The 57671-nt window shown below is 60.9% G+C and carries 47 protein-coding genes (1 of these 47 cut by a window edge); 17 read left to right on the top strand and 30 right to left on the bottom strand.

Annotation, left to right across the window (positions count from 1 at the left end; genetic code table 11):
- The 3 genes from ABHR75_RS03205 to recJ all read right to left on the bottom strand — a co-directional run.
- Positions 1–678, bottom strand: the 5' portion of a protein-coding gene (locus ABHR75_RS03205; RefSeq protein WP_346963613.1) for an MBL fold metallo-hydrolase. It extends 6 nt beyond the left edge of the window; 678 of the gene's 684 nt are visible here — the first part of the coding sequence; it begins with the start codon at positions 676–678; its stop codon lies beyond the left edge, outside the window.
- 89 nt (positions 679–767) lie between these two features.
- Positions 768–3128 carry a RelA/SpoT family protein gene (locus tag ABHR75_RS03200; protein ID WP_346963612.1) on the bottom strand — a complete coding sequence of 787 codons (2361 nt, stop codon included), beginning with the start codon at positions 3126–3128 and terminating at the stop codon, positions 768–770.
- Positions 3129–3143: 15 nt separating this feature from the next.
- Positions 3144–6431 carry a single-stranded-DNA-specific exonuclease RecJ gene (gene recJ / locus ABHR75_RS03195; protein ID WP_346963611.1) on the bottom strand — a complete coding sequence of 1096 codons (3288 nt, stop codon included), beginning with the start codon at positions 6429–6431 and terminating at the stop codon, positions 3144–3146.
- 274 nt (positions 6432–6705) lie between these two features.
- On the opposite strand from recJ, the gene ABHR75_RS03190 reads away from it, so the two are divergent.
- Positions 6706–7704, top strand: coding sequence for a bile acid:sodium symporter family protein (locus ABHR75_RS03190; protein ID WP_195234625.1), 999 nt, complete (start codon positions 6706–6708; stop codon positions 7702–7704).
- A 27-nt stretch (positions 7705–7731) separates the two neighbouring features.
- Here ABHR75_RS03190 and ABHR75_RS03185 read toward each other — a convergent pair whose 3' ends face one another.
- The 8 genes from ABHR75_RS03185 to ABHR75_RS03150 all read right to left on the bottom strand — a co-directional run bounded on the left by ABHR75_RS03185 (position 7732) and on the right by ABHR75_RS03150 (position 15687).
- Complete coding sequence (locus ABHR75_RS03185) at positions 7732–8532, bottom strand: DUF4931 domain-containing protein (RefSeq protein ID WP_346963610.1); 801 nt, start codon at positions 8530–8532, stop codon at positions 7732–7734.
- A gap of 3 nt (positions 8533–8535) precedes the next feature.
- The gene (locus ABHR75_RS03180; RefSeq protein ID WP_346963609.1) at positions 8536–9213 is read right to left on the bottom strand and encodes a copper homeostasis protein CutC; all 678 of its coding nucleotides are present in this window, start codon (positions 9211–9213) and stop codon (positions 8536–8538) included.
- 175 nt (positions 9214–9388) lie between these two features.
- Positions 9389–10102, bottom strand: a complete 714-nt coding sequence (locus ABHR75_RS03175) for an ABC transporter ATP-binding protein (RefSeq protein WP_346963608.1) — start codon at positions 10100–10102, stop codon at positions 9389–9391.
- Positions 10103–10963 carry an ABC transporter ATP-binding protein gene (locus tag ABHR75_RS03170; protein WP_055310550.1) on the bottom strand — a complete coding sequence of 287 codons (861 nt, stop codon included), beginning with the start codon at positions 10961–10963 and terminating at the stop codon, positions 10103–10105.
- Entirely contained in the window at positions 10953–12032 is a 1080-nt protein-coding gene (locus ABHR75_RS03165) for a branched-chain amino acid ABC transporter permease (protein ID WP_117758808.1), read from the bottom strand. Before ABHR75_RS03165 ends, ABHR75_RS03170 begins: the two co-directional genes overlap by 11 nt.
- Before the next feature lie 9 nt (positions 12033–12041).
- Complete coding sequence (locus tag ABHR75_RS03160; protein ID WP_035137220.1) at positions 12042–12923, bottom strand: branched-chain amino acid ABC transporter permease; 882 nt, start codon at positions 12921–12923, stop codon at positions 12042–12044.
- 139 nt (positions 12924–13062) lie between these two features.
- Positions 13063–14250: an ABC transporter substrate-binding protein gene (locus ABHR75_RS03155; protein ID WP_346963607.1), complete on the bottom strand. Its 1188-nt coding sequence runs from the start codon at positions 14248–14250 to the stop codon at positions 13063–13065.
- Between the two features lie 270 nt (positions 14251–14520).
- Entirely contained in the window at positions 14521–15687 is a 1167-nt protein-coding gene (locus ABHR75_RS03150) for an ABC transporter substrate-binding protein (RefSeq protein WP_346963606.1), read from the bottom strand.
- A 250-nt stretch (positions 15688–15937) separates the two neighbouring features.
- On the opposite strand from ABHR75_RS03150, the gene ABHR75_RS03145 reads away from it, so the two are divergent.
- Positions 15938–17281 (top strand): homoserine dehydrogenase, encoded by a 1344-nt coding sequence (locus ABHR75_RS03145; protein ID WP_346963605.1) that lies wholly within the window; start codon positions 15938–15940, stop codon positions 17279–17281.
- Positions 17282–17490: 209 nt separating this feature from the next.
- Here ABHR75_RS03145 and ABHR75_RS03140 read toward each other — a convergent pair whose 3' ends face one another.
- Positions 17491–19053, bottom strand: a complete 1563-nt coding sequence (locus ABHR75_RS03140; protein ID WP_346963604.1) for a cation:proton antiporter domain-containing protein — start codon at positions 19051–19053, stop codon at positions 17491–17493.
- Positions 19054–19237: 184 nt separating this feature from the next.
- Between ABHR75_RS03140 and ABHR75_RS03135 the strand changes: the two genes are divergently transcribed.
- Together ABHR75_RS03135 and ABHR75_RS03130 are read left to right on the top strand one after the other, a co-directional pair.
- A complete protein-coding gene (locus ABHR75_RS03135; RefSeq protein ID WP_346963603.1) occupies positions 19238–22984 on the top strand; it encodes a phosphoribosylformylglycinamidine synthase in 3747 nt (1248 codons plus the stop codon).
- Between the two features lie 102 nt (positions 22985–23086).
- Positions 23087–24022 carry a DMT family transporter gene (locus ABHR75_RS03130; RefSeq protein ID WP_346963602.1) on the top strand — a complete coding sequence of 312 codons (936 nt, stop codon included), beginning with the start codon at positions 23087–23089 and terminating at the stop codon, positions 24020–24022.
- Between the two features lie 110 nt (positions 24023–24132).
- Here the strand turns inward: ABHR75_RS03130 and ABHR75_RS03125 are convergent, their stop codons facing one another.
- The 4 genes from ABHR75_RS03125 to ABHR75_RS03110 all read right to left on the bottom strand — a co-directional run bounded on the left by ABHR75_RS03125 (position 24133) and on the right by ABHR75_RS03110 (position 27598).
- Entirely contained in the window at positions 24133–25275 is a 1143-nt protein-coding gene (locus ABHR75_RS03125; protein ID WP_346963601.1) for a GGDEF domain-containing protein, read from the bottom strand.
- A 188-nt stretch (positions 25276–25463) separates the two neighbouring features.
- Entirely contained in the window at positions 25464–26486 is a 1023-nt protein-coding gene (locus ABHR75_RS03120; RefSeq protein WP_346963600.1) for a 2-keto-3-deoxygluconate permease, read from the bottom strand.
- 142 nt (positions 26487–26628) lie between these two features.
- The gene (locus ABHR75_RS03115) at positions 26629–26952 is read right to left on the bottom strand and encodes an AzlD domain-containing protein (protein ID WP_346963599.1); all 324 of its coding nucleotides are present in this window, start codon (positions 26950–26952) and stop codon (positions 26629–26631) included.
- Positions 26942–27598 (bottom strand): AzlC family ABC transporter permease, encoded by a 657-nt coding sequence (locus ABHR75_RS03110; RefSeq protein WP_346963617.1) that lies wholly within the window; start codon positions 27596–27598, stop codon positions 26942–26944. Before ABHR75_RS03110 ends, ABHR75_RS03115 begins: the two co-directional genes overlap by 11 nt.
- A gap of 163 nt (positions 27599–27761) precedes the next feature.
- Between ABHR75_RS03110 and ABHR75_RS03105 the strand changes: the two genes are divergently transcribed.
- On the top strand, positions 27762–28574 hold the full coding sequence (locus ABHR75_RS03105) for an HD domain-containing protein (protein ID WP_346963598.1): 813 nt from the start codon (positions 27762–27764) through the stop codon (positions 28572–28574).
- On the opposite strand, the gene ABHR75_RS03100 is transcribed toward ABHR75_RS03105, so the two are convergent.
- The 3 genes from ABHR75_RS03100 to ABHR75_RS03090 are packed head-to-tail and all read right to left on the bottom strand — an operon-like array spanning position 28571 to position 32196.
- Positions 28571–29776, bottom strand: a complete 1206-nt coding sequence (locus ABHR75_RS03100) for an FAD-binding protein (RefSeq protein WP_346963597.1) — start codon at positions 29774–29776, stop codon at positions 28571–28573. The genes ABHR75_RS03105 and ABHR75_RS03100 overlap by 4 nt on opposite strands.
- Positions 29777–30592, bottom strand: a complete 816-nt coding sequence (locus tag ABHR75_RS03095; protein ID WP_346963596.1) for an electron transfer flavoprotein subunit beta/FixA family protein — start codon at positions 30590–30592, stop codon at positions 29777–29779. It lies immediately after the preceding gene.
- A 2-nt stretch (positions 30593–30594) separates the two neighbouring features.
- Complete coding sequence (locus tag ABHR75_RS03090; RefSeq protein ID WP_346963595.1) at positions 30595–32196, bottom strand: FAD-binding oxidoreductase; 1602 nt, start codon at positions 32194–32196, stop codon at positions 30595–30597.
- 345 nt (positions 32197–32541) lie between these two features.
- Between ABHR75_RS03090 and ABHR75_RS03085 the strand changes: the two genes are divergently transcribed.
- The 9 genes from ABHR75_RS03085 (at position 32542) to ABHR75_RS03045 (ending at position 42289) form a co-directional block, all read left to right on the top strand.
- Positions 32542–32838: a hypothetical protein gene (locus ABHR75_RS03085; protein ID WP_346963594.1), complete on the top strand. Its 297-nt coding sequence runs from the start codon at positions 32542–32544 to the stop codon at positions 32836–32838.
- Positions 32835–33344 (top strand): hypothetical protein, encoded by a 510-nt coding sequence (locus ABHR75_RS03080; protein WP_346963593.1) that lies wholly within the window; start codon positions 32835–32837, stop codon positions 33342–33344. The genes ABHR75_RS03085 and ABHR75_RS03080 overlap by 4 nt, the downstream gene beginning before the upstream one ends.
- Before the next feature lie 89 nt (positions 33345–33433).
- Entirely contained in the window at positions 33434–34033 is a 600-nt protein-coding gene (locus ABHR75_RS03075) for a hypothetical protein (RefSeq protein ID WP_346963592.1), read from the top strand.
- A 49-nt stretch (positions 34034–34082) separates the two neighbouring features.
- Positions 34083–34298, top strand: coding sequence for a hypothetical protein (locus ABHR75_RS03070; protein WP_346963591.1), 216 nt, complete (start codon positions 34083–34085; stop codon positions 34296–34298).
- 18 nt (positions 34299–34316) lie between these two features.
- Entirely contained in the window at positions 34317–35747 is a 1431-nt protein-coding gene (locus ABHR75_RS03065; RefSeq protein ID WP_346963590.1) for a hypothetical protein, read from the top strand.
- Positions 35748–35865: 118 nt separating this feature from the next.
- Positions 35866–36582, top strand: coding sequence for a DUF554 domain-containing protein (locus tag ABHR75_RS03060; RefSeq protein ID WP_346963589.1), 717 nt, complete (start codon positions 35866–35868; stop codon positions 36580–36582).
- Between the two features lie 88 nt (positions 36583–36670).
- Positions 36671–38431, top strand: a complete 1761-nt coding sequence (locus ABHR75_RS03055; RefSeq protein WP_346963588.1) for a TerB N-terminal domain-containing protein — start codon at positions 36671–36673, stop codon at positions 38429–38431.
- Positions 38424–39728, top strand: coding sequence for an ATP-binding protein (locus ABHR75_RS03050; protein ID WP_161115338.1), 1305 nt, complete (start codon positions 38424–38426; stop codon positions 39726–39728). Before ABHR75_RS03055 ends, ABHR75_RS03050 begins: the two co-directional genes overlap by 8 nt.
- Before the next feature lie 116 nt (positions 39729–39844).
- Complete coding sequence (locus ABHR75_RS03045) at positions 39845–42289, top strand: DEAD/DEAH box helicase (protein WP_346963587.1); 2445 nt, start codon at positions 39845–39847, stop codon at positions 42287–42289.
- Between the two features lie 27 nt (positions 42290–42316).
- Here ABHR75_RS03045 and ABHR75_RS03040 read toward each other — a convergent pair whose 3' ends face one another.
- From ABHR75_RS03040 to ABHR75_RS03025, 4 genes are all read right to left on the bottom strand, one after another.
- Positions 42317–43195, bottom strand: a complete 879-nt coding sequence (locus ABHR75_RS03040) for a spermidine synthase (protein ID WP_346963586.1) — start codon at positions 43193–43195, stop codon at positions 42317–42319.
- Positions 43196–45100 carry an elongator complex protein 3 gene (locus tag ABHR75_RS03035; RefSeq protein ID WP_346963585.1) on the bottom strand — a complete coding sequence of 635 codons (1905 nt, stop codon included), beginning with the start codon at positions 45098–45100 and terminating at the stop codon, positions 43196–43198.
- A gap of 98 nt (positions 45101–45198) precedes the next feature.
- Complete coding sequence (locus tag ABHR75_RS03030) at positions 45199–46101, bottom strand: DUF4097 family beta strand repeat-containing protein (RefSeq protein ID WP_346963584.1); 903 nt, start codon at positions 46099–46101, stop codon at positions 45199–45201.
- On the bottom strand, positions 46098–46814 hold the full coding sequence (locus ABHR75_RS03025) for a helix-turn-helix domain-containing protein (protein WP_346963583.1): 717 nt from the start codon (positions 46812–46814) through the stop codon (positions 46098–46100). Before ABHR75_RS03025 ends, ABHR75_RS03030 begins: the two co-directional genes overlap by 4 nt.
- Before the next feature lie 267 nt (positions 46815–47081).
- Here ABHR75_RS03025 and ABHR75_RS03020 point away from each other — a divergent pair, with 267 nt between their 5' ends.
- The 3 genes from ABHR75_RS03020 to ABHR75_RS03010 all read left to right on the top strand — a co-directional run bounded on the left by ABHR75_RS03020 (position 47082) and on the right by ABHR75_RS03010 (position 51692).
- A complete protein-coding gene (locus tag ABHR75_RS03020; protein ID WP_022094355.1) occupies positions 47082–47954 on the top strand; it encodes a class I SAM-dependent methyltransferase in 873 nt (290 codons plus the stop codon).
- A 117-nt stretch (positions 47955–48071) separates the two neighbouring features.
- On the top strand, positions 48072–48911 hold the full coding sequence (gene trmB / locus ABHR75_RS03015) for a tRNA (guanine(46)-N(7))-methyltransferase TrmB (RefSeq protein ID WP_346963582.1): 840 nt from the start codon (positions 48072–48074) through the stop codon (positions 48909–48911).
- A gap of 99 nt (positions 48912–49010) precedes the next feature.
- Positions 49011–51692 carry a DEAD/DEAH box helicase gene (locus ABHR75_RS03010; RefSeq protein WP_346963581.1) on the top strand — a complete coding sequence of 894 codons (2682 nt, stop codon included), beginning with the start codon at positions 49011–49013 and terminating at the stop codon, positions 51690–51692.
- Positions 51693–51771: 79 nt separating this feature from the next.
- Here the strand turns inward: ABHR75_RS03010 and ABHR75_RS03005 are convergent, their stop codons facing one another.
- From ABHR75_RS03005 to ABHR75_RS02975, 7 genes are all read right to left on the bottom strand, one after another.
- Positions 51772–53529, bottom strand: a complete 1758-nt coding sequence (locus tag ABHR75_RS03005) for a DUF2130 domain-containing protein (protein ID WP_346963580.1) — start codon at positions 53527–53529, stop codon at positions 51772–51774.
- A gap of 137 nt (positions 53530–53666) precedes the next feature.
- Entirely contained in the window at positions 53667–54431 is a 765-nt protein-coding gene (locus ABHR75_RS03000; RefSeq protein ID WP_346963579.1) for a ChbG/HpnK family deacetylase, read from the bottom strand.
- 67 nt (positions 54432–54498) lie between these two features.
- On the bottom strand, positions 54499–55044 hold the full coding sequence (locus tag ABHR75_RS02995; protein ID WP_346963578.1) for a metallophosphoesterase: 546 nt from the start codon (positions 55042–55044) through the stop codon (positions 54499–54501).
- 66 nt (positions 55045–55110) lie between these two features.
- Positions 55111–55290 carry a hypothetical protein gene (locus ABHR75_RS02990; RefSeq protein ID WP_346963577.1) on the bottom strand — a complete coding sequence of 60 codons (180 nt, stop codon included), beginning with the start codon at positions 55288–55290 and terminating at the stop codon, positions 55111–55113.
- Between the two features lie 18 nt (positions 55291–55308).
- Complete coding sequence (locus ABHR75_RS02985; RefSeq protein WP_346963576.1) at positions 55309–55635, bottom strand: HIRAN domain-containing protein; 327 nt, start codon at positions 55633–55635, stop codon at positions 55309–55311.
- 89 nt (positions 55636–55724) lie between these two features.
- Complete coding sequence (locus ABHR75_RS02980; protein ID WP_346963575.1) at positions 55725–57104, bottom strand: aldehyde dehydrogenase; 1380 nt, start codon at positions 57102–57104, stop codon at positions 55725–55727.
- Positions 57105–57112: 8 nt separating this feature from the next.
- A partial coding sequence (locus ABHR75_RS02975; protein ID WP_346963574.1) for a dehydroquinate synthase/iron-containing alcohol dehydrogenase family protein occupies positions 57113–57671 on the bottom strand: 559 nt, incomplete at its 5' end.

Here is a 57671-nt window from a genome sequence, read left to right as displayed (position 1 = left end):
CTGCATAAACGGGTTCTGCATAAGTTCGCGCGCCATCGTGGTCGAATCGCCATGGCCCGTCAAGCAAACGGTATCGGGCGGAAGCGTCTTGGCAAGTTTGGAGAGCGAGCGCATAATCGCCGCCTCGTCACCGCCGGAAAGATCGGTACGACCGTGACTGCCCGGGAAAAGCGTGTCGCCCACAAAGGCGATGTTCCCCTGCTCGGTCGCGGCGAACAGGACGATGCCGCCCGGCGTATGCCCCGGCGTCTCGATCACCTGCAGACAGACGTCGCCCACCTCGATTGTATCGCCCTCGGCAAGCAAGCGCGTCGGCTCACCCGGATCGGGCGTCTCGATACCCCACATGGCGCGCTGCTCCTCGATATTTGCGCGAGGTACCGTCACGTCCTTAGCGCACAACTCATATAGTGCGCTGTCGCCAACGACAGCTCGAACCCCGGCAACCCCGCCAACATGGTCGGCATGACCGTGCGTGCAGACAGAGCCGAGTACGCGCACCTCGGGATGCGCGGTGCGGATATGCTCCACAAGACGCTCGCCCTCCCACGCCGGATCGACGATTAAGCACTCGTCATTCGAAATCACGGCGTAGCTGTTGGTCTGAATCGGGCCGTTGACGAGTGCCTCAATCGAAACCGCACCTCGGGGTGTCAGGTCCAAAGTCATATCGCCCATGCGCATACCCTCCTTCTAAAATACGTTCGAGGCACCAAACGATGCCTCGAACGTAACCAATTATCTATGATGCTGAGAGGCTCTCGCACCTACACACGGCGCTTGAGCTGAGCTCCGCCTTCGCCGGGCATAAGACGGCGCGCGTCGTAGACCGAGTCAACACTGCTGATGGAAGCCAGCAGCGGATCCAGACCACTCGCGTCCGAGATCTCGACCATAAAGCGCAGGGTTGCAATACCCTCGCGGTTGGTCGACGTGGCGGCAGAAAGGATATTGCCACCCGCATCGCCAATGGCAATGGTGACATCCTTGAGCAGGCCCATGCGGTCCAAGCACTCGACCACGATCTCGACCTGGAAGAGGGTGTCAGCAGCGCCGTCCCACTCCACATCGATCATGCGCTCGGGATGTTCCATAAGACCCTTGACGTTGGGGCAGTTGGCGCGATGCACCGAAACGCCACGACCGCGCGTGATGAAGCCGACGATGTCGTCACCCGTCACGGGGTTGCAGCAATGAGCCAGACGGACCAGCAGGCCGCTGTTGCTCTCGCCCTTGACGATAATGCCGTTACTGGCGCTCTTGCCGCGCTTTTGCGGCTTGCGGTTGGAGCCGCGAGCGGGCTGCTTCACGACCTCGGCGATAGCCTCGGCCTTGGTGAGCTGTTCCTCGGGCTTGGGGTCCAAGATTTGCTCGACCTTATTGCCCACAGCGCGCGGGGCAACCTTGCCGGCGCCGACGGCGGCAAACAGGTCCTCGAGCTGCTTGAAGTTAAACTGCTCCGCCACGGCGTTGAGTGCACGCGTCGAACGCGGCGTAGAAATGCCATAGCCACGCTTACGCAGGTCCTTGGCCAGCATATCGCGACCGGCGGCAGCGTCGTCGTCCTTGGTCGCAGCGGCAAAATAGCGGCGGATCTTTGACTTGGCGGAAGGTGTCTTAACGATCTTGAGCCAATCGCGCGACGGCTTGGAACTCTTGTTAGTCAGGATTTCAACGCGGTCGCCCGTCTTGATCTCGTGCGTGAGCGGAGCCACCGCACCGTTGATTTTGGCGCCGACGCAATGGTTTCCCACCTCGGTATGAACGGCATAGGCAAAGTCGAGCGGCGTGGAGCCAGCACGAAGCGCCATGACCTCGCCTTTGGGCGTGAAGACAAAGATCTCCTGATCGAACAGATCGACCTTCAGCGAGTGCAGGTATTCCTTGGCATCGGTAATCTCGTCGGAAGCCGCCCAATCGAGCGAATGCTTGAGCCAGTTGATCTGGTCGTCCAAACGTTGAGCGTCATTGGTCTTGGAAGCAGACGATCCGCCCGACTTCTTATATAGCCAGTGGGCGGCAATGCCGTACTCGGCCTGCTCATGCATCTCGTAGGTTCGAATCTGAATCTCGAGCGGACGAGCCGTAGGGCCGATGACCGTCGTGTGGAGCGACTGGTAGTTATTGACCTTGGGCATGGCGATATAGTCTTTAAAGCGACCAGGCATGGGGTGCCACAGCGTATGCACCGCACCGAGCGTGGAGTAGCAATCGCGCACCGAATGGGTAATTACGCGCAGCGCCACCAGGTCGTAGATCTCGGAGAACTCCTTGCCCTTGCGCTTCATCTTTTGGTAGATGGACCAATAGTGCTTGGAGCGGCCGTTGATCTGGAAGTCCTCCAGACCAATGCGGTTGAGCTCATCGGTAAGCGTCTTGATGGTCTCGGCAAGGTAGCGCTCGCGGACCTCGCGCGACTCAGCCACCATGCGCGCGATGCGCTGGTAGGCATCGGGCTCCAGGTAGAAGAAGGACAGGTCCTCGAGCTCCCACTTAATAGAGCTCATGCCCAGGCGGTCGGCCAAGGGCGCGTACACGTCCATGGTCTCGCGAGCCTTAAACAGGCGACGATCCTCGCGCAGGGCTGCCAGCGTTCGCATGTTGTGCAGACGGTCGGCAAGTTTAACGATGATGACGCGAATGTCCTTGGACATGGCGAGGAACATCTTGCGCAGCGTGAGCGCCTGCTTCTCGTCCATGCTGTCGACTTCGATGTTGGTGAGCTTGGTCACGCCATCGACGAGCTCGGCCACCGTATCGCCAAACAGGCCGGAAACATCGGCAAGAGAAGTCTCGGTATCCTCGACGGTATCGTGCAGCAGCGCGGCGCACACCACATCGCAGTCCATCTTGAGATCGGCCAAAATGATGGCAACCTCGACGGGATGGTTAATGTACATCTCGCCCGAGCGGCGCTTTTGGTTGCAGTGCTTCTCGGCGGCAAAGCAGTAGGCCTGCTCAACCTTAGAAAAGTCGCCCTCATTCATATATTTGAGGCACAGGCGCTCCAGCTTGTCGTAGCTGTCCGCCATAATCTCGGGCGGCAGCTCATCGGCATGCTTATAGTGCTCCATCTCCGAAAACGGCTGGAGGGTGGAATCATGGGCGGTACGGGCTGCGGCATCCATCGAGGTCCCCTTCCCCTAGGCCCGCGGTACGATCGGGCGGTTAACTTTGGCTAGCATATCAGAAGCGCACGAATCGAGCGCCCAGCTCCGGAAAGCCGAAAACTCCATGCGCGAGCGCAAGCCCTCCAAATAGCGAATTGACCTGCTCAATTGCACGCGGCCGGGGTTTTCGGCCATCGCGATACGACGAGTGTCGTCAAACCCCGAAACGCGACAGAAACCAAGCTCTTCGAAGATTCCCAGGCCGCTTTCCACCGAGCGCTCGTCGACCGGCGTGCGAGCATCGATGGCAAGGCACATCTGCGCGATGTCGATATCGCTCGCGCTAAAGGAATCGTCCCCGGTTTTGCCGCGGTTGGAGCGCCACATGGTCTGCAGCGCGCGATAGAGCGTGACGAGCTCGTCGCGCTCGGGCGCATAGCAGTCGAGCAGGCGCTCGTTAATGCGGGCGTCGCGCGACGAATAGAGCAGATGGATTACGGCGGGCTGGCCGTCGCGGCCGGCACGTCCGCTCATCTGGTTGAACTCGATGGCGCCAAACGGCATGTGGTAGAGCACGACATGGCGGATATCGGGCAGGTTGACACCCTCGCCAAAGGCGGAGGTCGAAACGATGCAGCTGAGGCTGCCGTCTCGAAACGCTTCTTCTACGCGATGGCGGTCGGTGCGCGTAAGGCCAGCGTTATAGAACGCGATACGGGTCGCACAGTCGGGAACGCGTTTGCGTAGTGTCTTGGCAAGCGCCACGGACTGATCACGCGAATTGACGTAAATGACGGTCTTCTCCCCCGTCGCCACGATCGACACTAAACGGTTCTCGCGGCTCGCAAGGTCGCGGTCGTCCTCGAGCTGCAGGTTCTCGCGCACCGTCTCGTCGACCACCGTGCGAGTGATCGGCAACATGCGGGCAAGCTCGGCCACGACCGGAGCCGTCGCGGTGGCCGTCGCAGCCATAACGACCGGGTCGCCCAGGGCTTTGAGGATATCGGGCATGTCGAGATAGGCGCTGCGGTCGCCGCCCTTGGCAAGGCCGGCGTGGTGCGCCTCATCGATAACGACAAAGCCGATGCGGCCCGAACGCGCGAAGCGGTCACGGTGGATAGACAGGAACTCGGGCGTCGTGAGCACGATACCGGTGCGGCCCGAAGCCAGGCCGGCGAACACGTCATCGCGCGCCGCCTCCACGGTCTCGCCGGTCAACACGCCGACGCCAATGCCGAGCGCGGCCATCGTCGACGAGAGGTGATAGGCCTGGTCGGCAACGAGCGCGCGCAGCGGATAGACAAAGATGCTCGCACGCCCGCGAAGAACCGCCTCGCGCGCGGCATGCACATGGAAGATGAGCGACTTGCCGCGTCCCGTTCCCATAACGGCCAGAACACTTTGGTGATCGGCCAGGGCATCGAGCGCCTCGACCTGCGCGCGGTGCGGCTGGTTCGAGCCTATAAAGCTATGGATAAGCGAGCGCGTGAGCTCGGTATAGGAAAGCTGGGCGAGCGTCTCGCGCTTGCGCGACTCCAGGCGCAGGCCGGAATCCGCCGGCTGCACGCCACGACGAAGCTCGCATGCCGGATCGTCGACGCTGGGCAGCATGGTATCGCGGACCAGAACATCCTTGATCATGAGCTTGGGCTTCACACGCCCCTGCCAATGCTCGGCAACGGCCTCGAACACCAAGTCGACAGCGCTATCGCAGTTGATGAGCTTATCGATTTGCGGCACGCGGAACATAATGGCCGGCACACTCGCGGCGCCATCGGTCGCCACAAAGCGCATGTGCTCGCCGGTTTTGCCCACCACGGCGCGATCGCACATCGTCACGCCCTCGGCGGCCAGCAGCGGCACCTTATTACCCTGGCCAAACGGCTCAAGGCGGGAAATCTGCTCTATAGTCTCGATATTCAGCTCGGAAAGGTCGACCGTGGCGGCAACCTCGTCGGTGTCCTCAAAGTCCTCGGCGGGAAGCTCGGACAACACGGCGGAAAGGCGACGGCGGAACTCATCGAGCTTGGACGCCTCGATGGTCACACCCACCGCGCCGGCATGTCCGCCGCGACGAATCATCAGGTCGGAACAGCGCTCGATAGCGTCAAACAGGTTAACTTTGCCCACCGAGCGACCAGAGCCGCGCGCGATACCATCCTCGATCGAGAACAGCAGCGCCGGCACGTGGTAGCGGTTGGTCAGACGGCTTGCCACGATGCCCTTGACGCCCTCGTGCCAGCCTTCGCCGCCCACGACGATCGCGCGTCCGCCGTCATAGGTCTCCTCGACCTTTGCCATGGCATCGCGCGTGAGCTCCGCCTCGATCTCACGGCGCTGGCGGTTGATTTCCTCGAGCTCAGCCGCCAGCGCGCTTGCTTCGATGGGATTGCGGGCAAGCAGCAGGTCGAGCGCCAGCTTGGGATCGGCCATGCGACCGGCAGCGTTTAAGCGGGGAATGAGCGAGAATGACAGGCCATCCGCCGTAATGCTCGAAAGGTCCGCCTTGGCGAGCGCGGCAAGCGCGATATAGCCGGGGCGAGCGGTTACGCGCATCTGCTGGATGCCCTCGGCAACCAGCGCGCGGTTCTCGGGCGTGAGCGGCATCATGTCGGACACGGTGCCCAGCGCCGCGACCTCGATTAGCGAACGCCAATACGACGGCTTGCCCAGGCGCTCACCCAGGACTTGCACCAGCTTGAGCGCCACACCAGCACCGGCAAGCTCGCGCGAGGGGCCCTCGTCCTCGAGCTTGGGGTCGGTCAGGGGCACACCCTGCGGCACCTGGTCGGAGGGCTCGTGATGGTCCGTGACCACCAAATCGATCCCCAGGCTCTCCAGATAGGAAACCTCTTCCTTGGCGGCAATGCCGTTATCGACGGTCACGATCAGCTGGGGGCGAGCGAGCTCGTTAACGCGGTCGAGTGCCGCGCGCGAAAGACCGTAGCCCTCATCAAAGCGATGCGGAATAAACGGCGTGACATCGGCGCCAAACGTGCGCAGCGCCTCGGTCAACAGGCAGGTCGACGTAATGCCGTCAACGTCAAAATCGCCAAAGACTGCAATGTGCTCGTGGTTGCGAATAGCGCGCTCAACGCGGTCGGCAACGACCGACATGCCCGGGATAATGAGTGGGTCGGCCCAGTCGCGATCGAGCGAAGGCGTCAAAAACAATTGGCCCTCTTTGATGGAGCCAATGCCGTGCGCGACCATAATGCGCGCCACCAGCCCAGGAATGCCCAGACCAGCCGAAAGTTCCTTTTCGAGCTCGGGATTTTGCTGAGCGACCGCCCAGCGATGCGTCGTCTTAAGCGATGACATAGGCACCCACCCCCGATAGGGGCAGGTCGCCGCGATACCTCTCACGGTTCATAGCGATGAGTCCTCTGTGTATGCCCGCTTCGGCAGGCAGATCTGTTGAACGGATTTATTATACCGTGCAGCGCGGACGCAAAACGCCGCGGTGCGCCGCGGTTTCGGCAAACGATGGCGGTAATGGCCTCGAAACAATCGAGCGTTTCAGCCGCACGGACACATACGAGCGTCTAGCATATCCATACAAACAAGTTCGCGGATAAAGGGAGTCGCGGGGCATATGAAGCAATGGGCTGGACTGGGGAAGTTCCTCGCGGGGCACATGCAGATCATCGTTCCGATTTGTGTGGCGCTCGGCGTGCTCTTTCCTCAACAGATCGGCGTTCTCAAGCCCATTGTTCCCGCCCTCTTCGCCTTTATGACGTTTCAGGGTGCGCTCAGCAACACCTTTCACCAGGTAGCCGAGGTGTTCCACCGTCCGCTGCACCTGATTCTGGCGTTGTTGGTCTCGGCGGCGCTTATTCCCATCGCGGCCTATGCCATGGGATCGTTGTTCTTTGGTTCCAACCCCAACCTTGTCTGCGGCATCGTGCTCGAATACAGTGTGCCCGTGGCAGTCACCGCTTTTATGTGGATCAGCATGTTCGGCGGCAACGGACCGCTCGCGCTCACCATCATCCTGACGTCCTCGGTCATCTCCCCTGTGACGATTCCGCTTACGCTCAAGCTCCTGCTGGGCGCCACCGTCTCGATCGACGTGCCGAGCATGATGCAGAACATGGCCTTTATGATCGCCATCCCCGCTGTGCTCGGCATCGTGATCAACGAGCTCACGCGCGGCTGGGGGCACGAGAAACTCTCCCCCGCGCTCTCGCCCGCCTGCAAGTTCATGATGATGGGCGTTATCGCCTCCAACTCCACCGCCATGAGCGAGTACGTGCTGCACATGAACGCGGTGCGCTTGGAAGTCGCCCTCTTTATTTTGGTCTTCGCCATCAGCGGCTTTGTCGTCGGCATTCTGGTCGCCCGCGCGCTGCATCTGCCATATAGCGAAACGACCACCATGTGCTTTACCTGCGGCATGCGCAATATCTCTTCGGGCGCCGTCATCGCCACGCAATACTTTCCGGGCGAAGTTGTGTTTCCCGTCATGTGTGGAACGTTGTTTCAGCAGGTGCTCGCCTCGCTTATCGGGCACTTCTTTGAGCGTCTGACCGGCGAGGAGCGCGCCGCCCAGCGCAAGCGCGTCGAGGCCGGCCGCGATGCAATGGCGCGCTAAACCGTCCGTAGTGTGCGGGCGCTCACTTTACGATGTGAGCGCCTCCAGATGTGCGCGGAGTCGCTCCGCATCGACATCGAGCGTGGTCTCAGCATTGACCTGGGCCAAACGATAGCCGACAAAGTAGGGCGAAACCACCCAACGCGGAAGCGCCTTGGCAATGGTCCGGCCGTCCATGTGGTAGAAGAACAAGTTGTACGACTCTGCGCGACCACCATGGTGCTCGTTCAGGATATAGTGCAGAGCTACCTGAATCGCATCGGCGAAGAGGTCCGTCTCGGCTTGGTCTCGCGCGCCATCGCTGGCGGCGATTCCCTGCGGGGCTGAAACGTTGACCTCAAAGAACCCCATGATCGGTTCGGTTGAGATGTCGACCGAGATTCTCCCTTGTTGCCAGACACTGATGCCTTCAAAGTTGGCTGAGGTCAGCGCCGCATAGCCGTCCTCCTGTTCCAAGCCCACAATCTGCATGTGTGGATGGACGAGGCTGCCGCCCGAAAGCGGGCCTTTGTTCTTGTACATGAGCACACTGCGGTACTGTTGGGAATCGATCATCTGCTGCCAACAGCCCAGGGCAAACCGCATCACATGATGCAGCTCATCCGGTTCATAGGTCACCAGGTCGGCGTCGTGATTGGCAGACTCGATCAATACGGTCTGACGTGTGGCCCGCAAGGTCTTGAACTTATTCTCGAGCCAGATGCAGTCACCATCGCGCTGGATGATGTTGGCAAGCCCCTCCGTGTCGCAAAAAGGGCACGCGGTGCCAGGGCGACGATTATCGTCGGGCTTGCCGCTCGCCTGCTGAACGTCAAATACCAGCGCCACGGGTTATACCTCCAGCGGTACGATCTTGGTGCCATGGAGCTCGGAGACGCCGAGCGCCGCCGCGACCGCGTCGCGATTTGCCGTAGTGATGCCGCCGCCGGGAAGGATGGTCAAACGATCGCCCGCATACTCGATTAAACGAGCCAGGTGATCGAAATTATCCTCGATCGACGTACCGGCCGCGCCGCCATGCGTGAGGATGCGCGTAACGCCGCAGTCGGCAAGTGTATCAATCGCATCGAGCTGAGCCTCGGGCGAGAGCTGGTCAAATGCCATGTGGAAGGTGATGTCAAGAGACTCGCGCTTGCACTCCTCGGTCGCGCAGCCCGTAGCCATCACGAGAGCGCCCAGCGTAAGCTCGTCGAGCGCCCAGCCGCCGGCACAGGGCTTGCAGCAGCCAAAGACCAGGCCGTCAACGCCGGCGCTCACGGCAAGGCCCAGGTCCATCTCCATCATGCGCAGCTCGTCTTGGTTGTAATGAAAGTCGCCACCCCGCGGACGAATCATGCACATCACTCGCGCGTCATGCTCGTGAGCGTAGCTGACCGTAGCGCTGATAACGCCAGCGGAAGGCGTGGTGCCACCGACGGCGAGGTTGTCACACAGCTCAATGCGCCCCGCACCGGCCTCGATGGCCGCCGGCACTCGCTCAAAGTTCTCGGCACAAAACTCGTACAGCATAGATAGACCCCCAAAGACAGCAGATGTTTTCCGACGGGCATTGTCACACATCCCCATGAAGTTGCGGTGGAATAGGGACTGTTTTGGCCTCTGGAGCCCGTATTCAGTCCCTATTTCACCGCAACTTAAAAAGGGGCGCTGACTGAGATAGTCAGCGCCCCTTTTGTTAGGTGGGTTAGCCTCCGAGGTAGGCTTTGCGGACGTTGTCGTCATGCAGGAGCTCTTGGCCGGTGCCGGTCATGGTGATCTTGCCGGTCTCGAGCACGTAGCCGCGCGTGGCGATGGAAAGAGCCATCTGCGCGTTTTGCTCGACCAGAAGCACCGTGGTGCCGGCCTTGTGCAGGTCCTCGACAATCTGGAAGATCTGTTCGATCAGAATCGGTGCCAGACCCATGGAAGGTTCGTCGAGCATAAGCAGTTTGGGGTTACTCATAAGGGCGCGCCCCATAACGAGCATCTGCTGCTCGCCGCCCGAAAGAGTGCCGGCGACCTGGCGACGGCGCTCCTTCAGGCGCGGAAACTGCTCGTAGACGCGCTCAAGGCCCGGAGCCACCGTTGACTTGGCCTGCGTATAGGCGCCCATCTCCAAGTTCTCCTCGACCGTCATCTGCAAAAAGGCGCGACGTCCCTCGGGTACCTGAGCCAGGCCCTTGCCAACCAGCTTGTCGGCGGGCGTATGGGTAATGTCCTCGCCCATAAACTTGATGGAGCCGGTCTTGGAGCGTAGCAGGCCCGAGACAGTCTTGAGCGTCGTGGACTTGCCGGCGCCGTTAGCGCCAATCAGGGCCACGATCTCGCCCTCGTTAACGTTAAAGGAGATGTCCTTGATGGCGTGGATGGCGCCGTACCAGACGTTGATGTTGTAGACGGAAAGCATCGGCTCTGCCATTTAGTTCTCCCCCTTATCCTGCTTGCCCAGATACGCCTCGATAACGGCATCGTTATTCTGGATTTCCTCTGCCGTGCCCTTGGCGATGACCTTGCCAAAGTTGAGCACGCAGATGCCCTCGCAGATGTTCATAACGAGCGACATATCATGCTCGATAAGCATGATGGCAATGCCAAAGGTGTCGCGAATCTTAACGATGTTCTCCATGAGCTCCGCGGTCTCGGACGGGTTCATGCCGGCAGCAGGCTCGTCGAGCAGCAGTAGCTTGGGGTTGGTAGCAAGCGCGCGGACGATCTCCAGACGACGCTGAGCGCCGTAAGGCAGCGATCCGGCCTGCTCGTTTGCCAGATGCTCCATATCAAAGATGGACAGCAGCTCCATGGCGCGCTCGTGAGCAGCCTTCTCGTGCTTCCAATACGTCGGCAGGCGCAGCACGCCCTCAAAGCCGGAGTAACGCTCCTGGTTATGCAGGCCGACCTTGACGTTATCCTCCACCGTCATGGTGTTGAATAGGCGAATGTTCTGGAAGGTACGGGCAATACCCATGCGGTTGACCTGGTAGACCGACTTGCCCGAGGTGTCCTCGCCGTCGAGCAGGATGGTGCCATGCGTGGGCTGGTACACCTTGGTGAGCAGGTTGAAGACCGTGGTCTTGCCGGCGCCGTTGGGACCGATCAGACCGGCGATCTCGGTCTTGCCGATAGTCAGGCTAAAGTCGTCGACTGCCTTAAGGCCACCGAACTCAATGCCCAGGTGGATGCACTCGAGTGCAGGGCGCTCGCCCAGGTCACGATCGGGAACGATGGCGCCAGAAGGATACGGGACCATCTTGCCCTTCTTGAACTCAAATTTACTGGGCATCGGCTGCCACCTCCTTCTTGGAAGCAAAGCGGTCCTTGACGCGACCGAAGAACGCCTTGAGCTGCGGGTTGTTGGTAAAGATCATGACCAGGATCAGCACGATGGCGTAGATGAGCATGCGGTAGTCCGAAAACTGACGGAGCAGCTCGGGAAGCACCGTGAGCAACGCCGCCGCGATGACGGAACCGCGCATGTTGCCCAGGCCGCCCAGGACCACGAACACCAGGATGAGAATGGACGTGTTGAAGTCGAACTTGGTGGCGGAGAGCTGCGAGAAGTTACCGCCGAAGAGAGCTCCGGCAGCACCGGCGAGGGCAGCGGAAACCACGAAGGCGATCATGCGGTACTCGGTGACGGAGATGCCTACGGACTCGGCTGCAATCTTGTTATCGCGCACGGCCATAATGGCACGGCCGGTACGGCTGCGAACCAGGTTGAGCACGATCACGAGTGCGACCATGACCAGGATGGCACCGGCGAGGAAGGTCGAGTACGTCGACACGCCCGAGGCACCCTGGGCGCCCTTGATGATGGCGGTGCCGTCCTCGAGCAGGTGCAGGTCGTCGATCGTAGAGTTGCCCGTGATGTTAAAGATCACGTGCAGGCCGCGGGAGTCGACGCCCACAATGAGGCAGGTGACGATCTCTTTGATGATCTCGCCAAAGGCCAGCGTCACGATAGCCAGGTAATCGCCGCTCAGGCGCAGGACCGGGATACCAATCAAGAAGCCCAAGATGGCAGCGGCGATGGCGCCGACCACGATACTGATGATAAGGCGCACCGGATCGGAGGGAACGGCGCTCTCCAGCGCGACCGCGGTGACGATGCCCGTGTAGGCACCGACACTCATAAAGCCCGCATGGCCCAGCGACAGGTCGCCCGCGATGCCGACGACGAGGTTGAGGGAAATGGCCATGACGATGTAGGCCGTGATGGGAACCAGCTGACCGGCGATCATGCGCGGAATCATATGGTTGGACTGCATAAAGAACACGATGGCGAAGGCCACGATACACATGGCGTACGTGACAAAGTCGTGACGCGTCTGCTTGTCTTTAAGAAACTTCATAACGCTCACCTACACCTTCTCGGGGACGTACTTGCCCAAGAGGCCGGCAGGCTTGACGAGCAGGACGATGATCAAAACACCAAAGACGATGGAGTTGGCAAGGCTCGTGGAAATGTAGGCCTGCGCCATCGCCTCGATGATGCCGATGAGAATGCCACCGACAAAGGCACCGGGGATGGAGCCGATGCCGCCGAAGACGGCGGCGTCGAAGGCCTTGATGCCAGGCATGGCACCCGTCGTGGGCTGCAGCACCGGCGAGTAGGAGCACAGGAGCACGCCGGCGATGGCGGCAAGCGCCGAGCCGATGGCAAACGTCATCGAGATGGTGCGGTTGACGTTGATGCCCATGAGCTGAGCGGCGGCCTTGTCCTCGGACACGGCGCGCATGGCCTTGCCCATCTTGGTCTTACCTGTAAAGAACATCAGGCCGGCCATGATAACCAGGCAGGCGACGATGGTGACGAGCGAGACGGCGCTTACGTTGAACTTGGCCAAGAACTCCGGCACCTGGAAGGTGACGAGCGAAGTGAAGTTCTTGGGCGTGGCGCCCCACAGAAGCTGCGCGGCGTTCTGCAGGAAGTAAGACACGCCGATAGCCGTGATCAGAACGGCCAGCGGGCCTGCTTGGCGCAGCGGCTTATAGGCCAGACCCTCGATGAGAACGCCGAGAACCGTGCAGACCACACAAGAAAGAATTACAGATACCCAGCCCGGGAGGCCGAGATACGACGTGGCGCAGAACGAGACATAGGCACCGACCATGATGACGTCGCCGTGAGCGAAGTTCAGCATCTTGGCGATACCGTAGACCATGGTGTAGCCCAACGCGATGATGGCGTAGACGCTGCCCATGGACAGGCCGTTGACCAGGTATTGGATAAAGACCGTCATGTTCCACATCCCCCTTTCGAATAGGTTTCCAGTTGATGTATGAAACAGGGACGTTACACTGTCCCTAGATACCAAGCAAGCAGGGAAGGCCAAAACCTCCCCTGCTTGGGATCAAAACCGCTCTATGTAAGGCGGCCAATTAGGCCTGTACGTACTTGCCATCGGTGATGACGTACGCCGTGGGCTCCTTCTGGACCTGGCCCTTGTCGTTCCAGGAGAGCTTGCCGGTCAGGCCGTCAACAGTAATGTTGCGCATAGCCTCGGGAAGCTTCTCGGCAACCTCGGTGGGATCGGCGTCGACACCCAAGCCGGCCTCCTTGAGAGCCTCGACCACAGCATGCACGCCGTCGTAGGCGTCGGCGGCAAACTGGTCGGGGGTATCGCCGTACTTATCTTTATAAGCGTTGACGAAGTCGGCGTTCTTCTCGTCGTCGGCGGAAAACGGGGTCATGAGCAGCAGACCCTCGGCAAGAGAGGTGTCGAAGCCCTCAACGCCCAGGATGCCATCCATGCCGTCGCAGCCCATCATCTTGACGTCGTAGCCCATGTCCTTGGCGTTCTTGAGCAGGACGGACGCCGGCGTGTAGTAGATCGGCGCAAAGATCATGGTGGCGCCTGCCTGCTTGGCCTTGGTCAGCTGGTTGGTAAAGCTCGTGGCGGAGTCGTCCTTAAAGGTCTCCTCGTCGACAATCTCAAGCTTAGACTTAGCGGCCTGGGCCTTAAAGGAATCTGCGATACCCGAAGAATAGGCGTCGCCGGAGTTATAGAACAGCACGAACTTCTCGTTCGCATACTTCTGCGCCAGGAACTTGGCAGCGTTGACACCTTGGTTGGGGTCGGTAAAGCAAACCTGGAAGACGCAATCCTTGCCCTTGGTAACGTCCTCGGAGGACGCGGACGGGGTAATCATGAACGTCTCGGGGTCGTTACCGCACTCAGCAGCAACGGCGACCGACGCACCCGTGGTGGTCGGACCGACAAGGGCCTGCATGCCCCAGTCGAGCAGGGTGTTGAAGGCGTTGACGGCCTTCTCGCCGTCAGCCTGGTCGTCCTCGGCCTTGCAGACAAGCGGCAGCTCCTTGGTCGAGAAATCCTTGCAGCCAAGCTCGACAGCCTGTGTAACGGACTTGCCGTAGGACGCGTTGGCACCGGTCAGCGGGCCGATGGTGCCGATCTTAAACGAAGCGTCGCCCGACGCGGAACCGCTGTCGCCGCCGTTGGAGGAGCAGCCAGCTAGAATGGACATCGCCCCCAGACCTGCTGCGCTCGCGATAACGCTCCTGCGATTCATAACAGGGTTCAATGACTTACCGGTGAGGCTCGACATGCGGCTCTCCTCTCAAATCTCGTCGGGTTTCGGTTACCCGACAGGCCATCCTTCGCCGTGTTCGGCGTTCGCAAAATACTAGACGCTTTAGTTAAGGAAAGTGGCGATTATTTCAACTTTTCTTTGGATTTGTTCATTTATCCATAATTCTGCGTATTCCTGTCGGTTTATGCAGTTTAGCCACTTTATTGTGTGAAAGTAATGTTTCCGTTCTGTTACAGGCGTCCTTGCCCTGAATAAAACGGCCCGCCGGTCTCGATGTATATGCACTTAGGCGGCGATGTACTTACCGTCCTGAATCACATAGGCCGTAGCAGGCTTTTCGACCTGACCTTCGTCATTCCACGTTAGCTCGCCGGTCAGGCCGTCGATCTTGATCTTGCGCATGGCCTTGGCAAGGTCGCCGGCAATGTCGGCGCCGTCGGCCGTAATGTCGATGTCTGCCTTGTCGATGGCCTCGGCGATGGCGTGGACGCAATCGTAGGCGTCGGCGGCAAACTGGTTAGGCGTCTCGTCGTAGACGTCCTTATATGCCTTGACGAAGTCGGCATTCTTCTCGTCGTCGGCAGAGAACGGGGTCATAAGCAGCACGCCCTCGGCAAGAGAGGTATCGAAGCCTTCCACAGAGAGCAGGCCGTCCATGCCGTCGGTACCCATGAGGGTCATGTCGTAGCCCATGTCCTTGGCGTTCTTGAGCAAAACGGACGCCGGCGTGTAGTAGATCGGCGCAAAGATGAGCGTGGCGCCGGCCTCCTTGGCCTTGGTGAGCTGGTTGGTAAAGCTCGTGGAGGAATCGTCCTTAAAGGTCTCGGTATCGACGATATCAAGTTTGGACTCCTTGGCCTGCTCGGCAAAGGCATCGGCAACACCCGAGCTGTACGTATCGCCGGAGTTGTAGAACAGGGCGATCTTGGCGTCCGCGTACTTCTCGGCCAAGAACTTCGCGGCGCTGGCGCCCATGGTGGGATCGGTGAAGCAAACCTGAAAGACCGTGGTCTTATCCTTGGTGACGTCGAGAGACGAGGCCGAGGGCGTGACCATGAGCATGTCGTCGGCGATCTCGCCCGAGACGGCGACGGCAGCACCGGTGGTGACCGGACCGACGAGCGCCTGCATGCCCCAGTCACACAGGGTATTGAAGGCGTTGATAGCCTTCTCGCCGTCAGCGACGTCATCCTCGGACTTAAGCGAGAGTTTGAGGTCCTTGGTCGAGAAATCCTTGGCGGCGAGCTTGGCACCCTTCTCGGCCGAAACGCCATAGGTTGCCGCGGCGCCGGTCAGAGGGCCGATGACACCGATCTTGAAGGTCTTGCCGTCATCGGCGGAGCCGCCGTCCGAGCCACCCGACGAGCAACCAGCGAGCGCCGCGGTGCCACCGAGCGCCGCGGCGCCAGCCAAGAAACTCCTGCGGTTAAGTACGTTGTTGATGCTAAACATGGTGTCCCCCTTTTCGCTGGCCGCGGTGCGGCCGTCTTGCGGTACAGGGCAAACCTTATGGTGCAAACGTTGACAGTTTGTTACGGAGTTCCGTTTGTAGCGAGCATGTTTCCAATGTTTCCGCAGCGTTTCGGGGGTGCCGTTTTGTGCGACTCCTGTTGCCTGGCGAGCACGCGCCCTCGGTTCACGCTAGAATGCACTCAACCTTTAAGCGGTTAATCCATCCATAAGATGCACGAAGGAGCTATCTATGAGCGAACCCCTGCGCACCGTGAACGTCGGCCTCATCGGTCTTGGAACCGTCGGCGGCGGCGTGGCCCGTCTGATCAAGAGCCACCACGATGAGTACCTGGCCGCCTACGGCATCGACCTTAAGCTGACCCGCGCCTGCGCGCTTGCCTGGGAGCAGGCCGAAGCTGCCGGTATTGAGCGCGAGGCCTTTACGAGCGACTGGCACGACGTCGTCACCGACCCCGCCGTCGATATCGTCGTCGAGCTCATCGGCGGCGAGCACCCCGCGACCGAAATCTTCACCACCGCCTTCGAGAACGGCAAGCACGTCGTCTCTGCCAACAAGGCCCTGCTGGGCCGTCATGTCGAGACGCTCGCCGAGAAGGCGCGCGCGTGCGGCGTGCAGATTAAGTGCGAGGCCAGCTGCGGCGGTGGCATCCCCATTGTCAGCACGCTCGAGCACGACCTGGTGGGCAACAAGATCCTGACCATCGCTGGCATTCTCAACGGCACCACCAACTACATCCTGTCGCGCATGGACGCCGAGGGCGCCGATTACGCTGACGTGCTCGCCGACGCCCAGGCAAAGGGCTATGCCGAGGCCGACCCGTCCGCCGACGTCGACGGCTTCGATGCCGCCAGCAAGACGGCAATCCTCGCCTCCATCGGTTTTGGCACCCGCGTTACCACCGACGATGTGTACCAGCAGGGTATCCGTACCATCGGCGCCGAGGACATCGCCCAGGCCCGCGAGCTCGGCTACACCATTAAGCTGCTCGGCATCGCCCGCAATACCGACGCCGGCGTCGACGTCCGCGTGCATCCCACGCTGATCCCCGCCGACCACATGCTTGCCAAGGTCAACGGCGCCATGAACGCTGTCTACGTGGTAGGCGACGCCGTGGGCGAGACCATGTTCTACGGTGCCGGCGCAGGCTCCTTCCCCACCGCGAGCGCCGTCGTGGGCGACATCCTGTCGCTCTCCGAGCAGATCAGCCGCGGCGTGGCTCCGCTGCCCGAGATTGAGCCCTATGGTCACAACCTCGCCTTTAAGCCCATGGACGAGCTCCAGACCAAGTATTATGTGCGCCTGAAGGTCGCCGACCGCGTGGGCGCCCTGTCCGAGACGGTCGACATCTTTGCCAAGCACAACATCTCGATCTCGCTCATCAACCAGGTCGAGGACGGCAAGTCGGGCGTCAACGATGCCTGCTCGGTCATCTTCCTGACGCATCGCGCGCTCGAGAAGGACGTCCAGGCTGCCGCAGCCGAGCTTGCCAGCGTCGGCTGTGTGGCCGAGGTCGCCAACGTCCTGCGCATCGAGGACGTTGAGGCTTGGACCGAAGGCGTCATGGCCAACTAGTCCACTACTTCGAACCTCAACGAGGCCCAACGCAAAAGGCGCGCTGTCTGCATCAACCGCAGGCAGCGCGCCTTGTTCTGCTTGCAGGGGAAGCTGCGTCCCGGTATTTCAGCTCAGAACGGGGCGCAGTTTCCCTCAGGGCCTTCTTTCAGAAACTATGTCCCACTCTGGACGCGGATTCTGGGATGCATTTTCCGCGACGGCGTTGGCTACCTGCCGTCGTCGTCCTGGGCTTCATCGCGCGCATAGAGCTCCAACATGCGGCGGCGGTATTCGCGCACGGCGAGCTTGGCGCGCTCCAGGCGGCGACGCTCGCGCGGAGTCAGCTCGGACGGGTCGACCTCGTCTCCATAGGTCTTATCGGCAAGCAGGTGCGCAGCGTCCACGATGCGGGCATCGATGTGGCCGCTCGCCGCCTCGGCGGAAAGACGCTCGGCAATCGTATCGAGCGTAGGCAGGCCTTCGAATACGCGACCATGGCCATGCGAAGTCAGCAGCTCATGCTCGCGCGCGAGCAAGCTCGCTAGGTCGTGGTGGGCGCGCAGGATGTCGAGCGCATCGGATGGATGCTCGGCAACCTCTGCCACGGCGGCGACCGGTGCGGCATCCACCACGCGGTAGAAAAGCTGCGCGAGCAGCGGCATCAAGAACACCGTGATGGCACCGGCGGCAACCATGACCGACGCAATATCTTGCGACAGCGCGCCCGCGTTGACGGCAACGCTCGTAACGGCAACGATGATCGGCAGCGCCGTGGTGCAGTACAGGGCCACGGTAATGCGACCATACGCCGACACATCGCGCGTCGCAGGACAAATGCTCATAGAGATGAGAATGGGCACGGCACGAATAATCAACAACGCCACGATAAAGCCCACGAGCAGACCCGGGCGCGACGCCACGGCCGTCAGATCGATCTTTGCGCCCGATACGGTAAAGAATACCGGAATCAAAAAGCCGTAGGCCAGGCCATCGAGCTTGGTCTCGAGCGTATGGTTGCCCTCGGGGATGATGTAGCGCAAGACAAAGCCGGCGGCAAAAGAACCCAACACGATGTCGAGATCAAAGACGGCCGAGAACGCCACGAGCGTGACCAAGATGAGCACCGTCAGGCGCACGAAGGTCTGCGACGTGGTATCGGCGCGTTCCTCGACAAACGCAAAGAAGCGGCTGCCGACGCGCTTGGAGCGGCTTGGGACCACGGCCAGCAACACGCAGACCACCGCAAACAAGCCAAGGATTACAAGCGTCTGGATGCCGGTGCGGGCAGACAGCAGCACCGACATGGCGAGCACGGGGCCGAGCTCACCCCAGGTGCCATACGCAAGAATCGAGTCGCCCACGCGCGTGCCGGTGAGCGAGCGCTCACGCATGATGGGCACGAGCGTGCCGAGCGCCGTCGAAGTGAGAGCAAGCGTCACAGCGATACCGTCGAAATGGCTGACCGAGAACCACGGAGTAAAGCGCACGGCAAGCCAGGCGATACCAAACGTGACGACCCACGTCGCCAAGCCGTAGCGCCCCTCGACGCCCGTGATGCTCTTGGGGTCGATCTCAAAGCCGGCGAGCAGGAACAAAAAGGCCAGACCGAGCTCGGACACAAGCGAGACCTCGGCATCTACATGGATAATGTCGAGCATATGGGGTCCCAGCACCGCGCCGAACACGAGCAAAAAGACCGTTTCGGGAATGGGTTTTCCGGGAATCGCCGAGGCGATGAAGGGGCTTGCAAAGGCCACGAGCGCGATGATGGCGAGTGAAACGAATGCCATGTGATGCCTTTCTCTTGTTTGCGCTTCACTGTAGCACCCTCGCCGTCCTCAACGCGCCGCGAGCTGTCGTATCATAGTGAGGTTTACAAACATGTGGCTCAAGGCGACCGCAGGGCAGACCCCGCAAACCGACCGCTGCCGCATACCGTACCGTACGCCCAACCGATCAGGAAGGCAGGAACCAATGGTCTCTCGTATCTACGTGGAGAAGAAACCCGGGTTCGACGTCGAGGCTCAGCAGCTCAAGGGCGAGCTGACTGAGATTCTCGGCATCAAGGGCATCGAGGCCCTGAGGATCATCAACCGCTACGACGTCGAGGGCATCGACGAGGAGCTTTTCCCCTCCTGCGTGCCGACCGTCTTTAGCGAGCCCCAGGTCGATGTGACCTACGACGAGCTCCCCGCAAGCGATGGCGCCGTCTTTGCCGTCGAATTCCTGCCTGGCCAGTTTGACCAGCGCGCCGACTCCGCCAGCGAGTGCGTGCAGCTCATCAGCCAGGGCGAGCGCCCCGCCGTGCGCTCCGCCAAGGTCTATATGATCTCGGGCGCTCTGGACGAAGCCGCCATCGATGCCATCAAGCACTACGTGGTGAACCCCGTCGAGGCGCGCATCGCCTCGCTCGACCTGCCCGAGACGCTGTACATGGAGACCCCCGAGCCCCAGCCCGTCGAGGTGCTCGACGGCTTCCGCGAGCTCGACGAGGCCGGCCTTGCCGCCTTTATTTCCGAGCGCGGCCTTGCCATGGACGAGGCGGACATCGCCTTCTGCCAGCAGTACTTCCGCGATGAGGACCGCGACCCCACCATCACCGAGATCCGCGTGATCGACACCTACTGGTCCGATCACTGCCGCCACACCACCTTCGGCACCGTCCTGGATGACGTGACGATCGACGACGCCGTGGTGCAGCAGGCCTTCGACCGCTACATGGAGATGCGCCATGAGCTCGGTCGCGACGCCAAGCCCGTCTGCCTCATGGACATGGGCACCATCGGCGCCAAGTACCTTAAGAAGACCGGCGTCATGACCGATGTCGACGAGTCCGAGGAGATCAACGCCTGCACCGTCAAGGTGAAGGTCGATGTCGACGGCGAGGACCAGGACTGGCTGTTCCTGTTTAAGAACGAGACCCACAACCACCCGACCGAGATCGAGCCCTTCGGCGGTGCCGCCACCTGCGTGGGCGGCGCCATCCGCGACCCGCTCTCGGGCCGCAGCTACGTGTACCAGGCCATGCGTGTCACCGGCGCCGGCGACCCCACCGTCCCCGTGTCCGAGACCCTCGAGGGCAAGCTGCCGCAGCGCAAGCTCGTGACCACCGCTGCCGCCGGCTACTCCAGCTACGGCAACCAGATCGGCCTTGCCACCGGCCAGGTCAACGAGCTCTATCACCCCGGCTACGTGGCCAAGCGCATGGAGGTCGGCGCCGTCGTGGGCGCTACCCCGGCAAACCACGTGCGCCGCGAGTGCCCCGCCCCCACCGACAAGATCATCCTGCTGGGCGGCCGCACCGGCCGTGACGGCATCGGCGGCGCCACCGGCTCCTCCAAGACCCAGAACACCGAGTCCATCGAGACCTCGGGCGCCGAGGTCCAGAAGGGCAACGCTCCGGTCGAGCGCAAGCTGCAGCGCCTCTTCCGCCGCGGCGATGCCTGCCGTCTGATCAAGCGCTGCAACGACTTTGGCGCCGGCGGCGTCTCGGTCGCCGTGGGTGAGCTTGCCGACGGCCTGTATGTCGACCTGGACACCGTGACCAAGAAGTACGACGGCCTGGACGGCACAGAGCTCGCCATCTCCGAGTCCCAGGAGCGTATGGCCTGCGCCGTCGCCGACGGTGACGTCGAGGAGTTCATGGGCTACGCCGCCGAGGAGAACCTGGAGGCGACCGTTATCGCCGAGGTTACCGCCGAGCCGCGCATGCGTATGGCCTGGAACGGTGTCGCCATCGTCGACCTATCCCGCGAGTTCCTCAACTCTAACGGTGCGCCCAAGCACCAGGTCGCCCACGTGTGCGCCCGCAGCGTGTGGCAGCCCAGCTGGGCCGGCACCACGCTTGCCGAGCGCATGACCTCGCTTGTCACCGACCTCAACGTCGCCTCCAACAAGGGCCTTTCCGAGCGCTTCGACTCCACCATCGGTGCCGCGACCGTGCTCATGCCCTTTGGCGGCAAGACGCAGCTCACTCCGAGCTCTGCCATGGTCGCCAAGTTCCCCGTGGACGGCGAGACCACTACGGCGAGCGCCATGGCATGGGGCTTCAACCCCTACCTGATGGAAGCCGACCAGTTTGCAGGCGCCTACCTGTCCGTGGTCGAGTCCATCGCCAAGCTCGTGGCCGCCGGCTTTGAGCACAAGCGCGCCTATCTCTCCTTCCAGGAGTACTTCGAGCGCCTGCGCACCGAGGCCGAGCGCTGGGGCAAGCCCATGGCAGCAGTACTCGGCGCCCTCATGGCTCAGGTCGACCTGGGCGCCGGCGCCATCGGCGGCAAGGATTCCATGAGCGGCTCGTTTGAGGACGAGGCCGGCGAGCTCAACGTTCCGCCGACCCTGATCAGCTTCGCTGTGGCCGTGGGCAAGGCGGCCCGCGCCGTCTCCCCCGAGTTCAAGGGCCTGACGCACCGCGTCGTCCGTATCGCCCCCGCCACCTACGGCGAGGATTACCGTCCCGACGCCCAGCAGCTGCTCGCAGCGTTCGACGCCGTCGAGGCGCTTACCGCTACCGGTGACGCCCTAGCCATCTCCACGCCCGGCTACGGCTGCGGCGCCGAGAGCCTCTTTAAGATGTGCGTCGGCAACCAGATCGGTATCGAGCTTGCCGAGGATGTGGACGTGGAGAGCCTCTTCGCCCCGCTCTACGGCAGCTTTATCGTCGAGCTCGCTGAGGACGCCGAGCTGCCCGAGGTCGCCGACGGCGTTGTCGTCGAGCCCCTGGGTACCACCGTCGAGGGTTATGTCATCGATACCGGCTCCGAGGTCATCGAGCTCTCCGAGCTCCAGGAGGCCTGGGAGAGCGGCATCGAGGGCGTCTTTGCCTACCGCAGCGCCGGCGAGACCGCCGAGGTCGAGACCATCGACTTCCGCACCAAGGATATCCATGTGTACGGTGGCGCCAAGATCGCCCGCCCGCGCGTGGTCATCCCCGTTTTCCCCGGCAACAACTGCGAGTACGACAGCGCCCGCGCCTTCCGCGCTGCCGGCGCCGAGGCCGACACCTTCGTGATCAACAACCTCACGCCCGAGGCCGTCGCCGAGAGCACCCATGAGCTCGCCCGCCGCATCCGTGCAAGCCAGATCGTCATGATCCCCGGCGGCTTCTCGGGCGGTGACGAGCCCGACGGCTCCGCCAAGTTCATCACGGCGTTCTTCCGCGCTCCCGAGGTCACCGAGGCCGTCCGCGACCTGCTCAAGGCCCGCGATGGCCTGATGCTGGGCATATGCAATGGCTTCCAGGCGCTGGTCAAGCTCGGTCTGGTGCCCTACGGTGATATCGTCGACGCCACGCCCGATGCGCCCACGCTGACGTTCAACACCATCGGCCGCCACCAGAGCCGCCTGGTGCGCACCCGTATCTCGTCCAACCTGTCCCCGTGGCTGTCTCAGTGCAGCCTCGACGACCCCTACACCGTCGCCATCAGCCACGGCGAGGGCCGCTTTGTCGCCAACGACGAGGTGCTCGCCCAGCTCATCGCCAACGGCCAGGTCGCCACGCAGTACGTGGGCGAGGACGGCAAGCCCAGCATGGATCTTTCCGTCAACCCCAACGGCTCCGCACTGGCCATCGAGGGTATCACGAGCCCCGACGGCCGCGTCCTGGGCAAGATGGGCCACGCCGAGCGTCGCGGCGACAACCTGTACCGCAACGTGCCCGAGCATGTCCCCGGCGATAAGTTCATGCCCATCTTTGAGAGTGGCGTAGCCTACTTCGCCTAAACCTTTCCCATCGGGTACAATCCCTTCGGGTAATAACACCCGCCACCGGCACATCCGGTGGCGGGTTCTTTTTTTTTGTTTCGCGCATGTAGGAAGGACATCATGGAAAGCCGCAAGCCGTATCTCGCCACCCTACCCGGACTCATCCTGGGCTGCCTCGTTTGCTGCGCACTCTGGGGGTCGGCTTTTCCCTGCATCAAGATCGGCTACGCGCTCTTTGGCATCCCGGCGCACGATAGCGCCTCGCAACTGCTCTTCGCGGGCCTGCGCTTTACGCTTGCCGGTGCCCTGGTTATCGTTGGGATGAGCGCGGCTCAGCGCCGTCCCCTCATTCCGCGTACTCGCGACATCAAGCCCATCGTTGTCTTGTCGCTCTTCCAGACTATCGGGCAGTACTTCTTTTTCTACCTGGGCCTCTCGCGCGCCAGCGCCATGTCGAGCTCCATCATCGAGGCCAGCGCCAACTTCCTAGCCATCCTCTTTGCCGCCCTGGCGTTTCGCACCGAAAAGCTCGATGCGGCCAAGGTGCTCGGCTGCGTGCTGGGCTTTGCCGGCGTCGCACTCGTCAACCTTTCGGGCGCGGACGGAATCTTTGGCTTTACGCTCGACGGCGAGGGCTTTATCCTGGCCTCCACCGTCGCGGGTGCCCTTTCGACCTGCCTGATCGGTATCTTCTCGCGCGAGCACGACGGCGTCCTGCTTGCCGGCTGGCAGTTCTTGGTCGGTGGCCTCGTCCTCACCGCTATCGGCTTTCTGATGGACGGCGTGCTCTCCCCCACGGCGATCGTCCCCGCCATCGCGCTCATCGTCTATATGGCGCTTATCTCCGCGGTCGCCTACTCGCTGTGGTCGCGTCTGCTTGCCGTCAATCCCGTCAGCCGCGTCTCGGTCTTTGGGTTTATGAACCCGGTCTTTGGCGTGCTGCTGAGCGCGCTGCTGCTCGGCGAGGGCGCCGGCACGAGCCCTGTCACCGTAATCATGGCCCTGCTCTTAGTCTGCGGCGGCATCATCATTGTCAATAAACCTAAAATGGCCTAGCGAGCTGCCCCGTTCCGAGAAAAAGACGAGGCGCATCTTCGACAGTCGCTACTAATCCCGCCAACACAAAGGGGGCGCACGACCAGCACAACGGTCGTGCGCCCCCTTTTCTAGCGTATCTGGACGCCGGCCTTCTTCTTCTCGCCCTTGACGCGATAGAGCTCCGCATCGGCGGCGCGAAGCAGGTCTTGCCAGGTATCGACACCATCGCCGATCCGGGCATAGCCGATGGACATCCGCAACGAATACGGCACCTCGGCACGCGCCAACTCATCGTTGATTGCCGTACACAGGCCGATGATATCCTGCTCCGTCGCTGCCTTTTGGAGCACCACGAACTCATCGCCGCCATAGCGCGCGATAAAGCCGCCGGACATCGAACAGACGTCCTTGAGCGCCTTCGAAACAACCTGAAGGGCATGGTCGCCCTCGACATGTCCATAGTGGTCGTTAATCTGCTTAAAGCCGTCAGCATCCATCATCAGCAGATACACATCATCGGCCTGGTCAGCACCCGAGAACAGCGACAGCATATAGGTCTCAAAACGGTTACGGTTGTTGAGTCCAGTCAACGGGTCAGTCGAGATCAGCTGCTCCTGGTAGACGATATAGAGCAGCAAAATACTGATCATTATGCCGACGCAAAGGCCGGGCACCGAAAATACGACCTGAAAGGTACCGCCCACCAGAGCGGGGACCGCGAAAAAGGCGAGGGTGCGATAAATGGCCTTCTTTTGCAGGCTTTCGACTTTTCGAGCCTGAACAAAGGCATGCAAGGACGTATATATGACGTAGCAGTAGCTAACGATAGGCTGAATCATATAAGCTGCACCGCGACGATATACGCCTTGCGCATCGATATAGAAAAGAGTGTGTGTCCAGTAGCTGGTAAATGCCAGAGCGACCACTACCGCCGTAGGCAATGCCACGAGTGCCATCCTGTAGCGCGTGGCCAGGAATCGCGAGCCCTGCATCGTCTCGGAATAGAAGAACCAAATGAGGCACGCGATGGCGAACAGCGAAAACGAGACCGCATTGGAAATCCAGTTGGCTGTAATGCCCACAGGAGTGCTCACGCCGTCCGAGAGCGTCCAAATCATATCGAAGAAAATGTAGGCGGCAGACGTGTAGCCCAGCATGCTGAACAAAAGCTGCTGGGTGCTCGAGAACAAGGAGCGGCGACTTCGAGCGGCAAGCCCGATAAGAATAATCATGCACAGCATAAATATCTCGATCTTGAGTGCCTTAACCACCAGGCTCCATCCCCTCTATATCCAAGTGGCCAAAATCGCCCGAGACACACTCGGACAGCAAACACCCCTTACTCCCAGGGGTAAAGGGAATAATAGCAGAGCGTCCGAATGACACTGAATAACAGATGCCGTTCGGACGCTCAGATGGCGTGAATTGCACGCGCCGTTTCATTGACTCGAAGAGACGATTACTCGCCGTCGATATCGGTCGCGACGGCCTCCTCGATAGCCTCGACGCCGGCAACCGACAGGTCCTCCTTGCCCTGGCAGAACTTCTTGTCGACCCAGCCGGTCAGGATCGGGGCCATGATCGCCGTGATGATAACGGCAGTGGCGATCTGGGCGTACGCAGTGGGCGCAAGCTCGGCATAGCGCGGAGCGACCTCGGCGAGAGCGACCGGGGTGGTCATGGCCGTACCGGCGATGGTGGAGCAGGCAACGGCAGCCTTGCCGTTGCCGCCGCACAGGCGCTCGAAGGCAAAGGTGATGGGACCGACGATAAAGAGCGTGATGAGGCCCAGCAGAATGCCCGAGATGCCGCCGGTGATGAAGCTCGACAGGCTCATGGACGCACCGAGCTGAAAACCAATGACAGCGATCGCGGGATTGGTGCCGGGGACCAGCAGGTTCTTAATGAACGGGAACAGGTTGCCCAAAACCATGCCGATAACAAGCGGCAGGATAGAGCCAACGATGGTGCCCAGCGGGATGTTAGCGAGACCCGAGACGCCGAGGATAATCATCGTGACGGCGGGGCCGGCCGTAAAGAACAGGATGCCGACGGCACCTTGCTCGGACTCGTCGCCGAACTCGCCCATGATGCCCGTATAAAGCGCCATGTTGCAAAACGTGATGCCGCCGATGATGGACACGGAGCTCAGGCCCAGGAAGTTGTCGTTAAAGAAATAGGCCACGCCCAAACCGAGAGCCGCCGCGACGACAAGCTTGGGGATCAGCACGACAATGCCGGTCTTGATGGCGCCCGGCGTGGACTTAAAGCTGATACCGGCGCCCACGAAGAGCAGGATCGCCGCAACGATGGTATTGGAACCACCGCGGCAGGCAGCCGTAAAGAAGCCGCCGATCTCAAAGACCTGCGGGCAGAAGGTGTTGAGCAAAAGGCCGACGATCATGGGATAGATCATGATGTCGCCCGGGATGCGCGGGACCTTGAATTTCTTTTGCTCGTTGGCGGTTGCTTCCTGTGCCATGAAACCCCCATTTCCGCTGACGGGGAACAAAAGCCCACGTCATGCTTTGCTACAGTAAAGTCTGACCATGGTACCAGAAGAAGCAGACCAGCTCGATGAGAAATTCGATTCGTTAGGCCAAGGCGGCAAGCGCGCCCTGCTCTTACACGAGACTCAAGGCGATATAGAGCACGATGCCCGAAACGCAGCACCACAGCATCGACTTTGTCTTGATTGCCACCACCACGACGCCGGCAGCCGCGATCCAGGGAATCAAGCCCTGCCACAGGCCGGCGTCGAAAGCGCCGGGGCTTATCAAGTCGTTGGCAACCAACGCCGCAAAGGCGGCCGGCGGAATGTAGCCCAGGGCCTCGGTAATGCGGGGCGACAGGGTCCGCCCGCGCAAGGCGAACGCCGGTGCGATGCGAAAGAACGCGATAGCAGCCCACGACGACAGCCACAGAACCAAGAACTCGTTAACGGGCATCGCGGGCACCTCTTCCGTCAAATACAGCATCGCACGCCAGCGCAATGGTAATGCCGACCACGACGCTTGCCGGCACGGCAATATTCACGAGGCCCAAGAACTTGCATACGGCGACGGACACCGCGCCCGAAACCGCCGCGACAACGTTGCCGCGCGACAGCCGCTGCGAAAAGAGCAGGCAGATAAAGAGCGATGTGCAGACAAAACCTGCAATAGCGGTGGGAACATCGATGACGGCGCCGACAACGGCGCCCATCGTGCATGAGACGCCCCACGTTGCGATGAGGATCACGTTGAGCGCAAAGGACTCGCGTGGGCCCCAGTCATCCCCCTCGACCAACTTGGCTAGCGAGATGCCGTACGCCTCTTCGGTGAGCGTCGCGGCAACAGCCAGCGTCTGACGCTTCGAGGCACCCGTCAGATGCGGCGCGATCGATGCCGAGTAAAGCGCAAAGCGCGAGGAGATGGCAGCGACGGAGGCGACGATCGATGCTGCCGGCACGCCCGCCAGCCACAGGTTGCAGATCATGAACTGCCCACTGCCTGTCACGAACGTGCTACTCAGGGCAAAGACCATCCAGGGCTCCATCCCCGTCTGCGCCATAATCATTCCGCACGGCGCGCCTATCGCAACATAGGTAAGCATCACCGGCCAGACAGTTTTAACGATTTTGAGCACCATAACGTTCCTTATCCCGACAAGGCATCCGAGCCGCATGTAACGATGCGGCAGAATTATCGTCCGACGGCAACCGAGTTCACCTACAATTGCCACCGGATCGAAAGACACAACTTTTTAGGAAGTCATTATGACAGCTATCGATCGAACGCGGGCAGCCGGGGCCTTCAAGACCTATACCGATGCCTACGATGCCACCAATCCGCGCATTGCACTCAAGATCGAGCACACCTATCACGTTGCCAGAGCATGCGATGCCGTGGCGCGCGAACAGGGCTGGTCGCCGCAGGATATTGATCTGGCGTGGCTTTGCGGCCTGCTGCACGATATGGGCCGCTTTGAGCAGCTGCGACGCTGGGACACCTTTAAAGATGCCGAGAGCATGAGCCATGCGGCGTTGGGCGTCGAGGTCCTCTTTGGTGAGAACCCCGCCGACGCGCCTGCCACGACGAGCATCCGAGATTTTATTGAGGCCGACGAGAACGACGAGCTCATCCGCGCGAGCATCGCCTATCACAGCGACTTTCGACTACCCGAGGAGCTCGATGAGCGCACGCGGCGCTTCTGCGATATCGTGCGCGACGGCGATAAGGTCGACATTATGCGCACCATCGCCGACAGCACCGTCGATACCATCCTCAAGGTGGACGAGAAGACGTTTCTCGCCAGTCATTTCTCGTCGCCGACACTTGCCGCCTTTGACGAGCACCGCTGCGTTGCACGCGATGAGCGCGACGAGCCGGCAGACTTCCTGGCAGGGCTCATCTGCTTTATGTTTGAACTTGTCTATCCCGCAAGTCGCGCGCTGGCGCGCGAACAAGGCGATATCTACCGCCTGCTCGACGCACCCTTTGGCATTAAACGGCCCTTTACCGATCCCGCCACACAGGCGACCTGGGAGCGCCTCAAGAACGAGACGCGCTCCTGGCTGGCGCGTGCCTAGCGCTCAAGCTGGGCCAGCAGCTCCTCGACAACCTCGACGGCGTCGCCGACAACCTTGTACTGGGCGGCGCCAAAGATGGGGGCATCCGGGTCCTCGTTGATGGCGATAATGCACTCCGCTCCACCGATGCCGGCAAGATGCTGGATGGCACCCGAGACACCGATACTTACGAGAAGCTTGGGCGAAACCGATACGCCCGTCTGGCCAATCTGATGGCGATACTCCAACCAGCCGGCCTCCACGACAGGGCGCGTGCAGCCAAGCTCGGCGCCAAGAGCCTCGGCGAGCTTTCGCATCAGAGGCAGGTTTTTCTTGGAGCCGATACCGCGACCCACCACGACCAGACGCTCGGCATCGGCAATCGAGGCCTGCTGCCCCCACTCCTCGGCGGGAATCGAGATCTCGACGCGAGCTTTAACGTCATCCGCAAGCGTTACCTGGGTGATCGTGCCGGGACGGCCGTAGTCGAAGTCGGGCGCCTTAAAGATGCCGGGACGTACCGTCGCCATCTGAGGGCGGTGGTTGGGACAAACGATGGTAGCCATCAGGTTGCCGCCAAACGCCGGGCGCGTCTGCTGCAGCAGGCCCGCCTCCGTATCCATCGAAAGCACGGTGCAATCGGCCGTAAGACCCGTCTGCAGGCGCACGGCAACGCCAGGTGCCAGCTCGCGGCCAAAGGCGGTCGCGCCGTACAGAATAGCCTCGGGCTTGCGCTCGGCTACCAAATCGCAGATCAGGCGGGCGTAAACCTCTGCATCGTTTTGGCGCAGGCGCTCGTCGCGACAGACCATAATTTCGTCGGCGCCGGCGCAAACCAGATGCTCAAGCTCCTCGAGCGAGCTCTCGGGGCTCATGCCGACCAGCGCCACCAAGCGGCAGCCGCGGGCATCGGCAAGCTCGCGCCCCTTGCCCATAAGCTCATAGGCCACAGAAGCCACCGTATCGTGCTCATCGGTCTGCACGAATACCCAAATGTCTCGATAGGCGCCAAGGTCCGCCACGCCAGTGGCCTCGTCACGCTCGATCGAGATAGCGTTGACGGGACAGGCGTCGACGCACCCGCCGCACAGAATGCAGCCGTCGGTTACGCGGGCGCAGCGGTTGGGCCGCTCGCCCTCCACCACAATGCCGCCCGAGGCGCAGGCGCGAACGCAGCGACCGCAGCCGATACAGGCTTCACTATCGATAATCAGTCCGCTCATCTATGCCATCCCCTCGATAATCTTGGCAAGCTTTGCCGCCTGCTCGGATGCCGTGCCCTCAACGGCTTCACACGTTTGATCGCGGTCGGGCACAAACGAGCGCACGACCTGCGTCGGCGAGCCGGCAAGACCGCAGCGCGCAGGGTCGGCATGCACGTCGGCAGCGTTGACCACGCGCACGTCAGCCTCCTCAGCCGCACGAATACCGGCGATGCTCGGCATGCGCAGCTGGCCGATCTCCTTTGCGGTCGTCATTGCACACGGCATCTCAAGATAGACCGTCTCTTCGCCGGCATCGCATCCGTGAACGAGCGCCAGCGAACCGCACGTCGTAAAGCCCGCGCTCTGCACGCAGCTCACGTCGGTCACGCAGGGAATCTCGAAGGCGCCGGCAAGCTCGGGCCCGATTTGCGCCGTATCGCCGTCTACCGCCATCTTGCCGCAGATGAGCAGGTCAAAGTCTTCATCGAGCGCCTCGATACCACATTTGAGCGCATAGGTGGTAGCCAGAGTATCAGCACCCGCAAAGGCGCGGTCGGTCAGCAACAGGGCGTCGTCGGCGCCGCGGGCGATACAGTCGCGCAGCAGCGATTCGGTCGCGGGAATACCCATCGACACCACCGTCACGCGCACATCCATGCCAAAGCCGATAAAGTCGTCCTTGAGCGCCAGCGCGCATTCCAGGGCGCTTGCGTCAAAGGGATTAATGACCGCCTGCTTACCATCGCGCACGATGGTATTGGTCTTGGGATCCATCTTGACCTCGGTGCTTCCAGGCACCGCCTTGACGCACACCACCATATGGAAATCGCTCATCTTCACGCGCCCCCTTTCTGGACGAGTTCATCCAAGAGCTTCTCCGCAAACAGGTTGCCGCGACCCAGCTGCCCGGCAGGATCGAGCTGGAGCTTGAGCTGCGCCGACTCGACCATGGCCTCGTGGCCGTACATCGTCTCCAAGAAGCCCGCCTTGATCTTGCCGACGCCGTGTTCGGCGGAGACGGCACCGCCCATGGCCGTGACCTCGGAAGCCCACTGAGCAAAGAGTTCTCCGCCGCGTCGGTAATCCTGCATATCGCGCGGCAGAATGTTCACATGCAGATGGTTGTTACCGATGTGCCCCCAGGCGGCAGATTCAAGCCCACTTTCGGCCAACGTGCGGCGATAAAGGGCGATGACATCGGCCAAGCGTGCGTTGGGCACCGACATGTCCGAGCCCAGTTTGGTGATGGTGGGATCCGTGTGGCGACGCTCGTCGATGAGCATGTTGACGCTCTCGGGCACCGCATGGCGGAAGAATCGCTGGCACTCGCGATCGACCTCGGTGCGCGCGACCCATGTCGCATCGTCGCTACCGCCCGCAAGCTCTAGTACCCACCCCAAGTGATACAGCTCCTCTGTCGCCTGGGCTTCATCGTCGCAGTCGAGCTCCACGTAAACACAGACCTTGGCGTCTTTGTCGAGCGCCGGCAGCGAGGCGAACGCGGTCGACTGCTCGCGCTGACGACGTAGAATATCCAGGGCGCCAGCGTCGAAGTACTCGATGGCAGCCGCATGGGACAGGACGGGACGCACGGAATCGGTAAAGGACACGGCCTTGTCTTCGCTATCGAAAAAGCAGCTCACACCCCAAACGACCGCAGGCGCCGCCTGCAGGGCGATCTCGAGCTCGGTGATAACGCCGAGCGTGCCGCAAGCACCGATAAAGAGGTCGATGGCGTCCATTTCGTCCGCAACGAAATAACCTGAGGCATTTTTTGTCTTGGGCATGGTATATCCGGGAAGATCGAGCTCGAGCGTACGGCCCGCTGCCGTCACGAGCGACAGGTGGCGGCCCTGGGCAAAAGCCTCGCCGCGCTGAAGCTCAAGCAAATCGCCATCAGCCAGCGCGACGTGGAGTCCCGTGATATGTGGGCGCATGGGACCGTAGGCGTAGCTGCGGGCACCGGAGGCGTTACATGCCGCCATGCCGCCCAGACAGGCAGACGCCTCGGTGGGATCGGTGGGAAAGAACTGCTCGGGGGCCTCTTGGAACTCCTCGTAGGCCTCAAGCGATACCTGGTCCCAACCAGCAGTCGGCAGCACCTTCTTGCTCAGCTGCTTGCGCAGCTCCGAGAGCACAACGCCCGGCTCCACGCGCAGCAGAAATTGGCCTTGTTCATCGCGGCGAAGGCCCAAGTAGCGATTCATACGGGAAGTATTGAGGATATGCCCGCCGTGGGGCACGGCACCGGCGGCAAGGCCGGTTCGGGCGCCCTGAACCGTTACCGGGACACGCTCGGCATGGAGCTTTTCCAAAATGGCACGGACCTCGTTTTCCGTTGCCGGAAACGAGATGCTCGATGCTTCGCCCGATGCGCGAGACTCATCGCGACCATACTCTTCGAACTCGTCGGTGAAGGGTTTGATGCTTGCAGACACGCGAACTCCCCCTTTAGCTAACTACAGTGTTTGCAGGGAGATGTTACCGCATCGTTTCGTCGACGTGTTCGAGATCGTCTCCATAATTGGCGATTTTTACGTTCGTGCAATTCGGCGAGTGGCTAGATTTCCTCGGCAGACGATGCTTTTGACACATATGGCCCCGCCGTCGCCGATCGCGCGATTGTCGCTCGAAAAAAGTTGGAGTATTTTTTGCCGCCTTTTACCTGCGGAGACGCCAATCCGTCAAGCATTTGGTCAGAAATTGGTCAAGTAGCGGCTGATACGGTCGGCGTCGACAGCCAAAACCGATAGAAGTTTTGGCCCAGAAGCAGGGAGGTTCCCATGGCATATTACTGGCCCCAGTACGGCATCGCCATCGAAGTCGACGACGATCCCCATCTCCTGCCTTTCGACGAAGAGGCATTCCCCGATACGGCGGTCTACCACGTTACTACCGATGTGATCTGCGACCCCGAGTCGTTCTCGGCGCTCGCCCACCACATCGCGCATACCCACGACATCGAGCTCCCTCCCGACTTCGAAGAGCTCGTCTACTCGCGCCGCCTGATGCTTCACATGCTCTTTGGAGCGGACCCGTCCACCTTTGCGCGCGTCTATACCGCCAAGGATGCCGCATGAGCGCGAAGAGGCCACCCCACTTTGCAGGCCTGGGGCATCGCAAGAAGCTCATCGTTGCCTGCTTGGCCATCATCTGCGCCCTTGTCGCCGTAGGACTATACGCTTGGCAGTCGCAGCCCGTACCCGAGGCGGGCGCCTCAGTCACGACGGCCGAGGGCAAAACGCGTCAGGAAATCCAAGATGAGCTCGACGCCATCGTCCGCGACAACATGATGACGATTTCGGTCGCGCCGGTCGCTCAGCTGCAGGAGGACGGCAAGCTGCGCGTCAACGTGCGAAACGTCCAAGACAATAAATTTCCCCAGCGATTCCGCGTCATCCAAAACGACGAGACCATGTACGAATCCGGCGTGGTCGAGACCGGCAAGACAATCGAGACGTGCCCCGCCGGCGACATCAAAGAAGGCGAGGCGTACATCGAGATCCAGGCACTCGATGCCAAGACCCTCGACAGCCACGGCAATCCGACACGTGTCAAGGTACGGGTTGAGCAAGCCGAGAACTAGCCTTCCGACCGACGCGGCACCGCATGCAATTCACCAGCATTCGCCCAATCATCGCGGGGACGGCCCGCGGCGAATAGAAAGGAACGACCATGGACATCACCAGGAACATGAACGGAGTCAGAGCGCTCGTCGTGGGCACAGGGCTCGCGCTCGCGCTCGCAATGAGCGCCGCCCCGACGCCAGCTATGGCAGCCGGGCGCGTTGGAACCACGAAGGTAATGGTCAGGACCGAGATCGACAACGTTGAGTTCAAAGTTCCGACGGTTATTCCCTTCGTCGCCAAGGCCGACGGCACGCTTCAGGGCCCCTCAGAAGACGCGACCACCATCGACAATCATTCGGCCTACGGCATCCATGTCACCAACATGAAGATCGACGCCATGAACACCTGGACCATTGCCGCCGACGCCAAGGCCGGAACCGCGCAGAACTCCATCGACTTTAAGGTCGGCCCCGACGGCGCGCTCCAGAACGCCAGCGCCGCAATACAGGGGACGGGCCTCGATCTTTCCAAGAATGCAGCCTTCGACATGGGCTACCAGGGCATTGCCGGCGGCACGGACAAAATCAAGCTCAAGACAAGCGGAAACGTCGCCCGCGTCACGCGCGACATCTTCCGCGTAACCGGCGAAGGCGATCAGGTTGCGACGATCACCTGGACGGTCGAGCCCGGTGCGCACACGGCATAAGGCCGTCGCCCTGGCCGCCGCCGTCAGCATCTTAGCGTTTGGGCCAGCCATGGCCTTTGCCCAGCAAGAACAGGCGCAGGCCGCCACGCAAGTGACGGTCGACCTCTCGGAGCTCGACCGCGACGACCGCGAGGAACCGTTGGCGCAGACAGGCGACAGACGATGGCTCTTGGCAGCAGGCGCCACAGCAGCAGGCGCAGGAACCGCCGGCCTCGGTCTGCACATCAAACGCAGCCAGAAACAAAACATGGACAGGCCGCACTAAATTAGCTAAGGAGACCCCATGGCATCGAAGAACCTTTTGCCCGTCGTCGCACTCTGCGGCGCGCTCGCAACCGGAACGCCTGTCGCCGCTTGGGCGACTCCCGTCATGGCGGACTCCTTACCAGCAGCCCTAAGTTCCGCACCAAATCCGTCGAGCGCCATTGCGTGCAAGCGTTTTTCGATCGCACAGGCCGCGATCTCAACCTCGGGATGCCTTCGTCGTAATACGGACGGCTCGATAGTCGTGGATATCAATCGTTCGAACAAGGCAAACGGCTCCCAGGCGGGGTGCGCCGTCTGCACGTGGCGCTCGGTTATGCTCGATGCAGATGGCGATCCATGCAATTTAGAGCTGCGCATCGACATCGCTTCGGTCGATGACTCGGCGAACGGAGCGAAGGTCGCCTTCGACGGTACGTTTTTTGAGAAAGGAGGCGGTATATGTCTGGGCTGCGCCGCCGCGAATGCAGACGAAACGCAGCCCACCCTCTCATTCACGGCATCGTTGCGGCTGACCAAAGCCGGCACCGATGCCATCGCGGCGGGAGAAGCGTCCCTGCTGTTCTACGCCGTCAGCGCCAAAGACACAGACGCTCATTTCGAGAAGCCAGCCGGATCACTCAGCCTTACACGAGGGATAGAGACAGGCCCTATTGAAATCGATGCCCACGCGCAAAGCAGGCAACGCATTCTTGCCGACCCGGCGCTTCTCGAAATGGAGTGGAACGGATCCGGAGCCATCGGAATTCTTCCCTCCGCGCTTGACGCCAAGACGCTCCCCTCAAACGACGAACCCATCAACGCAACCATACAAGAAGAGAGCGCGGACAAAGAAGCAGGTGCGGGCGACACGCCGTCGCCGACAAACAGCATCCCAGCTTCTCTCGAAGCACCGAATGAGCCCGCTAACGATCCAAACGATCCCGAGCTCGCGGACAGTCTGGGGCTTGCTGATCCTCAAGAGATCGATGAAGGTAACTGCTGCGTGCTTGCCGCGCTCGACCACACAGAGATCATCGACGCTGCGAACATCGAAGCTGCCGCCGCCAATCAGCCCGTCCGCAAGTCGGCTATCATCGCATTTCCTGAATCCATCGAAGTCGTCTTTTTGCCATCGGGCGAGGTCGTGGCCCCAACACTGCTCACCTTGTTGGGCGCCAAGAATACTCGAAACGAAATTAAAAAGGTCACAGTTGTCGACCCTGCAACCACCGCCAAGCTGCGTCTATACGCCGTTGCCGCAAACGGAAGCAAGACCCTGGAATTCGATGGCGACACACTTCTAACCTGGCGACGTCTGGACATTATGCAAGACGTCTCGTACCAGATCGAGCTCGAAGGGTTTGATCGTGCCCGCGATGCCAATATCATCGCCGCGGCTATTGAATCCCCGCAGCGGCTTATGACACTGCGCTTTGAATACTATCCCTATGTCCCGACAACCACCTGAGGCTTAAATGCTGCGCATCATTCCTAATACCACTTATATAACGTATTAGATGGGTTGCGATGTGCCTCGCATTTCGTTCTGCTACGATTGCCACGTTGGCATCAATACAGGAGGGCTCATGCCGGGCTTGGGAACAATCATCAACGTTGTGCTTTTAGTTGCGGGCGGTCTTTTAGGATTAGCGGGCGGCCGCTTCATTACACCGCGCATCCAAGACACGCTCATGAAAGCATCGGGGCTGTGCGTCCTGTTTATCGGCCTGGGCGGCACCATGCAAAAGATGCTCATCATCGATGGAAAGGCGCTAGCGACCACCGGTACCACCATGCTCATCGTCTCATTTGCGCTCGGTTCGCTCATCGGCGAGGCCGTCAACTTGGAAGCCGCCATCGAGAACCTTGGCGAATGGCTCAAGCGCAAAACCGGCAGCGAGGGCGATAACGAGTTCACCAACGCTTTTGTCTCGACTTCACTCACCGTGTGTATCGGCGCCATGGCCATTGTGGGATCGATCCAGGACGGTCTGCTCGGTGACTGGTCAACGCTTGCCCTGAAAGGCGCATTGGACTGCATCATCGTCTGCACCATGACGGCGTCGCTTGGCCGCGGCTGCATTTTCTCCGCCCTGCCCGTCGCCGTGTTCCAGGGGACGATCACGTTGTTTGCCGGCGCGCTCTCCCCCATCATGACTACGGCAGCCCTCGACAGCCTTTCGCTCGTAGGCTCCATGCTCATCTTCTGCGTCGGCGTCAACCTCATCCGTCCTCAGACCTTCCGCACGGCCAATATGCTCCCCTCCGTCGTCATCGCCGTCATCTACGCCCTCCTGTTCTAAATCTATCTACGCAGCAGTATCTCGAACACCTGTTTGATGCTGTGCTATGATATGAGGTCACCGAAGCTGCGTTAGGAGAGGAGAAGCGGTGGCCGACCAGGACATCAAAATGCTCATCGAGCGCATTATGGCCGAGGCTCGGACCCATCAGTCCGCCCGTTTCTCAAACGAAATCTACGCAGACGAGCCGATTCTCAAAACCGGCCGACAGATGCAGAATTTCCTCCCCGACCAGTACCGCAAAATGCGCGAGATATCGCGCTGGCAGGATGACCCCAAGGGCGGTGCGGGCCGCTGGCTTTCGGAAGCCGAGCTTTTTTACCGCCAGGGCCTGCTGATGGCCGACTTTGAGGACGACTGTCCCTACAACGGCACCTTTAAGTCGTACTTTCCCACCTACAACGCCATGAGCGACCGGCAGCTGCGCGGCTACTTTACCTGGCGTGCCCAAGTGCGCCGCGGAACCGTCGAGGAAACGTCTACGTCCTTTGCCTTCCTGTATCTCTATGAGCTGATCTGCGGCATCGGCGTTGATGACCCGCTCGATGGCTTTAGCAAGATCAAGGCCTTTTGGGATGCCTACCGTGCCTTCGAGCCCGGCATCGACCGGTTTGCACGCGTGTGGCTGCAAGATTACGCCGTGTTCCACAGGCTCGACCCCAAGCTGCTTCGCGACTCTAAAACCGTCATGTTCGATAACGCCATTATCGAGCTGCGACGCGCGGCACGAGACCTTGTACCGGCACCGGCACCGTCCGGCCAGACCTCCAAGCGTCGCAAAACCTCCGAGCCCACGCTCCCCCTTCCGCCCGATGAGGTGCGCGAGGAGCGACTCATAGCCGCCATCGACGCCCTCTCCACATACAACCTAAGTAACTCGCGGCTCGACCGCAGCCACCACCGCGATCTGCGCCACGTGGCATGCGCCGTGTATGTCCGCATGGCGCGCTACTATGACACGCATCGAAAGACCGGCATCGTGGCGAGTTTATTTGGGGAGGAGACGGCCATGCCCTACACCATGTTTGCCTCGGCCGTATTCTTTGCGCCCGAACGCCACGAGGACTGCGAATACCGCCTGGATCCTATCCATATCTACCGTTGCCAAAACGGCTTTTGGGAATGCATGCGTATCCATGGTAGTAGGCAAAAGAGCAGCAAGCTCGGTGAAATGATGCGCGCCTGCGACCAACGCCTGCGCCTGGCGCTGGACCCCGCCCATCCCCTTAAGGAAGAAAAGGTCCCCAAATATCTGGCCAAGATTATCGATGACGAGATTGCGGCATGGCTCTCGTGGGACGCCGCACACCAGCCCGTCAAGATCGATATCGATTTGAGTCAGCTGGGACACATTCGGAGCGCCGCCGCACAAACGCGTGAGGCGCTTTTGATCGATGAGGAGCGCGAGGACGATGTGCTCGCAGAGGTCGATACGGTGGACTCCGAGCAGCCGAAAGCCGAGCCCGCAGCAGACGCGTTTGTCGAGCCGGTCACGGCGGCCGCAGAGCAGGACGAGGCCGACGAGCCAACCATTTCCACCGAACAGTTTGGTGTCGTGGCGCCGCTTCTTGCGCCGACGCCCCCGCGCGCAGCGGCTGCGCCCACTGACGCCGCGAGCGAACTCGCACCCGCCGCAACCGCGTATCTGCGCGCACTGCTCGAGCAAAACGCAGCGCAAGCGACATCGGCAGTGGCGCACTCGGGACAGAGCGAGGACATGCTCGTCGATACCATCAACGAGGCGCTCTTTGACCTGGTGGGCGACACCGTAATTGAATTTAGCGCGGCAGGGCCGCAGATTATTGAGGACTACGAAGCAGACGTGAGAGGATACCTAGACCATGAGTGATACCGCATCCGCAGCACCCCGCGTGCCCAAGCGCGTCGCTGCCGTCATTCTCAACTCGCTCAAGGGCGGCGTGGTCCCGCGCATCGGCCTTCCCTACATTACCGTAGGGCGCGAGGTCGAGATCCGCGCCCTGCTCACCGATCTGAGTCTCATCGCCGACGGTGGTGCGAGCTTCCGCTTTCTGGTCGGTCGTTACGGCGCCGGCAAGAGCTTTTTGCTCCAGACCATCCGCACGCACGCCATGGGTGAGGGATTCGTCGTCGCCGATGCAGACTTATCCCCCGAGCGCCGTCTGCAGGGCGGGCAGGGGCAGGGCCTTGCCACCTACCGCGAGCTCATACGCAATATATCGACCAAGACGCGCCCCGAGGGCGGTGCGCTCAACCTTATTCTTGATCGCTGGGTCGCCTCGTACGCCGACGTCGACGAGTCGGTCGTCAATGCCCAACTGGCCCCGCTCGAGGAAATGGTCCACGGCTTCGACTTCACCCGCATGCTCCGCCGCTATCGCACGGCCGTATCCGAGGGCGACGAAGAAGCCATGAGCCGCGTGACCAAATGGATCCGCGGCGAATACCGTACCAAGAGCGAGGCTCGCGCCGAGCTGGGCTCCTCGACCATCATCAGCGATGACGACTGGTACGACTACGTTAAGCTCATCGCGCGTTTTTTGGTCTGCAGCGGCTACAAGGGTATGTTGGTGCTCATCGACGAGCTCGTGAATCTGTATAAGATTCCCAACGCGATCACGCGCCAGTACAACTACGAGAAGATCCTGACCATGTACAACGACACACTCCAGGGCAAGGCGCAGTACCTGGGCATGATCATGGGCGGCACGCCAACCTCCATCGAAGACCGCCGCCGCGGCGTGTTCTCCTACGAGGCCCTGCGCAGCCGACTCGCTCAAGGCCGCTTTGCACGCGAGGACCTTAAGGACATGCTCGCGCCCATCATCCGTCTGCAGCCACTCACCTACGAGGAGCTGCTGGTGCTGATCGAAAAACTCATGCAAATTCACGCCGGCTACTTTGGCTGGACGCCCACGCTTACCGAGAACGACTTGGTGGACTTCCTCAAGATCGAGTTCGGTCGTGTGGGAGCCGACACACATCTGACGCCGCGCGAAGTCATTCGCGACTTTATCGAGCTGCTCGACATCCTATGCCAGAACCCCGACGCCAACGTAGCCGAGCTGCTGCAAAGCGTCGGCGGCGACGCGCTGGTGCCGGCAGCAGCAACAGGCGACACCGGCACCGCAGGCGGCGACCGTAACTTCGCCGAATTCACCATCTAACCTGCCAAAAAGGGACAGGTTTATTTTGGCAGGTTTTATCTGGGCGAACGTTGAGACTGTAATGCAGCAAGCCGTTGCCAGCCGCGTTGAGAGATTCGTTTTTGAGAGGAGGCCCCGTGAACGCCTTTGACCGCTACGCCCCGTTTATCCAAGACTTCATCTACTCCCACGATTGGGAGAGCCTGCGCTCTATCCAGGTTGCGGCGGCAGACGCCATCTTTAACACACAAGACAATGTGCTCCTAACGGCATCCACAGCTTCCGGCAAAACCGAAGCGGCCTTCTTTCCCATCCTGACCGAGTTTTGGGAGAACCCGCCCGCAAGCGTTGGTGCCCTCTACATTGGCCCCCTCAAGGCACTCATCAATGATCAGTTCGTCCGTCTCAATGACCTGTGCGAAGAGGCCGATATCCCTGTCTGGCACTGGCATGGCGATGTCTCGCAGTCGCACAAGGCTAAGCTCATCAAAAAACCGAACGGCATCTTGCAGATTACGCCCGAGTCACTCGAGGCGCTCTTAATCCATAAGCACATGGCGATCCCGCGCATGTTTTGCGACCTGCGCTATGTGGTCATCGATGAGGTCCACTCGCTCATGCGCGGCGACCGTGGCGGGCAGACGCTCTGCCTTATCGAGCGACTCTCGCGCATGGCCGGCGTGCAACCTCGACGCATTGGCCTTTCGGCCACCATCGGCGACCCCGAGCGCACGGGTGCCTTTCTCTCACAGGGAACGGGGCGCGACTGCGTTATCCCACGCTTTGAAGAGCCGCGCCGCGTGTGGCGCATCTCCATGGAGCACTTCTACAACTCGGGCCCCCAGGTACAGCAACGGGGATTCATGGGCACAGGTCCTCAAGAGGCCGAAGTGCTTGCGTGCGAGCGCATCGAGGCGGCGGCATCCGCGGCACTGCCCGCCGGCGCCCAAGACATGCGTCACAGCGGACAGCTCACACAAGAGGAGCGCCGTCAACGTCGTGAGCGGGCACGGGGCAAGGCCACTCCCAAGGACCGCCAAACTTCCTCGGCCCCCGAGGGCGAAGTCGACATCCCGCGAGCGACCGAGCAGGCGCTTCTCAGCCCCACCGACACAGCACCAGACAACGCCGACCCCGGCATGGGCTATATCTTCGAACACACCCGCGGCCGCAAGTGCCTGGTCTTTGCCAACTCGCGCGAAGAGGCAGAGGCCGTATGCTCCATGCTGCGTTGCTACTGTGAGAGCCGGCACGAGCCCGACCGCTTTCTCATCCACCACGGCAATCTTTCGGCATCGCTGCGCGAGACGGCAGAAGAGCTCATGCGCGACGAGGAACAGGCACAAACGACCGTCACCACCTCTACGCTGGAGCTCGGTATCGATATCGGCCGTCTGGAGCGTGCGTTTCAGATCGACGCGCCGTTTACCGTCAGCTCTTTTTTGCAGCGAATGGGCCGCACGGGGCGCCGCGATCTTCCGCCCGAGATGTGGTTCGTCATGCGCGAGGAAGAGCCCGAGCCGCGCACGATGATGCCCGAGACCATCCCGTGGAAGCTCCTGCAAGGCATCGCGCTCGTACAACTCTATCGCGAGGAAAAGTGGGTCGAGCCGCCTGAGCTCGATCGACTCCCCTACAGTCTGCTCTATCACCAGACCATGTCGACGCTTGCCAGCACCGGAGAGCTCACGCCGGCCGAACTTGCCCAGCGCGTGCTCACGCTCAGCTATTTCCACCGTGTCTCGGCAGACGATTACCGTGTGCTGCTACGCCACCTCATTAAGATCGACCATATCCAGGTCACCGAAGGTGGCGGGCTCATCGTGGGTCTCGCGGGCGAGCGCATCATCAACAACTTTAAGTTCTACGCCGTATTCCAGGAAAACGAGGAGTTCACCGTTCGCAGCGAGTCGGCCGAGTTGGGCACGATCGTCAATCCGCCACCGCCCGGCGAGCGCATCGCCATCGCCGGACACTGCTGGATTGTCGATGAAGTGGACTGGAAGCGACACACCGTCTTTGCCTCGCAAGTCAAAGGTCGTGTGCCGGCATACTTTGGCGACTGCCCCGGTGACATCAATACACACGTACTCGAGCGTATGCGCAAGGCGCTCAACGAGCACGCGGCGTATCCGTACCTGATGGGTAACGCGCGGGCCCGTCTGGCGCAGGCTCGCCATACGGCCGAGATTTCGGGCGCGGGAACTAAGCCGCTCATCAACCTGGGTGGCGACACCTGGGTGCTCTTCCCCTGGTTGGGCAGCTACGCCTTTTTGGCACTCGAGCGCATGCTCAAGATTAAATGTGCCGCGGAGCTGGGCCTTCGCGGACTCGACCCGTCACGCCCGTACTTTATGCAGTTTAAAATGAAGGCCGACGAGGAGACGTTCTTTGAGGTGCTCGCCGCCGAGGCCGAGAAAGACTTCGATCCCATCGAGCTCGTCTATCCCGGCGAGGTGCCTTATTTTGACCGCTACGACGAGTTTGTTCCCGAAGAGCTCGTGCGCAAAGGCTTCGCCGAAGGCGTGCTCGACATCGAGGGCATGAAGCAGCGCGTCCTCAGCTGGCGCGACCACGCCTAAGACCAGTCCTTTTTGGGACGGGGAGACTTACTTGTCGTGAAGGACGGTGCCGAGGAAGTCGGTGTCGAAGGGCACAGCTTCGGCAAAGGCGTAGTCGCCGTCGCTGGCGATGAGCAGATAATTCTCCTCGCCGCCGAACTCTGCATCGCCACATGGGACCACCCAGGCGTGGGCGAACACCTCGAGCGCCGTGGCGGCGCAATCGCGCAGGAACGTTACGTCGCTCCCCTCGTTTGCGCTCACGATATTGGCAACGTAGATACCCCCGGGGTTCAGGCTGCCTCGCACCAAACGCAACGCCTCAACCGTCGCCAGCTCGCGTACGGGCTCGACACCGCCAAAGCAATCGCTCACGACCACGTCGTAGCGACGATGGCCCACGCTCGTCACACCCAAATACGAGCGAGCCTCAGCGGTAATCACCCGCAAGCGGTCGCCCACCGCACGCTCCAGCTCGTCCAGGTAGAACCAGCGGCGCGCTAGGCGCGTAATCTCTCCGTCATACTCGATAACGTCCATGCACAAGTCCTCGTGCGACATCAGCGCGAACTTGGGATAGGCAAACCCGCCGCCGCCCAGCATAAGCATGCGGTCGATACCGTGACCGTAAGCGTCGCGCATCGCATCCTCGGCCTCAAACACGTCGTCAAACGAACGATAGTACGTAAAGACGGGCTCCGCCCAACGCTCGCCAACGTAGCTTGCACTTTGGTAGACGCCGCCTTGTACCAATACGCGGACTTCGTCGCCGCCCTCGTCGTGCACGCGCTTCACACGCGCCAACCCATTGCGGGTTCGCGCAACCTGCAGACAGGCAGCACGAACAGCGACGGCGGCCGCACCAAGCGCCGCGGCTCCCAGAGCAACGCCGGCAACGACGCCAGCAGAAACACTCGGCTTGTTCATCTAGAGCTCCTTTTGCAGATAAAGGCCATGGTCATAAAATCCAAGATGGCGATAGTACTCGCGTGTGCCAATCGCGCTAATCACGTTGATACGTGCATAACCAGCATCCCGGGCAATCTCGCACGCACGCTCTACGAGCAAACGCCCCAACCCGTGATGCTGCGCCGCCTGGCCCTGGTCACCCACGCGCGCCGCCATGCCATACACGTGTACCTCGCGAATCATCGCCTCGTCCGGCATCGTCGGCAACTCGTCCGCATGTGCGGCAACAAAAGCGCGAACGGGCAGCGACAGACGCAAAAAGCCGGCGATCTTGCCTTCGGGCGTCACCCACTGCAAAAAGCGTTCACGCGTCACCGGCGTCTCGTAAGCGACCTCATCAAGAGACAGTTCATCCAGGTCGGCACCCGCGGTACTGATCTCGCGATAGCGAATCTCGCGCACCGTCGCACCGTCACCCCGAGCAGCCAGGCGGTTCTCAACGAGCTGACGCAGGTTGGGCTTCTTGTTGCCCACCATGATGTCGTCGGAGCTAAAGTCGCGGATCATGCGGCTGATGCGGCAGAACGCCGGCGTCACCACGATGTCGTCGGCCAGCACATCGAGCAGTTCTTCCTCGGTATAGGGGCGCCACTCGCCGCGCTCATAGCGGCCCACCAGACGCGAGCCCTCGATGAGCGCGCACGGGTAGACCTTGACCTCGTCGGGCATAAAGGCCCCCTCGGTCATAAAGCGCTCGTAGTCGCGCTTGTCCCCCTCGGGCGTGGCGCCCAGCAAGTTGAGCATAAAATGCGCGTGGATCTTAAAGCCAAACAGACGCGCAAGCGAAAACGCCCGCTCGATCTGAGCCACCGAAATGCGACGCTCGTTGATATCGAGCAGGTGCTGGTTGAGGCTCTGGATGCCCATCTGAATCTTGGTGCAACCCAGGCGGCGGATAAGCGTGAGCGCCTGGGGCGTCACGGCATCGGGGCGCGTCTCGATAACGAGCCCCACCACGCGATGCTTCGCCGTCTCGTTGATGCGCTGCTGACGCTCAAGCTCCTCCATCGTTGCCGTCTGCCACTCAGTGACCTCGCCCCACGGCGTACCGGGACCGTACAGACGACGCACCGCACGGTTATAGCCGCCCACGGCAGCATCCACACGCCCCTGCTCGTCGGCAACGCCGGCAGCAAGCTCGACCTCGTCTGTCGCAATGCCGGCGGCCCGATAGCGCTCACGGCGCTCTGCTACCACAGGCGGCAGGGCATCGGCGGGAGCGTCATCGAGCAGACGCCCCGCCTCGGCACGGCTGATGCCCGGACGTGCCAACATGGGGTTGGCCGCCACGCCGGCGACGGCATCGTCATTGAGTGCACGGAAAAGCTCCGACATAAACCATGTCTGATAGCCTTCCGGATAGTCGCTCCAGGTACCGCCAAGCACAATGAGCTCGATCTTATCGGTCGCATGCCCCATCTGCGAAAGCGCGGTCAGGCGAGCGCTCACCTGCAGATACGGGTCAAAGCAATTTTGCTCCGCACGGGCGCACGCCGGCTCGGCGTGCAGGTAGCTTTTGGGCATGCGCAGATCGTTGGGACAAAACAGGCAATCGCCCGAGCATGGCCAGGGCTTGGTGATAACGGTAATGGTCGCCACGCCCGAAGCCGTGCGACGAGGCTTCATACGCAGCACCTGCAGCAGTCGACGTTCCAGCTCGGCATCGACATTCCACCCAGCCCAACGAGCCGGCTCCTCACGTTTTACCCGCTGGTAGAACGGCAGCAGACGGCGCTTGGCCAAATCGCGTTTGTCGGCACCCTCACGGCGCGCCTCGGCATGTATCAGTTTGACGAGCGCTTTGTCGTCCACGGTCTCGCCGCGACGCAGAGCCTCGAGTATGTTCAAGATAATCTGTTCCATGACCCCATTGTAAAGGCAAAGGCGCCGGAGCCCGTCACGGCTCCGGCGCCTCCATCAAACAGCGCAGCTATGGTATATAAGTCTTCGATAACCGCCCGTCACTCTGAATCAAATGACATGTCGCCCGAACCGACCTCAAAACGATACGTAGCAGACTTATCGCCGTTATCGAATTCAAGATTCAAAATGGTCTCGCCGTCGTAGCCAAGCGGAAGGAAATCGCTCTCGAAGTCGCCGCTGCCCAAGGTAAGGCTCGCCTTAAAGCCCGTCGAGTTCGGAACCATCATCTCCACATCGCCCGAGCCCACGCTTACGTCCATCGACTTCGCGGGGGCCTGGTAGAGCTCGAACGTCACATCGCCCGAACCGACCTCGGCATTCAGAGTGTCGGTCACGGTGCCCGCAAACGCGACGTCTCCCGAGTCCAACGTCAAATCAAAGTCGTGGCACGCAATGTCCGCGACCGTCAGGTCTCCCAACCCCACGTTTGCCGTAATGCCCATCATGTTATCGGCAAGCTCACGCGGCAGTTCAATGGTGACCTTACGGTCATGGGCGCGCTCGTCATCGCAGTCGAACTGGCTAATCTTGAGTGTAGAGCCCTCGATCTTAACCAGATTCTGAGTGGCGGCATCGGAAGCAGACGCCCCCTTTGCAACGCGCCCGCTTTCGACGACACGTACCGGTCCGCCAGAGACACGTTTAATCTCGACCGCCCCCGACGTCACATCCAAGTCGAGCGATTGGAACGCGTCTTCGTCAAAAGTCGTGCTCGAAAGTTGCTGAGGCCGAGCGGAATATTTACCGCCATCGTTCATAAAATCGTCGTCGTCAACCACATCGTCCATACCGGACAAGCCGGATACAACATCGTCGAGATCCCACGGGCCATCAAAATGAATCAAAGTCCGCGAAGTGCCAAAGACGAGCCCGATGATGAGCACAAACGCTCCGATGCCAACGCCCAAGCGTACCTTGGATTCATGCGAAAGCTTCATCATTCATCGCCCTCTTTGGCAATCGGCTCAGCGGTAGTCGCGGTAGCCACGTCAGTATCAACCGGGGCGGAAGCATTCCGAGCCCTAGCCGCCACCGGTGCCGGACCAACCTGAATATCCCCGCGCGCCCAATCACCATCGAGCGCACGCGCCACCCAGTGATAGATGGGAATCGTGAAGAAGATCAGCGCGGCAAAGGGGCCGGCACCAAACGGGAACATCAGCAAAAAGAACAGTAGCCAGCACACGGCCCAATACGGGAACGACTGGAACGGGCCCTTCACCGGAGTCGAGCCAACCGCGGTGCCACTCGTCGCCTGCGCCGTAGCGGCATTAGCGGCCTGTGCACTCCAGCTTGCCGCTTGCGCCGCCTTGGCGGCGGCGTCACTCGCCTGTGTTGCCGCCTCGGTAGCTCGTGCCGCCGCCTCATGGGTGCGTGCGCGCTCTGCCGCCTCGGCCTCGCGCTGACGAGCGCGGTCCTCGTTCTCAAACTCGATATCGTCCTCGATCTCGTCACTCGGATTGAGGAGCTCGTCCAAACTCACGCCATAGAGTTTGGCGAGCGAGATCAGGTTCTCGGTATCGGGCGAGCTCTCCGCGCGCTCCCATTTACTGACCGCCTGGCGCGACAGCCCCAGCTTTCGCGCAAGCCCTTCTTGGCTAAAACCCTTGCTGCGACGAAGGTCGGCGAGCCGCTGCGCAGTTTCTACATTCATGGTTCCTCCTATGTGATGCCAGCCGTGCCGCCGGACCGTTTTTCTTCTTAAGGCGCCTTGCACAGTTATAAATCTATCCGCCACCGCCAAAAGCATGCCACCTATTCTAGTGAGATTTTTGACAACCGGCGGTTGCGGGTGCATATGAGCTGCGGAAATGTGTCCAAACAAAGCAATGACCCGTAGCTCGGTTGTCCCCGTTGCGGCGATAACGGTAGTATGGTCGTACTGTTTATTCCGCACCGCCAACGGAGGGAGTCCCGCGCCGTGAACCGCGATTTCGCCTCATCGCTCATCCAGCTCAACAACACTTTCTATCGCGAGCACTCCGCCTCCTTCTCCGATACGCGCCAGGCCCCGTGGCCCGGCTGGGTACGCACCATGGATATCGCGCTCGAGCAGCTCGACGTCGCCACAATCGAGCATCCCGTCCGCGTCTTCGACCTTGCCTGCGGCAATATGCGATTCGAGAACTTTGCCGCCGGCGGCGCACTTGCCGCCAAGGGCGTCGACGGTGCAAATCCCTCGGCAGATGCCAGCTGCCCGTTTGAGTTCTATGGCGTCGACTCGTGCCAAGACCTGGCCATCGATGCACATGGTCACGCCCTGCGCATTCCCAACCTGCACTTCCAGGAACTCGACGTGCTCGATGCCCTTATGAAGCTCAACCCCGCCGAGACACCCGACGTGCTTTTCGACGCCCCGCTCGCTGACATCTCGGTCTGCTTTGGATTTATGCACCACGTGCCGTCGTGCGAGTACCGCGTACGCGTGCTCGACGCTCTGGTGCGCCAGACGCGCCCAGGCGGCATCATCGCCATCAGCTTTTGGGAGTTTATGAACGACGAGCGCATGGCGCGCAAAGCCGTTCGCGCCGAGGCCCGCGCCGAGCTCACCCCGCCGTTTGAGGGTTACGATTCCGCGCAGTTTGAAGCCGGCGACCACCTCATTGGCTGGCAAAATGACCGCCACGCCTACCGCTATTGTCATCACTTTGACGATCAGCAGATCACCGACCTGGTACGCGGCGTCCGTACGTTCTACAAGAGCGGCGAGGTCCCCGTGCGCGAGCTTGAGCGCTTCCATGCCGACGGTCGCAGCGGCGAGCTCAATCGCTATGTGATCCTCAAGCGCCTGTAGGCACCGACGACTCGCGCCGGGACGCACCGCATCTTTCGGGCAAACCATGCCCACCCTTTTTCAACCCATTGACGGAACGTGCAGCTATGCGTTCCATACTTATGACCAAGGAGCCTCATGGGAGCCGTCCACGTTCGCACGCCTAAGAACTTTGTGCTCGAGGAGCGCCTGGAGCGCTACACCGATGCGATTGAGACGAACCCCGAGACCTATGCCGGAGATTGGCGCAAGGCCTGTGCGCCAGTTGGCAGCAAGCCCTTCGAACACCTTCACCTGGATCTTGGCTGCGGCAAGGGAACGTACCTTGTAGAGCGTGCGGCCCACGAGCCAAACACGCTCTTTATCGGCATGGACCAGGAGCCCATCTGCATCGCCTATGCCGCACAGAAAATCTGCGAGCAGGAACTGACCAACGCACTCGTCCTGCCCCGAGGCGCCGCATCGCTGCCGCAGCTGTTTGCCGCAGGCGAGCTCGATGTCATCACCATTAACTTTCCCACGCCGCAGCCCAAGGCCAAGTACGCCAAAAAACGACTCGTCCATGTCGACCATCTGATGCTCTACCGCCCGCTCTTTTCGGCCGGTGCCACCGTCACGTTGCGAACCGACAGCAAGCCATTGCGCGATTACGCCCTGGGACAGTTTGCCGCGGCAGGCTACGACACGCTTTGGGTAAGTGACGACGTCCGCCGCGACCATCCCGAGCATCCCGAGACCGAATATGAATGCCGCACGCGCGAGATGGGCGCCGCCGTCTATGGCATTTGCGCCACACCCGGTGCGCAGCCAACCGACGAACAGCTCACAGCGGGCCGCGTGCAGGAGCAGAGTCTTGCCTGCTACCTGCCCGATAACCTCAATGAGCTCACCTATGTACCTCTGGGCATGGAAGAGGCCGTCGAGAACTTTAAGAACCGCGCCCGTAAAGGCAAGAAACGCCTGCCTCAGGAACGCTAGCACCGCGCGCCCATTTCCTGCATTTTCTCGCCCGCTGGCACCCCGCGCCGCCGCTACGCCATAATAGTTGGCGGACAAACGGCGAGAGAAAGCAACCACATGGCACAGACCACGACAGATATCACCGCCAGCACCGTTTCCGGCGCCGGCGCCGCCAGCTCATTCTCGGGCGGCACGGGAACCGAAGCCGAGTTCGGCTCGCTCGGCGCGCTCTCCCCCACCTGGTGGGAGCCCGAGGACGGCAGTGAGCCCGAACCATGGCTCACGCCCGATCAGGCCTTCGAACACTTCTTTGAATGGACGAGCGACCGCGGCATTGAGCTGTGGGATCACCAAGAAGAGGCCCTCATGGACCTGGCGGCCGGAGATCACGTCATTTTAGGCACACCGACCGGATCGGGTAAATCGCTCGTCGCGCTGGGCATGCTCTTTATGGGCATGGCGCAGGGCAAGCGCTGCTACTACACGGCTCCTATCAAGGCTCTGGTCAGCGAGAAGTTTTTCGACCTTGTGCAGGTGCTCGGCCGCGATAACGTCGGCATGATCACCGGCGACACCCATATCAACACCAAGGCGCCCGTCATCTGCTGCACAGCCGAAATCCTTGCCAACGACGCACTGCGCGAGGGCGAAGATGCCGATGTTGGCTGCGTCGCCATGGACGAGTTCCACTACTTTGCCGACCCCGACCGCGGCTGGGCCTGGCAGGTGCCGCTGCTCACCCTGCCCCACACGCAATTCATGCTCATGAGCGCCACGCTCGGCGATGTCACTGCCATCGCCGCTTCACTCGAGGAACACACCGGCGCTGTTTGCGACTTGGTTGTCGACGCCCCGCGTCCTGTTCCGCTGAGCTACGACTATGTGACGACCTCCCTCGAGGGCACGGTCGAGCTCGCCATGCGCCGCGGCGAGGCCCCGCTCTATATCGTGCACTTTAGCCAGGATGCCGCCCTTGCGACGGCACAATCACTCGCCAATTTTGGCATCGCCAGCAAGGAGCAGCGCGAGGCCATTAAGGAAGCCGCCAAGGGCACGAGCTTCTCCACGGCCTTCGGCAAGATTCTCAAGCGCTTGCTCGGATGCGGCGTCGGCGTGCACCATGCTGGCATGTTGCCGCGCTATCGCCTGCTGGTCGAGCGCTTGGCGCAGCAGGGTCTGCTGCCCGTCATCTGCGGTACCGATACACTCGGCGTCGGCATCAACGTACCCATCCACACCGTGGTGCTCACCGCGCTCACCAAGTTCGACGGCTACAAGATGCGTCGCCTGCGCGCCCGCGAGTTCCATCAGATTGCCGGTCGCGCCGGCCGCTCGGGCTTCGATACCGAGGGCATGGTGATTGCCGAGGCACCCGAGCACGAGATCGAGAATGCCAAGCTTATGGCCAAGGCGGGCGACGACCCCAAAAAACTCCGTAAGATTAAAAAGAAAAAGGCCCCCGAGGGCTTTGTCACCTGGAACAAGCAGACCTTCGAGCGTCTGATCGAGACGCAACCCGAGACGCTCAAGCCGCGCCTGCGCATCACGCACTCCATGGTGATCAGCGTGGTCGAGCAGGGCGGCGATGCCCGAGCCCGCGTACACGACCTCATCGAGACGAGCCTGCAGACTCCCGAGGAAAAGGCTAAGCTCGAGGTTCGCGCCGACGAGATCTTCGCCACGCTCATCGATTCCGGCGTCGTCGTTCGCACCGAGGTGCCGCCCGCGCCCGACGCCCCGACTGATGCCGCACCAGACATCGACTATGCGCTGACGGTCGATCTGCCCGAGGACTTCGCACTCGATCAGCCGCTCTCGCCGTTCTTGCTTGCTGCGCTGGAGCTGCTCGATCCCGAGAGCGAGACCTATACCATGGACCTGATCTCAATGGTCGAGGCAACGCTCGAGGATCCCAAACAGGTGCTGCGCGCACAGGAGCGAGCCGCACGCGATCGCGCTATGGCCGAGATGAAGGCCGACGGCATCGAGTATGAGGAGCGCTTGGAGCGCATTCAGGACGTCACGTACGAAAAGCCGCTCGAGGATTTGCTCGATGCCGCTTTTGACAAGTACTGCCAGGAAGTACCGTGGGCAAACGACTACCAGCTCTCTCCCAAGAGCGTCCTGCGCGATATGCTGGAGAGCGCGAGCGATTTTAAGGGCTACATTCAAAAGCTCGGCATCGCCCGCTCCGAGGGCATTTTACTGCGTTACCTGGCAGAGGCTTACCGTTCGCTCGACCGCACCGTACCCATTGAGAAGCGCGACGAGCGCCTGCGCGACATTATCTCGTGGCTGGGCTTTGTGGTGCGCTCGGTGGACTCGAGCCTGGTGGACGAGTGGGAAAACGCCGGCAACCCGGCAGCCCTCGACGCCGCGCCGCCGCAGGGCATCGACGAGGTCGTGGCGGACCGCCGCGGCTGCACGCTGTTGGTGCGCAATGCGCTCTTCCGCCGCGTGACCCTTGCCGCTCGCGAGCACGTTCGCGACCTGGGCGAGCTCGACGACGACTGGAGCATGAGCGAGATCCGCTGGCAAAAAGCACTTGACGCTTACCACGAGCAGCACGAGGAAATCCTCACCGACGGAGATGCCCGCAGCGCCGCGATGTTTTCCATCGATGAGAGCGACGAGAAGACCGATCACGTGTGGCACGTGCACCAGATTTTTGCCGACGAGGATGGCGACCACGACTTTGGCATCATGGGCGATGTCGACCTGGATGCCACGCAGGATGGCGGCGAGGTCATCTTCAAAAACTACCGCGTCGGCTTTATCGAGGATCTGCTCGAGGACTAGCCGAACATACTGGAACGAAACGAAGCGGGGCCGTTGGCAATATCGCCAGCGGCCCCGCTTTTGCACTATACGCTATGTCTTACTCGGCATCCTCGACCTCATACGAATCCGCCTCGGCTGGTTCATCGCCTGTCTCCGACGCGGTCTCGCGTGCCTCATCAAATGCTGCTTTCATGGTCTTGTTGCCCCACGTGAGCTTGCGAATGGTAAGCTCATCGGCCTTGTTGTGGGCCAGGCGCAGATTCTCGGTGCTGCGGCGCAAATCGTCCTTGGTCTTCTCGAGCTGTTTGATGGCGGCATCGATTTCCTTGATTGCCGACTCGAATTGCTTACTCGCCAGGTTGTAGTTGCGCGAGAAGCCGTCCTTGAACTTCTCCATCTTGGCCTCGAAGTTCGTGACGTCAATGTTCTGCTGCTTGTACTCCGCTAGCTCCTGCTTATAGTGCAGCGAACCCATGGCGGCGTTGCGCAGCAGCGTAATCATGGGAATGAAGAATTGTGGGCGGATCACGTACATCTTCTCGTAGTGGTAGCTCACATCCACGATACCGGCATTGTAAAGCTCGCTCTCGGGCTCGAGCAGCGTGCAGAGCACTGCGTACTCGCAGCCCTTTTGGCGGCGATCGTGGTCGAGTTTCTTAAAGAAGTCCTCGTTTTTGTGCTTGGTCGCAGTCTCGTCGTTCTCGTTTTTCATCTCGAACATAATCGAAATGACCTCGTTGCCGCTCGCATCGCACTCGCGGAAGATAAAGTCGCCCTTGGTACCCTCGGACGCATCGTTGTCTTTCTCGAAGTACGCGTTGGGAAACGCTGTCATGCGTAGGCGGTTAAACTCGGTCTCGCAATGCTGCTCGAGCGACTCGCCCACCATCTTGGTGGACAGGCGCACCTTCATGTCCTTAAGGCGCTCAATCTCTTCATCCTTGTAGCGAATCAGGTCATCGCTCGCGCGCTTGGCCTGCGCAAGCTCGAGCTCGTGTGCCGCCTTGGCTTGCTCCTCGCGAGAATCGCGTACCGCCAGCTCGCTCGTCAGCTTGGCACGTGCCTCATCGCGCTCTCGTTCCGCCGCGGCGACCGCCTCTGACAGGTTCATTTTTGCCATCAGTTCCTGCTCGCGCAGTTGGGCACGCAGGCCCTCGGCCTCTTGCTCGGACTGAGCCTTTGCGGCGGAAAACTTCTCCCGTACCGTCGCGCGGTAGTCAGCAAGTGCGCGCTCGGCCTCGCTGCGAGCGGCATCGAGCTCACGCTGCGACTCAGCCGCGGCAGCGGCAAGCGCCATCTCCTGGGCCTTGTCCGCCGCGGCAAGCCTGGCCTGCAGCTCGGCAATCTGAGCATCACGTGCAGCTAAATCGTTTTGAGCAGCATTGCGCGCCGCCGACTCGACGAGCTTGGCTTCGTCATCTTTGCGCTCCAGCTGCGCACGCAAATTGTCGATTTCTCGCTGAAGCTCGGCGTTTTCCTTTTGAGCATCGGCGCGGGCCTCAACCGCCGCGCGCTGGCTTGCACTCTCGCGCTCCGCAGCAGCGCCCTCGAGCTTGGCGCGCAGCTCGGCAAGCTCAGCATCGCGCTTGGCAACCTCTTGTGCCAGCTTCTGCTCCGCGGCGTTCTTCTGCTCGACAAGCTGAGCATTGCGCTGAGACTCTGCCTTTTGCAAGGCAGCCGTCGAACGCGAGCGCTCAAGCTCCAGCGCCTGCTCGCCCTCGCGCTGGACTGCCTTCACACGCTCATCCAGGTCGCGCGAAAACTCGGCATTGCGCACTTGCTTGACGATATCCGCATAGCCGGACGCGTCGACCTTAAAAACTTCGCCACAATGCGGGCACTTGATCTCGTTCATAGCAGCTCCTCGATGGACGCAAATTTCAACCGCCTACACTCTACCGCGCCGCACGGACAAAAAAGGCGCCGCTGCCATAATGGCAACGGCGCCAGAATCACCACAAAGGCGCCTGTCCTTTGTGGTGGTTTGGGTCCCTACAGGTCGCGGTAGTCGATCAGGCGAAGATCAGGTTGAGACTTAAGCCAAGCGCGAAGCTCGGGGTCGATTAGCGCATCAACTTCCTTGGTGCGGTCGGTCGTGAGTGAGCTGTTCTCCAGGATAAAACGATCGAGATAGCCCGGATGGCACACAAAGACGACCGTCTCGCTGTCCGCCATCTCGCGAACCGTCTGCATGATTGCCTCTTTGGGCTCGTAGCCCGGCTCCATCGAGCGTATCACCATGCGCAGGTCGGTGGCGCCGCAGCGCACCACCGCCGTAGGGTCGAAGCTCGCCTTTTGCTCCTTAAGGCCCAGCTCCTGGGCAACCGCCGAGATCGCTCGGTTAAGGTTTTTACTCATAACGGCATGGGCCTCAAAGTAATCGGGTTCGCGGCCCACGATCTCGACAAAGCGGTCATGCTGCGCACGGATCTCGATGCAGGCCTCGTCGAAGTTTATCAGCTCCTCACCGCGCTTAAAATGCTCGCGGAAGGTACGGCTGCTATGGAATTCGCCGTTCTCGTTGAGCATGCTCGGGATGAGTGCCGGGTCGGCGCACGGCTTGCCCAGGCACACGTTGGTATGCTGGCCCACTGCGATGTCGGCATCCGCCACGAGCGACCAGCCGCGCTCGGCCTCGGGCATATTGGGCATAAGGCCCGCCGAGCGCACCAAGCCCTCGTTGACGCTGCGGGCGATCCCCAAGTCAACGGCATACGAATACCCGATATCATCGGCACGAATAAGCAGTTGCTTCATAACGACTCCAATCTATGTGAAAACCACCACAAAGGTTCACTGTCCCCTTTGTGGCGGTTCTAGCACCCTATAGCCCAAAGAAGCCCAGGATTTGATCGCGGCTTACGGGCTTGTAGTCGTTGGCATCGAGACCGACATCGTAGCGAAAGATAGGACGTTCGCGATCGCGGTTGCGCGCGTTGGTGCGGTCTCCCCTGCTGTGGATATGCCCGTGCAGCATGATGGCGCCACGCGCCTTGCCATTCCAGCTGAGCATGGGGTAGTGGCTCATAACCAGACGATGGCCCTTGGCATAGCCGGGAGCAATCTCCAGATAATCACGCACGTCTTCCCAAATCTGCGGCACGTCGGGATCTTCCCAATCGCCGTCATGGTTACCGCGGATGAGCGTTACATTCTTGCATTCGATACGCTCGCGCAGGCGCACCGCTTCCGCCAGGGACAAACGATAGGTAAAGTCTCCCAAGATATAGAGACGGTCGTCCGCCCCCACGCACTCATTCACGGCATCGATGACCTTGCGGTTCATCTCCTCGACCGAATCAAACGGTCGATCCATGTCGTGCAGGATATTCGTGTCGCCCAGGTGCAGGTCGGCGGTAAACCACATCATCGTCTCTGTCCTCATTTCGCAACGTGTTCAACTCGTGCTAAGTATACAGACGCAGCGATGCGGCGGTTATCCAAAGAGCCCGCCGAACAGGCCGCGGCTGCGCTTGTCTTGCTTTTTCGAAGCGTCACCCTGAGTTTTCTTGTCCTGCCGCATCTTACGGTTCTGCTCCAGCTCATCGTCATCGAGTAGCATATCCCACTCAAACGGATCGTCCGTCAGATCGAACAAGTCATCGTCATCGAGCACGGCAGCCTCCCTTACCGATTAGCGAGCATCCACCACGTAGAGTCTAACGCGCACCTGATGCCACGGGCTGCGCTCAGGAGCAACCTGTTGCACGCGGGCCTCAAACACGTCCTCGTGGCCGTAATACATCATCAAGGACAGCGGGCCGATCTCGTTTCCCGGAACATAACCGAGCTTGGTCTTGCCGTAATAGATTGCAACCGCTTCGGGATCATGGGGGTTATCGCGCTCGGCACACAGCGTCAGCTTATCACCAACCTTAAGATCCCCCAGGACCAAGGCACCGTCGGCATACTGAAATCCCGCAATATAAAACGACAGAAGAACACGTGAAGGCTCGTACATGGCAGCTCCTCTAACGGCCGGATAAACCGGCGCTTAACCGTACTGATAAGCCTACGGGCCCGTGCGGACACAAATTTATCCTGTCTGATTTAATGCACAAACATGCGCACGAACTTGTGCTTCCAGCTTACGTAAGGGGCATAGCGGAATGGCACGTCCAGCCACGCTGCCTTGTTCACGATGCTCTTCTTGTGGCTAAACGTATCGAAGCTCTCGCGGCCATGGTACTGCCCCATGCCGCTCGCGCCCATGCCGCCAAAGCCCATATGGCTCGTAGCCAGATGCATGATGGTGTCGTTAACGCAGCCGCCGCCAAAGGGCACGTAGCGCACAAAGCGCTGCTGAACCGCGCGATCCTGGCTAAAGATATACAGGGCCAGCGGCGTCGGACGATCCGTAATAAACGTCTCGGCCTCGTCTAAGCTCTCAAACGTTAGCACCGGTAAGATGGGACCGAAAATCTCCTCCTGCATTACGGCGTCATCGGGGGACACACCGTCTAGAATCGTCGGCTCAATCTTGAGCGACGACTCGCGCGCCGTGCCTCCCAGCACAACCTTATCGGGGTCGATTAGCCCGCGTACACGCGCAAAATGCTTGGCGTTGACGATATGCCCGTAATCCTCGTTATCGAGCGGATGCTCGCCAAACATACGGCGGACCTCCTCCTTGATGAGGCCCAGCAGCTCGTCGTGCACGCGCACGTCGACCAGCAGGTAGTCGGGCGCCACGCAGGTCTGGCCCACGTTGAGCCATTTACCAAATGCGATACGCCGCGCCGCGACCTTCAGGTTTGCCGTCGCATCCACGACACAGGGGCTCTTTCCGCCCAGCTCAAGCGTCACGGGCGTAAGGTTTTTACTCGCGCGCTCCATGACGAGCTTGCCAACCGGAACACTACCGGTAAAGAAGATCTTGTCCCAGCATTCATCGAGCAGCGCCTCATTCTCGGCGCGCCCGCCCTCGACAACCGTCACCAGGCGCGGATCAAATGCTTCCTCGCAAATCTGCCTGAGCACCGCGCTCGAAGCCGGCGCATAGGCACTCGGCTTGATGACCACGGTGTTACCCGCGGCAAGGGCGCCGGCGAGCGGCTCGAGTGTTAGCAAAAACGGGTAGTTCCACGGAGCCATAATGAGCGTGACGCCATAGGGCACGGCTTGCGTTTTGCACACACTAATGGCATTGGCGAGGTCGCAGGGGCGCAGGCGCGGACGACTCCATCGAGCCACATGCGCAATCTGATGGCGAATCTCGGAAAGCGACGTGCCGATCTCGCACATATACGCCTCGTCATGCGACTTTCCCAAATCGGTCTTGAGCGCATGGGCAATATCGGCCTCGTGGGCCCGCACCGCATCGCGTAAACTCACGAGCGCACGACGTCGAGCATCGACATCAAACGTGGCGTGTGTCTTAAAGTAGGCGCGTTGATCGCCGACGATGCGCGCAATTTCCTCGGTGTTCATGGACCCTCCTAGTTCTCGTCCTCAAACATACCACCTGCAACAACTTCGTACATATGCTCGAGCTCCAGGCGGTCCATCAAAAGCGGAACGGGATACAGCGGATTGGCCTCGGCATCGGCATGCGCCGCCATTTGCGGAATATCGGAGCGGCGAATACCTGAGACATATTTGGGGATTCCCAGGGCCTCGTTCATGCGGTCGACCCAATCGATAAAGGCCTCGGCCGCAAGACTGTCCTGCGCGGTAGCCGGCGCAATGCCCGCCATGCGAGCAAGATCGGCAAGCTTGGGGGCGGCGGCGTCACCATAAGCGCGAAGCATGTGCGGCAGGATGATCGCGTTGGCTAAACCGTGCGGAATTCCGTATCGGCCGCCCAGACTGTGCGCGATGGCATGCACATATCCGACATAGGAGCGGGTAAACGCAACGCCTGCCTTATACGCCGCCGAAAGCATATTGCGGCGCGCACGCATGTCGTCGCCATGCTCATAGGCCTCGAGCAAATTGTCGCGGATGAGCTGGACCGCCTGACGCGCCATCTTGCGCGTGTAGGGCGTGGTGCTACGG

Source organism: Collinsella aerofaciens, assembly GCF_039752955.1.
GTDB classification, from domain to species: Bacteria; Actinomycetota; Coriobacteriia; order Coriobacteriales; family Coriobacteriaceae; genus Collinsella; species Collinsella aerofaciens_BI.
This window is presented reverse-complemented; position numbering and strand designations above follow the sequence as displayed.

Excerpts from the sequence above, each read along its gene's own strand:
- ABHR75_RS03060 (WP_346963589.1), top strand. The coding sequence starts at position 35,866 with ATGCCGGGCTTGGGAACAATCATCAACGTTGTGCTTTTAGTTGCGGGC.
- trmB (WP_346963582.1), top strand. The coding sequence starts at position 48,072 with ATGGGAGCCGTCCACGTTCGCACGCCTAAGAACTTTGTGCTCGAGGAG.
- ABHR75_RS03075 (WP_346963592.1), top strand. The coding sequence starts at position 33,434 with ATGGACATCACCAGGAACATGAACGGAGTCAGAGCGCTCGTCGTGGGC.
- ABHR75_RS03145 (WP_346963605.1), top strand. The coding sequence starts at position 15,938 with ATGAGCGAACCCCTGCGCACCGTGAACGTCGGCCTCATCGGTCTTGGA.
- ABHR75_RS03030 (WP_346963584.1), bottom strand. The coding sequence starts at position 46,101 with ATGATGAAGCTTTCGCATGAATCCAAGGTACGCTTGGGCGTTGGCATC.
- ABHR75_RS03130 (WP_346963602.1), top strand. The coding sequence starts at position 23,087 with ATGGAAAGCCGCAAGCCGTATCTCGCCACCCTACCCGGACTCATCCTG.
- ABHR75_RS03025 (WP_346963583.1), bottom strand. The coding sequence starts at position 46,814 with ATGAATGTAGAAACTGCGCAGCGGCTCGCCGACCTTCGTCGCAGCAAG.
- ABHR75_RS03000 (WP_346963579.1), bottom strand. The coding sequence starts at position 54,431 with ATGAAGCAACTGCTTATTCGTGCCGATGATATCGGGTATTCGTATGCC.
- ABHR75_RS03010 (WP_346963581.1), top strand. The coding sequence starts at position 49,011 with ATGGCACAGACCACGACAGATATCACCGCCAGCACCGTTTCCGGCGCC.
- ABHR75_RS03100 (WP_346963597.1), bottom strand. The coding sequence starts at position 29,776 with ATGAGCGGACTGATTATCGATAGTGAAGCCTGTATCGGCTGCGGTCGC.
- ABHR75_RS03155 (WP_346963607.1), bottom strand. The coding sequence starts at position 14,250 with ATGTCGAGCCTCACCGGTAAGTCATTGAACCCTGTTATGAATCGCAGG.
- ABHR75_RS03140 (WP_346963604.1), bottom strand. The coding sequence starts at position 19,053 with ATGGCATTCGTTTCACTCGCCATCATCGCGCTCGTGGCCTTTGCAAGC.
- ABHR75_RS03135 (WP_346963603.1), top strand. The coding sequence starts at position 19,238 with ATGGTCTCTCGTATCTACGTGGAGAAGAAACCCGGGTTCGACGTCGAG.
- recJ (WP_346963611.1), bottom strand. The coding sequence starts at position 6,431 with ATGTCATCGCTTAAGACGACGCATCGCTGGGCGGTCGCTCAGCAAAAT.
- ABHR75_RS03160 (WP_035137220.1), bottom strand. The coding sequence starts at position 12,923 with ATGACGGTCTTTATCCAATACCTGGTCAACGGCCTGTCCATGGGCAGC.
- ABHR75_RS03190 (WP_195234625.1), top strand. The coding sequence starts at position 6,706 with ATGAAGCAATGGGCTGGACTGGGGAAGTTCCTCGCGGGGCACATGCAG.
- ABHR75_RS03175 (WP_346963608.1), bottom strand. The coding sequence starts at position 10,102 with ATGGCAGAGCCGATGCTTTCCGTCTACAACATCAACGTCTGGTACGGC.
- ABHR75_RS03040 (WP_346963586.1), bottom strand. The coding sequence starts at position 43,195 with ATGAACAAGCCGAGTGTTTCTGCTGGCGTCGTTGCCGGCGTTGCTCTG.
- ABHR75_RS02980 (WP_346963575.1), bottom strand. The coding sequence starts at position 57,104 with ATGAACACCGAGGAAATTGCGCGCATCGTCGGCGATCAACGCGCCTAC.
- ABHR75_RS02995 (WP_346963578.1), bottom strand. The coding sequence starts at position 55,044 with ATGATGTGGTTTACCGCCGACCTGCACCTGGGCGACACGAATATCCTG.
- ABHR75_RS03180 (WP_346963609.1), bottom strand. The coding sequence starts at position 9,213 with ATGCTGTACGAGTTTTGTGCCGAGAACTTTGAGCGAGTGCCGGCGGCC.
- ABHR75_RS03050 (WP_161115338.1), top strand. The coding sequence starts at position 38,424 with ATGAGTGATACCGCATCCGCAGCACCCCGCGTGCCCAAGCGCGTCGCT.
- ABHR75_RS03070 (WP_346963591.1), top strand. The coding sequence starts at position 34,083 with ATGGCCTTTGCCCAGCAAGAACAGGCGCAGGCCGCCACGCAAGTGACG.
- ABHR75_RS03200 (WP_346963612.1), bottom strand. The coding sequence starts at position 3,128 with ATGGATGCCGCAGCCCGTACCGCCCATGATTCCACCCTCCAGCCGTTT.
- ABHR75_RS03085 (WP_346963594.1), top strand. The coding sequence starts at position 32,542 with ATGGCATATTACTGGCCCCAGTACGGCATCGCCATCGAAGTCGACGAC.
- ABHR75_RS03165 (WP_117758808.1), bottom strand. The coding sequence starts at position 12,032 with ATGAAGTTTCTTAAAGACAAGCAGACGCGTCACGACTTTGTCACGTAC.
- ABHR75_RS03095 (WP_346963596.1), bottom strand. The coding sequence starts at position 30,592 with ATGAGCGATTTCCATATGGTGGTGTGCGTCAAGGCGGTGCCTGGAAGC.
- ABHR75_RS03105 (WP_346963598.1), top strand. The coding sequence starts at position 27,762 with ATGACAGCTATCGATCGAACGCGGGCAGCCGGGGCCTTCAAGACCTAT.
- ABHR75_RS03150 (WP_346963606.1), bottom strand. The coding sequence starts at position 15,687 with ATGTTTAGCATCAACAACGTACTTAACCGCAGGAGTTTCTTGGCTGGC.
- ABHR75_RS03065 (WP_346963590.1), top strand. The coding sequence starts at position 34,317 with ATGGCATCGAAGAACCTTTTGCCCGTCGTCGCACTCTGCGGCGCGCTC.
- ABHR75_RS03115 (WP_346963599.1), bottom strand. The coding sequence starts at position 26,952 with ATGCCCGTTAACGAGTTCTTGGTTCTGTGGCTGTCGTCGTGGGCTGCT.
- ABHR75_RS02985 (WP_346963576.1), bottom strand. The coding sequence starts at position 55,635 with ATGTACGAGCCTTCACGTGTTCTTCTGTCGTTTTATATTGCGGGATTT.
- ABHR75_RS03035 (WP_346963585.1), bottom strand. The coding sequence starts at position 45,100 with ATGGAACAGATTATCTTGAACATACTCGAGGCTCTGCGTCGCGGCGAG.
- ABHR75_RS03170 (WP_055310550.1), bottom strand. The coding sequence starts at position 10,963 with ATGCCCAGTAAATTTGAGTTCAAGAAGGGCAAGATGGTCCCGTATCCT.
- ABHR75_RS03080 (WP_346963593.1), top strand. The coding sequence starts at position 32,835 with ATGAGCGCGAAGAGGCCACCCCACTTTGCAGGCCTGGGGCATCGCAAG.
- ABHR75_RS03005 (WP_346963580.1), bottom strand. The coding sequence starts at position 53,529 with ATGAACGAGATCAAGTGCCCGCATTGTGGCGAAGTTTTTAAGGTCGAC.
- ABHR75_RS03120 (WP_346963600.1), bottom strand. The coding sequence starts at position 26,486 with ATGGCACAGGAAGCAACCGCCAACGAGCAAAAGAAATTCAAGGTCCCG.
- ABHR75_RS03110 (WP_346963617.1), bottom strand. The coding sequence starts at position 27,598 with ATGCTTACCTATGTTGCGATAGGCGCGCCGTGCGGAATGATTATGGCG.